Source organism: Chitinophaga ginsengisegetis (genome assembly GCF_900168065.1).
Classification (GTDB): Bacteria; Bacteroidota; Bacteroidia; order Chitinophagales; family Chitinophagaceae; genus Chitinophaga; species Chitinophaga ginsengisegetis.
The window spans coordinates 115344-172598 of sequence record NZ_FUZZ01000004.1 but is presented as its reverse complement, the minus strand read 5'-3'; the positions used below and the strand labels follow the sequence as shown (position 1 = coordinate 172598).

The 57255-nt window shown below is 47.0% G+C and carries 56 protein-coding genes (2 of these 56 running past the window's edge); 30 read left to right on the top strand and 26 right to left on the bottom strand.

Annotation, left to right across the window (positions count from 1 at the left end):
• From B5Z18_RS23390 to B5Z18_RS23370, 5 genes are all read right to left on the bottom strand, one after another.
• Positions 1 to 78: the beginning of a DUF2911 domain-containing protein gene (locus B5Z18_RS23390; RefSeq protein WP_079471951.1), read on the bottom strand. 774 nt of this gene lie to the left of the window's left edge; only the first 78 of its 852 coding nucleotides appear in the window; its start codon is at positions 76 to 78; its stop codon lies beyond the left edge, outside the window.
• A 19-nt stretch (positions 79 to 97) separates the two neighbouring features.
• Positions 98 to 754 carry a response regulator transcription factor gene (locus B5Z18_RS23385; RefSeq protein ID WP_079471950.1) on the bottom strand — a complete coding sequence of 219 codons (657 nt, stop codon included), beginning with the start codon at positions 752 to 754 and terminating at the stop codon, positions 98 to 100.
• 118 nt (positions 755 to 872) lie between these two features.
• Complete coding sequence (locus B5Z18_RS23380) at positions 873 to 1682, bottom strand: sensor histidine kinase (RefSeq protein ID WP_079471949.1); 810 nt, start codon at positions 1680 to 1682, stop codon at positions 873 to 875.
• Entirely contained in the window at positions 1669 to 2175 is a 507-nt protein-coding gene (locus B5Z18_RS23375; protein ID WP_133256187.1) for a hypothetical protein, read from the bottom strand. Before B5Z18_RS23375 ends, B5Z18_RS23380 begins: the two co-directional genes overlap by 14 nt.
• 218 nt (positions 2176 to 2393) lie before the next feature.
• Positions 2394 to 2807, bottom strand: coding sequence for a hypothetical protein (locus B5Z18_RS23370; RefSeq protein WP_079471947.1), 414 nt, complete (start codon positions 2805 to 2807; stop codon positions 2394 to 2396).
• A 485-nt stretch (positions 2808 to 3292) separates the two neighbouring features.
• Here B5Z18_RS23370 and B5Z18_RS23360 point away from each other — a divergent pair, with 485 nt between their 5' ends.
• Positions 3293 to 4183, top strand: a complete 891-nt coding sequence (locus B5Z18_RS23360) for a hypothetical protein (protein WP_079471945.1) — start codon at positions 3293 to 3295, stop codon at positions 4181 to 4183.
• Between the two features lie 117 nt (positions 4184 to 4300).
• On the opposite strand, the gene xerD is transcribed toward B5Z18_RS23360, so the two are convergent.
• Together xerD and B5Z18_RS23350 are read right to left on the bottom strand one after the other, a co-directional pair.
• Positions 4301 to 5200, bottom strand: a complete 900-nt coding sequence (gene xerD, locus B5Z18_RS23355; RefSeq protein WP_079471944.1) for a site-specific tyrosine recombinase XerD — start codon at positions 5198 to 5200, stop codon at positions 4301 to 4303.
• A 413-nt stretch (positions 5201 to 5613) separates the two neighbouring features.
• Entirely contained in the window at positions 5614 to 6030 is a 417-nt protein-coding gene (locus tag B5Z18_RS23350) for a nucleoside-diphosphate kinase (protein ID WP_079471943.1), read from the bottom strand.
• Between the two features lie 165 nt (positions 6031 to 6195).
• Between B5Z18_RS23350 and B5Z18_RS23345 the strand changes: the two genes are divergently transcribed.
• Both B5Z18_RS23345 and B5Z18_RS23340 read left to right on the top strand, forming a co-directional pair.
• Positions 6196 to 7200, top strand: a complete 1005-nt coding sequence (locus B5Z18_RS23345) for a DHH family phosphoesterase (protein WP_079471942.1) — start codon at positions 6196 to 6198, stop codon at positions 7198 to 7200.
• Between the two features lie 38 nt (positions 7201 to 7238).
• Positions 7239 to 8120 (top strand): FKBP-type peptidyl-prolyl cis-trans isomerase, encoded by an 882-nt coding sequence (locus B5Z18_RS23340; RefSeq protein ID WP_079471941.1) that lies wholly within the window; start codon positions 7239 to 7241, stop codon positions 8118 to 8120.
• Between the two features lie 140 nt (positions 8121 to 8260).
• On the opposite strand, the gene B5Z18_RS23335 is transcribed toward B5Z18_RS23340, so the two are convergent.
• Positions 8261 to 9073: a diadenylate cyclase gene (locus B5Z18_RS23335; protein ID WP_079471940.1), complete on the bottom strand. Its 813-nt coding sequence runs from the start codon at positions 9071 to 9073 to the stop codon at positions 8261 to 8263.
• A 24-nt stretch (positions 9074 to 9097) separates the two neighbouring features.
• Positions 9098 to 9961 (bottom strand): dihydropteroate synthase, encoded by an 864-nt coding sequence (gene folP, locus B5Z18_RS23330; RefSeq protein WP_079471939.1) that lies wholly within the window; start codon positions 9959 to 9961, stop codon positions 9098 to 9100.
• A gap of 247 nt (positions 9962 to 10208) precedes the next feature.
• On the opposite strand from folP, the gene B5Z18_RS23325 reads away from it, so the two are divergent.
• From B5Z18_RS23325 to B5Z18_RS23300, 6 genes are all read left to right on the top strand, one after another.
• Positions 10209 to 11291 (top strand): BT_3928 family protein, encoded by a 1083-nt coding sequence (locus tag B5Z18_RS23325; protein WP_079471938.1) that lies wholly within the window; start codon positions 10209 to 10211, stop codon positions 11289 to 11291.
• A 6-nt stretch (positions 11292 to 11297) separates the two neighbouring features.
• The gene (locus B5Z18_RS23320; RefSeq protein WP_079471937.1) at positions 11298 to 12353 is read left to right on the top strand and encodes an ABC transporter permease; all 1056 of its coding nucleotides are present in this window, start codon (positions 11298 to 11300) and stop codon (positions 12351 to 12353) included.
• An 87-nt stretch (positions 12354 to 12440) separates the two neighbouring features.
• The gene (locus B5Z18_RS23315; protein WP_079471936.1) at positions 12441 to 12956 is read left to right on the top strand and encodes an RNA polymerase sigma factor; all 516 of its coding nucleotides are present in this window, start codon (positions 12441 to 12443) and stop codon (positions 12954 to 12956) included.
• Positions 12946 to 13419 (top strand): hypothetical protein, encoded by a 474-nt coding sequence (locus tag B5Z18_RS23310; RefSeq protein WP_079471935.1) that lies wholly within the window; start codon positions 12946 to 12948, stop codon positions 13417 to 13419. Before B5Z18_RS23315 ends, B5Z18_RS23310 begins: the two co-directional genes overlap by 11 nt.
• Before the next feature lie 34 nt (positions 13420 to 13453).
• Positions 13454 to 13975 (top strand): DUF4252 domain-containing protein, encoded by a 522-nt coding sequence (locus tag B5Z18_RS23305; RefSeq protein ID WP_079471934.1) that lies wholly within the window; start codon positions 13454 to 13456, stop codon positions 13973 to 13975.
• Between the two features lie 17 nt (positions 13976 to 13992).
• Positions 13993 to 14502, top strand: coding sequence for a DUF4252 domain-containing protein (locus tag B5Z18_RS23300; RefSeq protein WP_079471933.1), 510 nt, complete (start codon positions 13993 to 13995; stop codon positions 14500 to 14502).
• A 3-nt stretch (positions 14503 to 14505) separates the two neighbouring features.
• Here the strand turns inward: B5Z18_RS23300 and B5Z18_RS23295 are convergent, their stop codons facing one another.
• Positions 14506 to 14793 carry a DciA family protein gene (locus tag B5Z18_RS23295; RefSeq protein WP_079471932.1) on the bottom strand — a complete coding sequence of 96 codons (288 nt, stop codon included), beginning with the start codon at positions 14791 to 14793 and terminating at the stop codon, positions 14506 to 14508.
• A gap of 81 nt (positions 14794 to 14874) precedes the next feature.
• Positions 14875 to 15954 (bottom strand): DNA replication/repair protein RecF, encoded by a 1080-nt coding sequence (recF, locus tag B5Z18_RS23290; protein WP_079471931.1) that lies wholly within the window; start codon positions 15952 to 15954, stop codon positions 14875 to 14877.
• A 228-nt stretch (positions 15955 to 16182) separates the two neighbouring features.
• Between recF and pdhA the strand changes: the two genes are divergently transcribed.
• The 7 genes from pdhA to B5Z18_RS23255 all read left to right on the top strand — a co-directional run bounded on the left by pdhA (position 16183) and on the right by B5Z18_RS23255 (position 21418).
• A complete protein-coding gene (gene pdhA, locus B5Z18_RS23285; protein WP_079472478.1) occupies positions 16183 to 17175 on the top strand; it encodes a pyruvate dehydrogenase (acetyl-transferring) E1 component subunit alpha in 993 nt (330 codons plus the stop codon).
• A gap of 120 nt (positions 17176 to 17295) precedes the next feature.
• Positions 17296 to 17994: a tetratricopeptide repeat protein gene (locus B5Z18_RS23280; protein WP_079471930.1), complete on the top strand. Its 699-nt coding sequence runs from the start codon at positions 17296 to 17298 to the stop codon at positions 17992 to 17994.
• Positions 17995 to 18059: 65 nt separating this feature from the next.
• Positions 18060 to 18560 (top strand): 6,7-dimethyl-8-ribityllumazine synthase, encoded by a 501-nt coding sequence (gene ribH, locus B5Z18_RS23275; RefSeq protein ID WP_079471929.1) that lies wholly within the window; start codon positions 18060 to 18062, stop codon positions 18558 to 18560.
• 25 nt (positions 18561 to 18585) lie between these two features.
• Entirely contained in the window at positions 18586 to 19305 is a 720-nt protein-coding gene (locus tag B5Z18_RS23270; protein WP_079471928.1) for a (Fe-S)-binding protein, read from the top strand.
• A 34-nt stretch (positions 19306 to 19339) separates the two neighbouring features.
• A complete protein-coding gene (locus B5Z18_RS23265) occupies positions 19340 to 19753 on the top strand; it encodes an EVE domain-containing protein (protein ID WP_079472477.1) in 414 nt (137 codons plus the stop codon).
• Positions 19754 to 19860: 107 nt separating this feature from the next.
• Entirely contained in the window at positions 19861 to 20730 is an 870-nt protein-coding gene (locus tag B5Z18_RS23260) for a DUF4349 domain-containing protein (protein WP_079471927.1), read from the top strand.
• A 10-nt stretch (positions 20731 to 20740) separates the two neighbouring features.
• Entirely contained in the window at positions 20741 to 21418 is a 678-nt protein-coding gene (locus B5Z18_RS23255) for an SIR2 family NAD-dependent protein deacylase (protein WP_079471926.1), read from the top strand.
• Positions 21419 to 21504: 86 nt separating this feature from the next.
• Here B5Z18_RS23255 and B5Z18_RS23250 read toward each other — a convergent pair whose 3' ends face one another.
• Positions 21505 to 22827 carry a saccharopine dehydrogenase C-terminal domain-containing protein gene (locus B5Z18_RS23250; protein WP_079471925.1) on the bottom strand — a complete coding sequence of 441 codons (1323 nt, stop codon included), beginning with the start codon at positions 22825 to 22827 and terminating at the stop codon, positions 21505 to 21507.
• Positions 22828 to 23250: 423 nt separating this feature from the next.
• On the opposite strand from B5Z18_RS23250, the gene gyrA reads away from it, so the two are divergent.
• Positions 23251 to 25857 carry a DNA gyrase subunit A gene (gyrA, locus tag B5Z18_RS23245; RefSeq protein WP_079471924.1) on the top strand — a complete coding sequence of 869 codons (2607 nt, stop codon included), beginning with the start codon at positions 23251 to 23253 and terminating at the stop codon, positions 25855 to 25857.
• A 159-nt stretch (positions 25858 to 26016) separates the two neighbouring features.
• A complete protein-coding gene (locus tag B5Z18_RS23240; RefSeq protein WP_079471923.1) occupies positions 26017 to 27270 on the top strand; it encodes a tetratricopeptide repeat protein in 1254 nt (417 codons plus the stop codon).
• 166 nt (positions 27271 to 27436) lie between these two features.
• Here the strand turns inward: B5Z18_RS23240 and B5Z18_RS23235 are convergent, their stop codons facing one another.
• From B5Z18_RS23235 to B5Z18_RS23220, 4 genes are all read right to left on the bottom strand, one after another.
• Complete coding sequence (locus B5Z18_RS23235; RefSeq protein WP_079471922.1) at positions 27437 to 27637, bottom strand: hypothetical protein; 201 nt, start codon at positions 27635 to 27637, stop codon at positions 27437 to 27439.
• A 156-nt stretch (positions 27638 to 27793) separates the two neighbouring features.
• Positions 27794 to 29992: a hybrid sensor histidine kinase/response regulator gene (locus tag B5Z18_RS23230; RefSeq protein ID WP_079471921.1), complete on the bottom strand. Its 2199-nt coding sequence runs from the start codon at positions 29990 to 29992 to the stop codon at positions 27794 to 27796.
• Positions 29993 to 30128: 136 nt separating this feature from the next.
• On the bottom strand, positions 30129 to 30320 hold the full coding sequence (locus B5Z18_RS23225; protein WP_079471920.1) for a hypothetical protein: 192 nt from the start codon (positions 30318 to 30320) through the stop codon (positions 30129 to 30131).
• A 127-nt stretch (positions 30321 to 30447) separates the two neighbouring features.
• Positions 30448 to 31143: a LytR/AlgR family response regulator transcription factor gene (locus B5Z18_RS23220; protein ID WP_079471919.1), complete on the bottom strand. Its 696-nt coding sequence runs from the start codon at positions 31141 to 31143 to the stop codon at positions 30448 to 30450.
• Positions 31144 to 31246: 103 nt separating this feature from the next.
• Between B5Z18_RS23220 and B5Z18_RS23215 the strand changes: the two genes are divergently transcribed.
• The 5 genes from B5Z18_RS23215 (at position 31247) to B5Z18_RS23200 (ending at position 38883) form a co-directional block, all read left to right on the top strand.
• Entirely contained in the window at positions 31247 to 31552 is a 306-nt protein-coding gene (locus B5Z18_RS23215; protein WP_079471918.1) for a DUF6660 family protein, read from the top strand.
• 96 nt (positions 31553 to 31648) lie between these two features.
• Positions 31649 to 34780 carry an efflux RND transporter permease subunit gene (locus B5Z18_RS23210; protein ID WP_200817325.1) on the top strand — a complete coding sequence of 1044 codons (3132 nt, stop codon included), beginning with the start codon at positions 31649 to 31651 and terminating at the stop codon, positions 34778 to 34780.
• Positions 34777 to 36009, top strand: coding sequence for a TolC family protein (locus B5Z18_RS32740; RefSeq protein WP_200817324.1), 1233 nt, complete (start codon positions 34777 to 34779; stop codon positions 36007 to 36009). The genes B5Z18_RS23210 and B5Z18_RS32740 overlap by 4 nt, the downstream gene beginning before the upstream one ends.
• Before the next feature lie 24 nt (positions 36010 to 36033).
• The gene (locus tag B5Z18_RS23205; RefSeq protein WP_079471917.1) at positions 36034 to 37197 is read left to right on the top strand and encodes an efflux RND transporter periplasmic adaptor subunit; all 1164 of its coding nucleotides are present in this window, start codon (positions 36034 to 36036) and stop codon (positions 37195 to 37197) included.
• Between the two features lie 63 nt (positions 37198 to 37260).
• On the top strand, positions 37261 to 38883 hold the full coding sequence (locus B5Z18_RS23200) for a hypothetical protein (protein WP_079471916.1): 1623 nt from the start codon (positions 37261 to 37263) through the stop codon (positions 38881 to 38883).
• Positions 38884 to 38896: 13 nt separating this feature from the next.
• On the opposite strand, the gene nfi is transcribed toward B5Z18_RS23200, so the two are convergent.
• Genes nfi through B5Z18_RS23185 form a run of 3 tightly spaced genes read right to left on the bottom strand, consistent with a single transcriptional unit; the run spans position 38897 to position 41506 of the window.
• A complete protein-coding gene (nfi, locus tag B5Z18_RS23195; RefSeq protein ID WP_079471915.1) occupies positions 38897 to 39586 on the bottom strand; it encodes a deoxyribonuclease V in 690 nt (229 codons plus the stop codon).
• Positions 39587 to 39609: 23 nt separating this feature from the next.
• Complete coding sequence (locus B5Z18_RS23190; protein WP_079471914.1) at positions 39610 to 40818, bottom strand: DUF763 domain-containing protein; 1209 nt, start codon at positions 40816 to 40818, stop codon at positions 39610 to 39612.
• Positions 40819 to 40837: 19 nt separating this feature from the next.
• Positions 40838 to 41506 (bottom strand): MgtC/SapB family protein, encoded by a 669-nt coding sequence (locus tag B5Z18_RS23185; RefSeq protein WP_159454400.1) that lies wholly within the window; start codon positions 41504 to 41506, stop codon positions 40838 to 40840.
• Positions 41507 to 41635: 129 nt separating this feature from the next.
• Between B5Z18_RS23185 and B5Z18_RS23180 the strand changes: the two genes are divergently transcribed.
• From B5Z18_RS23180 to B5Z18_RS23170, 3 genes are all read left to right on the top strand, one after another.
• Positions 41636 to 41833 carry a hypothetical protein gene (locus tag B5Z18_RS23180; protein WP_079471912.1) on the top strand — a complete coding sequence of 66 codons (198 nt, stop codon included), beginning with the start codon at positions 41636 to 41638 and terminating at the stop codon, positions 41831 to 41833.
• 75 nt (positions 41834 to 41908) lie between these two features.
• Positions 41909 to 42148, top strand: coding sequence for a hypothetical protein (locus B5Z18_RS23175; protein WP_079471911.1), 240 nt, complete (start codon positions 41909 to 41911; stop codon positions 42146 to 42148).
• Between the two features lie 137 nt (positions 42149 to 42285).
• On the top strand, positions 42286 to 44058 hold the full coding sequence (locus B5Z18_RS23170; RefSeq protein ID WP_079472476.1) for an ABC transporter ATP-binding protein: 1773 nt from the start codon (positions 42286 to 42288) through the stop codon (positions 44056 to 44058).
• A gap of 47 nt (positions 44059 to 44105) precedes the next feature.
• Here B5Z18_RS23170 and B5Z18_RS23165 read toward each other — a convergent pair whose 3' ends face one another.
• Complete coding sequence (locus B5Z18_RS23165) at positions 44106 to 44579, bottom strand: acyl-CoA thioesterase (RefSeq protein ID WP_079471910.1); 474 nt, start codon at positions 44577 to 44579, stop codon at positions 44106 to 44108.
• 30 nt (positions 44580 to 44609) lie between these two features.
• Positions 44610 to 47102, bottom strand: a complete 2493-nt coding sequence (locus tag B5Z18_RS23160) for a TonB-dependent receptor (RefSeq protein ID WP_079471909.1) — start codon at positions 47100 to 47102, stop codon at positions 44610 to 44612.
• A gap of 348 nt (positions 47103 to 47450) precedes the next feature.
• On the opposite strand from B5Z18_RS23160, the gene B5Z18_RS23155 reads away from it, so the two are divergent.
• Complete coding sequence (locus B5Z18_RS23155; protein WP_079471908.1) at positions 47451 to 48209, top strand: DUF695 domain-containing protein; 759 nt, start codon at positions 47451 to 47453, stop codon at positions 48207 to 48209.
• Positions 48210 to 48281: 72 nt separating this feature from the next.
• Here the strand turns inward: B5Z18_RS23155 and B5Z18_RS23150 are convergent, their stop codons facing one another.
• A complete protein-coding gene (locus tag B5Z18_RS23150; RefSeq protein ID WP_079471907.1) occupies positions 48282 to 48443 on the bottom strand; it encodes a DUF1328 domain-containing protein in 162 nt (53 codons plus the stop codon).
• A gap of 320 nt (positions 48444 to 48763) precedes the next feature.
• On the opposite strand from B5Z18_RS23150, the gene B5Z18_RS23145 reads away from it, so the two are divergent.
• The gene (locus B5Z18_RS23145; RefSeq protein ID WP_079471906.1) at positions 48764 to 50512 is read left to right on the top strand and encodes a BamA/TamA family outer membrane protein; all 1749 of its coding nucleotides are present in this window, start codon (positions 48764 to 48766) and stop codon (positions 50510 to 50512) included.
• Between the two features lie 57 nt (positions 50513 to 50569).
• The gene (locus B5Z18_RS23140) at positions 50570 to 51637 is read left to right on the top strand and encodes an NAD(P)H-dependent flavin oxidoreductase (RefSeq protein WP_079471905.1); all 1068 of its coding nucleotides are present in this window, start codon (positions 50570 to 50572) and stop codon (positions 51635 to 51637) included.
• Here the strand turns inward: B5Z18_RS23140 and B5Z18_RS23135 are convergent.
• The 4 genes from B5Z18_RS23135 to B5Z18_RS23120 are packed head-to-tail and all read right to left on the bottom strand — an operon-like array spanning position 51627 to position 56325.
• Entirely contained in the window at positions 51627 to 52178 is a 552-nt protein-coding gene (locus B5Z18_RS23135; RefSeq protein WP_079471904.1) for a putative glycolipid-binding domain-containing protein, read from the bottom strand. The two genes, B5Z18_RS23140 and B5Z18_RS23135, sit on opposite strands and share 11 nt — an antisense overlap.
• A 3-nt stretch (positions 52179 to 52181) precedes the next feature.
• Positions 52182 to 54476: an FdhF/YdeP family oxidoreductase gene (locus B5Z18_RS23130; RefSeq protein WP_079471903.1), complete on the bottom strand. Its 2295-nt coding sequence runs from the start codon at positions 54474 to 54476 to the stop codon at positions 52182 to 52184.
• Between the two features lie 11 nt (positions 54477 to 54487).
• The gene (gene fdhD / locus B5Z18_RS23125) at positions 54488 to 55315 is read right to left on the bottom strand and encodes a formate dehydrogenase accessory sulfurtransferase FdhD (protein WP_079471902.1); all 828 of its coding nucleotides are present in this window, start codon (positions 55313 to 55315) and stop codon (positions 54488 to 54490) included.
• Positions 55316 to 55323: 8 nt separating this feature from the next.
• Positions 55324 to 56325: an NADP-dependent oxidoreductase gene (locus tag B5Z18_RS23120; RefSeq protein WP_079471901.1), complete on the bottom strand. Its 1002-nt coding sequence runs from the start codon at positions 56323 to 56325 to the stop codon at positions 55324 to 55326.
• 147 nt (positions 56326 to 56472) lie between these two features.
• On the opposite strand from B5Z18_RS23120, the gene ypfJ reads away from it, so the two are divergent.
• A protein-coding gene (gene ypfJ / locus B5Z18_RS23115; protein WP_079471900.1) for a KPN_02809 family neutral zinc metallopeptidase crosses the window boundary here: on the top strand, positions 56473 to 57255 show its 5' portion. 81 nt of this gene lie beyond the right edge of the window; 783 of the gene's 864 nt are visible here — the first part of the coding sequence; the start codon lies at positions 56473 to 56475; its stop codon lies beyond the right edge, outside the window.

Sequence of the window (57255 nt, the reverse complement as noted above, 5' to 3'; positions counted from 1 at the left end):
GCCCTGGGCCAGGGTAGTGCCGGCATACAACAGCAGCATAGCGCCAGCTGTAGCGGCAAAGGTTCTGATAGTACTCATATTTGGTGGGTATTTAAAACTATTCTATTAATCCGTTACGGAATGCATACAGTACCAGGCCAACGCTGTTTTTAACGTTGATTTTTTCCAGTAGTTTTTGACGGATACCCTCTACAGTGCGGGGGCTCAGGAAAATCTGTTCAGAAATTTCCTGGGTAGTCAGTTCATTGCAGATCAGCTTCAGTACTTCCTGCTCCCGGTCATTGAGCTGGATTTCGTTTTTGAGTGTTGGCTTAAATTGTTGTTTGTTTTTGTGTAATACTTTTTTAAGCAGTGCCAGGTTTACGTTATCATTAAAGTAAAATCCTTTTTCAAAGGTGGTACAGATGGCTTCATAGATCTCTTCCGGTTCCGCGTTTTTCAACAGGTAGGCGTTGGCGCCGTTTTCCACCAGGTGTACAATGAAGTTGTCGTCTTCGTACATGGTGAGTATAATGATCTTTACGTCAGGATACTTTTCCTTTACCTTAATGGTAGCTTCGATGCCATCCATATTAGGCATTTTAAGATCCATCAGAATAACATCCGGTTGTTGTGTTTCCATGATCTGCAGCAGATGCAGGCCGTCGTCGGCTTCAAAAACGAAGCTGATATTTTCATAAGGAATCAGTGTGTTTATGACTCCACTGCGGAAGATCTTGTGATCATCAGCAATGGCCACTTTTATGTGTGCCATAGGTGGACAGTTAGAAGATTTGCTATTATTTTATTTAGAATAAATTACTATGAGTCATGTCGTTACAAGCGGGTTCAACACAACCGGATGGCAATTTAGTAATAAAACAACATAAGTATCAACTATTCTGTGCAGGTGACTGATAATTCTCTACACTTATCGTAGCAATGGTACCTTGTGGTGTTCCGGGAGTGAAGTTAATGTTTCCACCGATAATATTGAGGCGGCTTTCAATATTTTTAAGTCCCAGGCTGCCGGTTTTGGTACGGGAAGCGGCCAGCGACGTTAGTAAAGCGCCGTTTCCATTGTCTTCCACGGTGAGGGTAAGCAGGGAAGGAGTGGTTTGATAAGTGATCAGTACTTCTGTTGCCTGTGCATGTTTCAGGATGTTATTGATGAGTTCCTGTACTACGCGGTATACATTCAGTGCCTTCTCACGGTCGACGGTTTGCCCGTTGCCGGCAGTTTTAAAAGCTATTTTTACCTGCTTGTTTTTGTTCATCAGGTTGCAGAAGGAGTCCAGCGCATGTGCCAGGCCCAGGTTTTCCAACGCCTGGGGGTGCAGGCTTTGGGAGATGAACCGCAGTTGTTGTATAATGGTGTCTGTGAAGTCTTTGGTTTCCTTAAGCCGCTCTGTTTCGCCGTTGCCGGTTTTCAGCAGTGGCTGCAGGCCGCCCAGGTTGAGTTTCAGTACGGATAGCTGGGCGCCCACTTCGTCGTGCAGGTCTTCCGCAATACGTTTGCGTTCCTGTTCCTGTCCCTGGAGTACTGCGATGAGGCGTTCCCGTTGGAGCTGGAGGTCCTTGTCACGTATATCAAGTTTATGTTGGATAACCATTTTTTGTTGGAGCATTACCAGCAATATCACGATGACTCCCAGCATTAACATTACTGTAGTACCAATTACAATAACATCAATAATTCGCATGTTTTAGTTTTTTGATCTTAGAGAACCCAATATAAAGAAGAATCATTGATATCATTCCAACAATATAATTGATACTCAATATTGCGATGGTCATCCCCATTCTGGCTATTCCTGTGGTGAAAAGCGCCTGCAGGTGGTTATAGCTGATGCAAAATAGAAATTCGGTACAGGCAAAGATGAAGATCCCTGAATTATACCAGAATATTGGTAAAGAATCAATGTATATCGATTTTTCAATAAGATTCCTGTCTCTGAGCAGTTGTAAAAAGAGATAAAGACCATAGGTAAGTACTACAAGCTGCTTCACTCCCGATGAAATGGAGTTAAATGCGCGGACCCCCTCTATGAAAAACAGGTCAAATATAAATATCGCCAGTAACAGGAAAGGCATATACTTTACAATGCTTTTCATAGTGGGGTTAGAAATATTCCGGTAGTAAAATACAGAGAGGATCGCAAACTGGATGAAGTGCATAAGGCTGAAAAACCACATGTTATTCCCGATATACCGTTGTACAAGAACAGACCCTCCGGCAAAGACAATACAGCTTACTATATAAAAAAGCAGGCACCTGGATGAAAAATTCAGGGACTTATAATTTAAAAGGAAGGGGATCAAGACCAGTGCTTCGACCCCCACCATGCTGTAAAAAATAGTATAAAATAAAGTTACATTCACGAGATGGCTGTGTTGATGATATTATTTATCACTTATCCTTTTCCTCCTGGTTTTGAGCAATATTCGGGGCATGGTAGTCCTGAATCAAGAATTTTCGCCATAGCGCCTTTGGACACTACGCCACCAGGGCCGGCATTGGTGGTTTCAGTAGGGAGTATATCATTGCCCTCTTCATCTACCGCTACCAGGATCATCTTCTTCTCCTTTATTCCATCTCCGTCGGTATCTACCTTAATACCATAATAGATCCTTAAAGCAGTTGCGCCGGGCTGGTCAAGCAACTCAATAATTTTATCCTTACCAAAACACATCGCCTTAACATGGGTACCAAAGGATTTCTGATTTACATGATCCTCATCGTGATTTTTTGTAAGGGTGACCATTTCTTCAAGTGAAATGAAAGCGCCGGTATCCGAAGGGATCGGCCTTTTTGGAAAATCATTCATAGTGGGTAAGTTTTAGTTTGCTGTAAAATTATTATAAATAATTGCATATACAATCCGGCCATTGACGGGTAATATAAGCCGCAACTGCGTTTTTACGCAGGGGGAATGCGGTGTGCTATTGGCTTTCCGCGATTTTATGGATCTCCATACGCATACCGGATTACGTATCCGCCACTTCAAAATGCGTATTTATACGCATCACTTTTTGCATACCAGGAAACGGCTAAAAGGTGGGTACCGTATTTCCCTTCCTCCTTTTGCGTAGTTCTACGTAAAGCTTTTTTTCAGTTGTTAAACGCTTGACTGCTCCTTTAAAGTTCTCAATCTTTGTATTGTCAACCGGCTTTAAATCTATTGTCCTCAGAAAAGTTCAAAGTAATTGGCCTTTCTACCATGTTTGTTTTTTTCGGTTAGTATTATGCAGAATCAATTCATCAGGTGATGCTCGTTAACCCCTTTTTTTTTTCTTTAAAAAAAATAAAATTATGAGTTACCTATTAATCGGAAACATCTCTGCACTTATTTGTAACGATTGCGTAGAGCCCCTGGCCAATGCGCGTATCCGGGTTTACCTGCCTGCTGTATTGCAGGCGGCAGATCAGCCCCACGGAATTTTTAACGACATGAAACCACTGTCGGCCCGGGAAGTACTGATGAAGGCCGACAGGTTACTGGCGGAAGCCACCCTGGATGAAAAAGGCAACTTCAGTCTCCAGTGGAAGGAAGTACACCTCTTCACTGAAGCATTGGAACTGGATCTGTGCCTGGATCAGCTGCCCGGAAAAAACGGCACGAAACAGTCCCGCAATTTCCACCTGAGCAAACTGGTGCTGCACTGGAAACGTAACAGCGGCGGTTATGTAGGCGCCTATGCTTATGTTATTCCGGCCGCCACCTGGCATAATATATACGCCAACGCCGGCGCCTGGGTGATCACCGGACTGGTAAAACCACACATGGCGGCGTCAGGACAACCACACCTGAAAGTAGAAGCCTATAATGCCCTCACCGGTAAGCTCATCGGGCAGGCGCATACCAACGAGGTAGGCCGCTACACCCTTCACTTTTCAAGACAGCACCTTGCAAACGGTGTCATGCACTCCCTCATCCCCGGCCGCAGGAACCTGGGACCGGATGTATATTTCAAAGTTTACAGGAACAACGAGTTGCTGTGGGCGGAAGACGAAAAGATGGCCCGTATGCCTAACCGGCAAGACCTGGGCCCCTGCAGCAACGTAAATATAATTTACCGGTCGTCCCGGGTGAAACGCGCCTCCGACCAGCTTGGCAACTGGTTCAGTGATGTGATCACCCTCACCAGTCAGAAGAGAAAGAAGAGTGATAAATACCGCTTGCTAACCCATAGCTTATTGTAACAAGATTGTTTGTGTATACCTTCCTTATCATGGCAAAAACTACCCGATTGTTTGTGACCTTCTAACAGCAGAAATGAAACAGCTACCTTTCCCCGGTAGCTGTTTTCGTTTAAACGCTCAAAACCGGGGATGAAAACGCATCAGGGTATCTCTTAAATATTCCCTGTCCAGGTGGGTATAGATCTCTGTGGTGGTAATACTCTCATGTCCCAGCATTTCCTGAACGGCGCGGAGGTCGGCGCCACCTTCCACCAGGTGGGTGGCAAAGGAGTGCCGGAAAGTATGGGGCGATACATTTTTATGAATACCCGCTTTTTGGGTCAGCTCCTTTATAATAAGGAAGATCATCACCCGGCTCAGTGCGCCGCCGCGGCGGTTGAGAAATAGGGTATCTTCCTCGCCGTGCTTAACGGGCAGCGCTATACGAACATTTCTCCGGTAAATATCTATTTGCCGCATGGCGTCTTTCCCGATAGGCACCATCCTTTCCTTGTTGCCTTTCCCGATTACCCGGATAAATCCCACATCCATATGGAGCTGGGTGATCTGGAGGTTAATTACCTCGCTTACCCGCAGCCCGCAGCTGTACATGGTTTCAAGGATGGCTTTATTCCGGTGCCCCTCGGCGGTGTCCAGCGGTATCTGGGCAATGATCTTTTCAATCTCTTCAAAGGTGAGTACGTCGGGCAGCTTGCGTAAAATCTTCGGGGCTTCGAGTAGTTGGGTGGGATCGTCATGGGCCATGTCTTCCAGCAGGAGGAACTTGTAAAAGGCTTTGAGGCCGGAAATAGTCCTGGCCTGGGAGCTGGCAGTCATCCCCAGTTTGGCGATCCATTGTACACAATCCTGCAGGTCTTCAAAAGTCACGTCCTGGGGCCGGAGTTTTTCTTTTCCGTGAGCGAGGAGGTATTGCTCCAGTTTCTCCACGTCTCTTACATATGCTTCCACGGAGTGGTCGGACATGGACCGCTCCAATCTTAAATAGCCTTTAAATAGTTTCCGGAATGATTCCCACATGCCGGCAAGTTAAATGCTTTTTTACAAAACTACGGTAACGGCTATCCGGGAAAATATCTTTAAAGTGGTAAAATAATACCAGTAAAAACGGGTGTTTTTAGAGATAAAAAGAGGGGAGTGGTTTTACTTAAAGTAAGATGATGATGTTTTGTTATAATTGATTGATAATGATATTTTTATTGAGATATAAAAAATGCTGGTTTTTACGTTTGGAACGATCTTTTTTGCCTGTTTTCAGGTATCATATTTTTATTAAAAATCATGTGATTGCGCCTTTTTGGCAGTTTTATCTTCTTGTTTAAAGTAATACTTTGTTAGAATTACATAAGTTATTTAAAATGAACTACATAACAAATAAAAAAGGTCAGCCTCAACGAAGCTGACCTTTGTGGTAATGATTTTGCCAATCAGTACTAGAATTTCTCCAGACCGCTGAAGAAGAAGTTACCTTCTATAGCAGCGTTCTCATCAGAGTCGGAACCATGAACCGCGTTGCGGCCGATAGACTCTGCGTATTTTTTACGGATGGTACCTTCCTCTGCATTGGCAGGATTGGTAGCACCGATCAGTTTGCGAAAATCTTCTACGGCGTTGTCTTTCTCCAGGATAGCCGCTACGATATGGCCGCTGCTCATGAATTCTACCAGTTCACCGTAAAAAGGTCTTTCCGCATGTACTGCATAAAACTCACCTGCTTTAGCAGTAGATAACTGCGTCATTTTCATGGCTACGATGCGGAAACCTGCAGCGTTGATCATGTTTAAAATGCCGCCAATGTGCCCGTTTGCTACTGCATCAGGCTTGATCATAGTAAATGTTCTGTTGCTCATATAATGTTTAATTCCGAATTACAGATTAGGCCGCAAAAGTAATTACATTTTCTTTAGTGGTAAAAAATTTTGAAATTCTGGCTCAAATAAAGATCTTCGCACTTCGTTTTCTGTTTCAACCACTTGTTGTGATTGGAAATCAACTCTTAACATTACAGTTTTTTAATGAAGCCGATCGAGGAAATTAAGCCTTTGCTGGAGAGCCCTAAGAAAGTGGTGATTACGATGCACCAGAAGCCGGACGCGGATGCGATGGGATCTTCCTTAGCAATGTATCACTACTTAGTACAGAAAGGGCATCAGGTAACTGTAATCTCACCTACAAATTTTCCGGATTTCCTGAAGTGGATGCCAGGCGCGGACGACGTGATTGACTACGAATCCTCTATGGATCGGGCCATTCAGGCACTGGAAGGCATTGATCTCCTGTTTTGCCTGGACTTCAACGCCCTCTACCGCACCAAAAATCTGGCGCCCCACCTGGAAAAACTGGACTGTATCAAAATTCTGATAGATCACCATCTGGAGCCACAGCCCAGCTTTGACTACGGGGTGAGCGATACAAAAGCCAGCTCCACCGCCCAATTAGTTTATGAAACTATATATAAATTGGGAGATGAGCAGTATATTAACCTCGAAATTGCACAGTGCATTTATGCCGGCACTGTAACAGATACAGGATCTTTCCGCTTTGCATCTACCTCTGCTGCTGTACACCGTATGGTGGCCGACCTGATGGAAAGAGGACTGAAACATGAGGTGATCCACCAGGCGATCTATGATAACTTCCTGGAAAACCGCCTGCGCTTCCTCGGACATAGTCTGCTGAACCGCATGGAAGTGTTCTATGAATATAATACCGCCATGCTGGCCATCCCGTATTCCGATCTTAAACGGTTCGACCTCCAGACCGGAGATACCGAAGGACTCGTGAATTTCCTGTTATCCATACAGGGCATCAAGATGGCCGCTTTGATCATTGACCGCAATTCGGAAGTGAAATTGTCGTTCCGCTCCAAAGGCGACTTCGACGTAAATACCTTCGCCCGCAAATATTTCGACGGGGGAGGGCATTTCAACGCTTCAGGAGGGCGCAGCACCGATCCGCTGGAAAAAACAGTGGACCGCTTTATCAAAGCCGTGGAAGAGAACGAAGACCTGTTACAATAAACTGTAAATAAAGTATTTCAACCTACTAATACAATCAAATGAAAAAAAACAATCAGTTTTTAGTTGCAACTGCGGCTTTAGGCTTTCTTTTAGCCAGTTGCGGTACAGGTGTTAAAAAAACACCGGGCGGTATTGAGTATATCGTTCACAAATCCGGCAGCGGAGCACAACTGAAATTAGGCGATACTGCCCTGGTGAATGTTACCCAGCGTATCAATGACTCCCTGCTGGGCGATTCCCGTAAAATGGTAGGTGCTGCGATTCCGGTGCTGGTGGCAAAACCACAGAACAAGTACGATCTGATGGAAGGTATTGCTCTCCTCCACGAAGGTGATAGCGCTACTTTTATCATTCCATGGGATTCATTACCAGCTCAGGAGCGTCCTCCATTTGGTAAAAAAGGTGATAAACTGAAAATCACTTTCGCGGTAGAAAACAAATACTCTGCTGCTGCCCAGAAAGAAAAAGACGAAAAACTCATTAAAGAGTACCTGGATAAAAACAAGATCAACGCCACTAAAAACGCTGAAGGCGTTTACGTAGCAGTAACCCAGGAAGGTACAGGCAGTACACCTAATCCAGGTGATACCGTTTATGTACACTACACTGGTAAACTCACCACCGGTAAAGTATTTGATTCCAGCCAGGATTCAACTATGCGCCCAGGTATGCCCTTAGAACCAATTAAATTCCCTATCGGCCGCGGTTTCGTGATCAAAGGCTGGGATGCTGGTTTAAGCGGCCTGAAAAAAGGTTCCAAAGCTACCCTGGTAATTCCTTCTGTACTGGCTTATGGCTTACAGGGAAGTCCTCCGGTAATTCCTGGAAACTCTATCCTTGTATTTGATGTACAACTGGTAGACATTAAAGCAGGTGCTCCGGCTCCGGCTCAACCAATTACGCCAACTCCAGGTAAGTAATTATTACAACATAAAAAGAAAGCCCCCTGCCGTTTGGCAGGGGGCTTTCTTTTTATGCAGTTTCTTCAGGTCCACCTCATCGCCAGGGATGAAGCGTAGATAAAGCGTACATGAAGCGTAGATAAAGCGTGTTTAAAGTATCAGGCGTACCCGTCTATCAGCACCTCGTACAATTTCACTTTCAGGTCTTCCAGTGATACATCCTGGGTAAGCACCCCATCGATCGCATAAGACACCGTACCCCTTTCTTCAGAAACAATGATCGCCAGGTTATCGCTATGCTCTGTAATCCCTACGGCCGACCGGTGGCGCAACCCGATACGGGTAGGCAGGTTCGGATTCTCCGATACCGGCAGGATCACTTTGGCCGCCAGGATCTTATTACCCACAATAATCAGCGCGCCATCGTGCAGCGGGCTGTGCTTCTCAAAAATACTTTCAATCAGCTTTGCACTCACGTTCCCATCGATAGGAATACTGGACGCAGAATCAAATTTCAACCGGTAGGTGGTGGCAATCACCATCAAAGCCCCGGTAAAGGTGCTCTGCATCCGGCTTACTGCCACAATAATTTCATTAATAATGTTTTCTTCTTCTTTATAACTCTTAAACTTATCAGGCAGGAACAACTTGGTTAAAAAACTATCCTTGCTCAAGGGGGTTTTCTTGCCCAGCACCAGCAGGAACTTCCTGATCTCCGGCTGGAAGATGATAATGATCGCAATGATACCAACGTTAATAAAGTTCTGCAGGATAATAGTGAGGATAGGCATCTTCAATGCCCTCACCAGGAAATACGCTGCATATACCATTAACAGGCCTACGAAAATATTAAAAGCAAGACTACCCTTTAATAAACGATACAACTGAATGATTAAAAAAACAACAATCAGCAGGTCCAGAAGATCCAGCCATCGAAACTCAACTCCATAAAATTCTATTACTTCCTTCATAGTTGTAAAAATAGCAAGATTAAATTATCCATTCATTTTCTCCATAATCCTTACCGCTTCCACAGCGGCTTTTACATCGTGTACCCTTAATATATGTGTGCCCTGTTGCAAGGCAATGGTGTTTAATACGGTGGTGCCGTTCAAGGCTTCGGCAGGGGTTATGTTCAGCAGTTTATAGATCATCGACTTACGGGAAATACCCGTCAGCACAGGTACGCCAAGTATATCGTAAAACAGGCGCAGGTTTTTCAGCAAGGCATAGTTATGGTCAATTGTTTTTCCAAAGCCAAATCCCGGGTCAGCAATAAAGTCTTTTATACCTGCAGCACGGCAGGCCGCCAGCTTTTCCTTCAGGTAATCCAGTACATCGGCAACCACATCTTCATACTGCGGATTTTGTTGCATAGTAGCAGGTTTGCCCTGCATGTGCATCGCAATATAAGGCACCTGCAGCGTACCAACAACCGGAATCATAGCCGCATCCATATCCCCGGCGCTTACATCATTAATAATAGCGGCGCCGGCATGTACTGCTTTCTCTGCCACCGCAGCATACCATGTATCTACAGATATAATGGCAGCAGGATATTTATTCAGAATGGCATGGATAGCAGGAATCAGCCGGTGCATCTCTTCTTCCGGTCCCACCATCTCCGCACCCGGCCGGGTACTCTGCGCGCCCAGATCCAGTATGGCGGCGCCTTCCTCCAGGTGTTGTTTCGCTTTCTCCATCACCTGGTGCAGCTCATGCATGCGGTTGCCCTCATAAAAGGAATCGGTGGTAACATTGATAATACCCATTACAGCAGGAGTAGCCAGGGATAACAATTGGCCCCTGCAATTTATTACCGGTGAAGATGTTGTTGTCGGGATATGGTGTGGTTTCATTTGAATGCGTTAAGAAGTTGCTCCTGAATTTTCACATAGTTCCGGCCTTTTACCTGAAATTCTTTATTTTGCCTGCAAATCTAAGAAGGAAAATCAATCATTTCCGAATTTAGGAATTTAGACGTTCAATTTCAGAAATAGATTTGACGCGCTGTCAACTCACTTTCAGATACGCTCATCAATTTCCCGGAGAGGTAAACCCTGATTGTTCTTATCTTCACGGATCACTTAACCATTAAACTATTTTATGAAGATTATCCTTAACCTGTTACGTATAATCGTTGGGGTGTTATTCATTTTCTCTGGTCTGATTAAAGCCAATGATCCGTTAGGACTCAGCTATAAAATGGAGGAGTTTTTCGAAGTGCTGCATCTCACATTCCTTTCTCCCTATTCGCTGGCATTTTCTATTATCATGAATGCCTTTGAAATTATTGCCGGTGTAGCGGTACTTATCGGCTACCGCATGCGGATCTTTTCCGTACTGCTATTGCTGCTTATTATATTCTTTACTTTCCTCACAGGATATGCGTTGTTCAGTGGTACTATCCGCGAATGCGGCTGCTTTGGCGACTGTATCAAACTCACTGCCGTGGAAACCTTCTGGAAAGATGTGATCCTGCTGGTGATGATCCTCGTTATCTTCTTTTACCGCAATACCATACAGCCGCTCTTTAAAGGAGCCGGTGCAGTATTCCTGCTCTCCGTTTTGTTCGCCTTTGGTATCCAGCGGTACACTTTAAAACACCTGCCGCTCTTTGATTGCCTGCCTTATAAAGTAGGTAATAATATTCCGGAGAAGATGAAACTGCCTCCGGGCGCTACACCAGACGTGTACGAGATGATGTTTATATATGAAAAGAATGGAGAGAAGAAAGAATTTACTGCCGACAACTACCCGTGGTCAGACAGCACCTGGAAGTTTGTAGACCGTAAAGATAAACTGGTGAAGAAAGGAAACGCAGAACCGGCTATCAAGGATTTCATCCTCACTGACCTCGATGGGGTTAACCAAACGGAAGCTATCCTGTCTGAATCCAAACCGGTATATCTCTTCCTGGTACTGAATACCCAAAAGGCCGGCAGCGGTTGGGACGAGAAAATAAAAGCGCTGCAACAGCAATGGAAAAACCAGCAGGTAGTTATATATGGAGTAACCGCTTCTACCAAAGAGGAGATTGCGGCCTTCAAGCAACAACACGGCCTGGAGTTTCCTTTTGTACAGATGGATGGCGTAGCCATTAAAACCGCCGGCAGAAGCAATCCTGCCCTGATCCTGCTGAACAAAGGCACCATTAAAGGGAAGTGGCACTACAATGATATACCATAATAATATATGCTTCGTTTTCTGCTTCGTAAAACCGGATATGGATTGCTGGTACTGCTCGGTGTAGTGGTGCTGGTGTTCTTCCTGTTCAATGTGCTGCCCGGCGATCCGGCGCGGCTTACATTAGGACAGCGGGCCGACGTGGCTTCCCTGGAAAACGTGCGCCGGGAACTGCATCTCGACCAGCCGGTCGGGACGCAGTTCCTGTATTATCTGAACGACCTCCTGCCGGTTGGAATCCACACCCAACAGGAGGCAGATGAAAATCTCCGCTATCTAACGGTAGCGCATATATCAAATGATAAGCTCCTGGTATTGAAAGCACCCTATCTCCGCCGCTCTTACCAGGGCAAAAAACAGGTGTGGGATATTTTAATGGAAGCATTGCCGGGTACCTTGCTGCTGGCAGTAGCGGCAATGGTGTTTGCCACCATCACCGGTATCGCCCTGGGTGTATTATCGGCGGTGAAGCAAAATACCTGGATGGACACCGGCGCCGTGTTCGCCAGCGTGGCGGGCATTTCAGCCCCTTCATTTTTTGCCGGCATCGTGCTGGCTTACCTGTTTGGCTTTGTACTCAGCGATTACACCGGCCTGCATATGTCGGGCAACCTGTTTGATGTAGATCCGTTCAAAGGCAGGGTATTAAACCTGCGCAACCTGGTACTGCCAGCCATTACCCTCGGTATCCGCCCGTTGGCCATCATTGTGCAACTCACCCGTAGCGCCATGCTGGATGTATTGCACCAGGATTATATCCGCACCGCCTATGCCAAAGGGCTTTCCCGGTCTACGGTGATCTGGCGGCATGCGCTGCCCAATGCGCTCAACCCGGTTATTACTGCTATCACCGGCTGGTTTGCCGAACTGCTGGCAGGCGCCTTCTTCGTGGAATACATCTTTGGCTGGAAAGGCATCGGCAAGGTAACCGTGGAGGCGCTGGACAAATTCGACTTCCCCGTTGTGATGGGGGCCATTCTTTTTACGGCCGGCATCTTCGTGATCGTCAACCTCCTGGCCGATCTGCTGTATACGCTCATTGATCCGCGGATCAAACTGGACTAGCGCCCGGCCCATCTCTCAAAAAAAATATCCGCATCTTTGTAACATCTTCTTTTTACAGTCGTCTTCTTTCAAAACGTACTATTCTGCATGTCATTAGATCGATTCCTTACCCAGGTAGTTCCAGTCAGGCAAAAGCTTTACCGCTTTGCTTTCCGCCTGCTGGGCAACGAGGAAGACGCGCAGGATATTACCCAGGATGCCCTCATGAAAGTATGGGACATGCAGGAGAAGATGGCGGAGCTGCAAAACATGGAAGCATGGTGCATGCGCATCACCCGCAACCTGGCCCTGGATAAAATCAAATCCAGGAAATACCGGATGTCTGATGAACTGGACAGGGCAGGAGAGCTGCCGGCAACGCACCAGAAAAGTCCGCATGCGGTAACGGAACAGAATGATGTAATGGAGAAAGTGCATGTGGCCATCAACGGGCTGCCGGAAAAGTACCGCACCATCCTTCAACTGAGGGATATCGACGGACATTCCTACCAGGAGATCGCCGACATACTCGATATAGACATGAACGACGTTAAAGTGAATTTGCACCGTGCCCGTAAAACGGTACGCGAAAAACTACAAAACCTGCAGGTATATGGATTATAAAGAAATCACTGTATTGGTGGAAAAGTATTGGGAAGGAGAAACTACCCTTGAAGAGGAAGCGGTGTTGCGGGATTTTTTCAGTACACCACATCCAGCCCTGCCGGAAGCGTTGCAGGAAGCAGCCCCCTTGTTCGGGTATTTTCACCGGGAGGCGGAAAAAGTATGGGACGCGCCGCCGGTAAAAGTGGTGAAGCTGTCACCCTGGAGGCACTGGATGAAGTATGCAGCCGTCATCATGGTGGCAGTAGGCATTGGCTATGCGCTCAAACAGCACCAGCAGCGTGAGCAGCAGGTACTGGTGGCCTTACAGCAACAGGAAATGAACGATCCGCAGAAAGCGCTGGATGAAACAAAGAAAGCTTTACAACTGCTGGCTAAAAACCTGCACAAAGGCACTTCAAAGATGCAGCAGCTGTCTTATTTCAATGAAGCTACCGCCGTGGTAGAAGGCAAGGAAGACTAACGGCCATTTTAAAACCTGATATAAATTTAGAAAGATGAAACGATTCTTGTTATTACTATTGGCGGTCTTCGCCAGTTTTCACCTCTTCGCGCAGCAGGGAAGCGTCATAGAACGGTTCTTCCAGAAGTATGAGAACGACCGCAGTTTCACCGTTATCACCATCACACCCAAAATGTTCAGCATGTTCGCCAAAGTAGATCCCGGCGACGCAGATGCCAAAAACATGATGAAAGTGATCCAGAAACTGAAAGGACTCCGTATCCTCACAAAGGAAAGCACGAAAGATGGCCCGCGCTTATACAAAGAGGCTGCAGCCTTTCTGGGCAGCGACTTTGAAGAGCTGATGACGGTGCGCGATAAAAACAGCGACCTGAAGTTCCTCGTCAAGGAAGATGCAAAAGGCAATATCAATGAACTGGTAATGCTGGTAGGCAGCTCCGATGAGTTCCTGGCCATGAGCCTCGTAGGTACGCTGGATCTCAATGAAATATCCCAGATCGCCAACGGTGTGAATATCCAGGGAATGGATAAACTAAAAAATGTGAAGAAGAAATAACTTTTAAAACCACCCCCATGAAATCATTACTCATTGCTGCAAGCTGTATCGTTCTATCTGCTACCGCTGTAAAAGCCCAGGATAAATGTTTGCGTGAATTCCGCAACAAGTACAGGGGAAGCGCGGAAGTGCACACCGTGAACATTGGCAAATTTGCGCTCCAGCTGGGAAGTTTATGCCTGTCGTTTGATAGTGAGGATGCCGATGCCAGGGCGATTAAACATGCGCTTAAAAATGTGCGCAAAGTAAAGATGTATACCATTTCCAACGTGAAGGGCGCCACGGTGAGCTACGACGATATCGCTGATCTGAAAAGTAACCTGCAGCGGAATGAAAATTTTGAGATGCTGATGGAAGTGAGAGAAAAGGGAAACCTGATCCATATACTCAACAAGGGGAAAGACGACGAACTGGGTAATGTGGTGATGCTGGTGCAGGATGAAAATGACTTCCTGATCGTAAACCTGCAAACCTCCCTGAAAATAAGTGATATCAACGAACTGATTCACCAGTTTGCCTCCAACTGATACCTACCGGATCATCACTTCCTTTACAATGTTCTCTCCGAGCATTTCATTCACCAGCTTGATGATCTTGTCTTTCGAATAAGTTAATTCCTGTTTTAGCGGCGCCACCGTAGTTGTAACGATCAGGTTATGATCAATCAACTGGATACTCTGTGTGTAGCGGGCAATGGTTTTACCCATCAGTTTCTCCCAGTTTTCCTGGATGCGCACTTCCGTGAGACGGGGTTTCATCCTGCTCTTATTCATAAATTCCCGGAGCGCATCTCCGATACTGGTAGTTCCATGACGCATGGTGCGAAGCTAGTGATTTTTTGGTTCTCAATGATTGGCTTTTAGCTTTTGGTGATCAACTTTGCTGAGGAAAGCTGAAAGCTATATCGTTATCAGCTGTATAGCTTCGCCGGTGCCTGCAAACGCTTGTTGCAGGCGCTCTGCGTGTGTATCGGTGATGAACACCTGGCCGTAATTATCGCTGGCTACCAATGCAATCAGGCGGCTCACTCTTTCCTGGTCCAGCTTTTCAAAGATATCATCGAGCAACAGGAGCGGGGGAAACTTTTTGTGCTGGCGGATTACTTCAAACTGCGCCAGCTTCAGTGCAAATAGAAAGCTTTTGCGCTGGCCTTGTGAGGCGCTGCTTTTCATGAGGTGGCCGTTCAGTAAAAAGAGGAGGTCGTCGCGGTGAATACCGGTAGTGGTGCGCTGTAATTGCATGTCGCGGTACCTGGACTGGTGCAGTTGTACCGCATAATCTTCTTCCTGCAGGGTACACTGGTATTGAATATTCACTACTTCGTGGGTGCCGGCAATATAATCGTACAGGCGCTGCACCTGCGGGATAAAGGTTTGAAGAAAGGCTTTGCGGGTTTCGTATACCGGTACGCCGTGCATCACCAGCTGCAGGTCGAATACATCCAGCAGGCTATCCTGGTTCTGCCCGGTAGTGGCCATGTTTTTCAGGAGGCTGTTCCGTTGTAATAATATTTTCTGATAGATGATCAGGTGGTCGAGGTACTCCGGGTACAGCTGGGAGAGGAGGCTGTCCAGCCATTTGCGTCTTTCTTCGCTGCCCCCCAGGATGATATCGGCATCGTCCGGGGCAATCATCACCGCAGGAAACTGCCCGATATGCCGTGAAAAGCGGTCGTACCGGTCCTCGTTAAGGCTTACTTCTTTCCGGCCTTCTTTGAGGGTGCATACGATCTTTTCTTCCTGGTTATTTTTTTCAAGATAGCCTTCCAGGCGGAAGCCATTGGTTTGGTACTGGGTATTCTGACTTTCGCTGCTGGTAAAATAGCTGCGGGTGAAGCAAAGGTAGTAGATGGCGTCCAGCAGGTTTGTTTTACCCGCGCCGTTGCGGCCGGTGATGCCTACGATCCTGTGTCCGAAGGAAAAGGTCGCCTGGCTGTAATTTTTGAACTGGACGAGTGATATTTTATTTATATAAAGCAAAGAAAAAGATTATTCGTAAATAATAATATGCGAAAATTATCACTTGTATAAGTGATAAAAAACCGCTCTAATGGGAACTTCCCTGTGATTCCCGTGCAAATAAATGCAAAACTGTTTGAAATTGATGAAATTGCATAATTTAATGGGAATTAGAATTGATATTTATATTTTACGATTTTCCTGTTATATTTGCGAACAAATTTAGAAAGAGTGCAAACTAAAACAGACGTGAAGACGAAATTCACCAAAGAGACATATCTGTACTGGTATGAATTGATGCTTTTGCTGCGCCGCTTTGAAGAAAAGACAGGCCAATTGTACGGGATGCAAAAAATCCGTGGCTTTTGTCATTTGTACATAGGACAGGAAGCAATTGCTGCTGGTGCGATGACAGCTACCAAGCCGGAGGATAAATTCATCACTGCCTACCGTGATCATGCGCTGGCAATTGCAAAAGGAATTTCCGCTAAAGCTTGTATGGCTGAACTGTATGGTAAAGCAACCGGTTGTTCGAAAGGAAAGGGAGGCAGTATGCACTTTTTCTCCAAAGAGCATGGCTTCTTCGGAGGCCACGGTATTGTTGGAGCTCAGATAGGTACAGGTGCCGGACTGGCGCTTGCAGAGCAGTACAAAGGAACAGACAACGTGGTGTTGTGTTTCTTTGGTGATGGCGCTGCCCGTCAGGGTATCCTCCATGAAACCTTTAACATGGCCATGACCTGGAAGCTCCCGGTAATTTTCATTTGTGAAAATAACATGTACGCTATGGGTACTTCCGTGGAACGTACCTCCAATGTACTGGATATCTATAAGTTGGCGGATGCTTATGAAATGCCGGCCGATTCTATCGATGGTATGAGCTGCGAAGCTGTACACGATGGTATCGAAAGAGCGGTGAAACGCGGTCGTGAAAACGGCGGTCCAACCCTCCTGGAAATCAAAACATACCGTTACCGTGGCCACTCCATGAGTGATCCCGCTAAATACCGCACAAAAGAAGAACTCGAAGAATACAAGGAAAAAGATCCGATCAACGAAGTACTGAGAGTTATTCAGAAAAATAAATGGGCTACCGAAGCAGAAATCGAAGCGATCAACGAACGCGTAAAAGCGGAAGTGGAAGAGTGTGTAACATTCGCAGAAGAATCTCCGTGGCCAGCCGATGATGAATTGCTGAAAGACGTTTACGTTCAGGAAGATTATCCATTCATCGTTGACTAATGTATTTAGCTATCTGCCTTAAGCCTTTAGTAAATGTAGCAAAGCTGCATCTGCTAAAGGCTTAAAGCCTAAAGCTAAACCCTATATTTAATAACCAAGCAATCACAATTACACCTTACAATGGCAGAAACTAAAGATAAAGCCACCGTGCCTCAACCTACAAAAGATTTTGACCTGGAGAAATCCATGCACAAGGCAGAAGATTTCTTCTATAAAAACAAAAATGTTATTTCTATAGCCGTATTGGCTGTAGTAGTAGTGGTAGGCGGTTTCTTCGCTTATAACCGTTTTGTAAAACAGCCAAATGAAAACAAAGCACAGGAAATGATTTTCCATGCACAAAACTACTTCGCGGTAGATTCATTCAAACTGGCTCTGAACGGCGACGGTAATAACTACGGTTTCATCCAGGTAGCAGATAAATACGGCAGCACCAAAGCCGGTAACCTCGCCAAATACAGCGCAGGCGTTTGCTATATCCGTTTGGGCGAATACCAGAAAGGTATCGACATGCTGAAATCTTTTAGTTCCAATGATCTGCTGCTGCAACCCACTGCCTACGGTTTGATCGGCGACGCTTACATGGAGCTGAATAAAGCAGATGAAGGTATTGAATCCTACAAAAAAGCAGGTCACTACAACGATAATGAACTGACTGCCCCTGTATACCTGTTCCGTGCAGGCCAGGCCCTGGAAAGAGCCGGTAAATCACAGGATGCTATCACTATCTACAAAGAAATTAAAGAGAAGTTTCCTACCACTAACGAAGGTCGTGAAATGGACAAATACCTGGCAAGACTGGGAGATGTAAAGAACTAGCTATTAGCAGTTAGCTGTTAGTTTTTAGCTGACAGCTAACTGCCAACAGCCCAAAGCTATAGAATATGTCCGAGCACAATAAAAGCTTATTAAATGACGCTGGCATTCTCAACCTGGAGGATGCCAGTGTTGTTATGGTGTATACCGAATGGAATGATGCCATCGTGAATGAACTGGTAAACGGCTGCGAAAAAGCCTTCACACAGTATAACATCACCAAATCAGAGAAAATAATTGTACCTGGTGCTTTCGAATTACCTTACGCCTGTAAGCAATACTGGGAAACCACGAAAGGCACCGGCAAACAGCCTGGCGCTATTATTGCTTTCGGTTGCGTGATCCGTGGCGAAACACCTCATTTCGATTATGTGTGTAAAGCCGTAACAGAAGGGATCCTTCAATTGAACCTTCAGTTACCCGTTCCTGTTATATTTGGAATTCTGACGGTAGATAACGAACAGCAGGCGCAGGACAGACTCGGCGGGGCCCACGGCCATAAAGGGGAAGAAGCTGCCATTACTGCACTGAAGATGATTGCATTGCAAAGAAAGTTAGCTAAGAGCTAAGGGCTAATCGCTAAAAGCTATAGAGATGAATGTACAGTTATTTATACCGTGTTTTGTAGATCAGCTGTTTCCTGAAACCGCCTTCAATATGGTGAAGGTACTCGAGAAACTGGGATGTAATGTAATGTATAACGCGGAACAAACCTGTTGCGGTCAGCCGGCCTACAATGCCGGGTACCAGGATGAATGCCGTACCGTAGCTACCAAGTTTGTAAAGGACTTCAAAACCTTCGACTACATTGTTGCGCCCAGCGGTTCCTGTACCGGTTTTGTAAGAAACTACTATGGCAAATTGTTCGATAATTCAGCCGCACACAACGATGTGAAACTGCTGAAGAAAAACCTCTTCGAGTTTACCGAATTCCTCACAGACGTATTGCATGTAACAGACCTGGGCGCTACCCTTAATGGGGTGGCTACCTATCACGACGCATGCGGCGCCCTGCGGGAATGCCATATTAAAGAAGGCCCACGCAAACTGCTGGAAAAAGTAAAAGGACTGGAGCTGAAAGAGATGAACGACTGCGAAGTTTGCTGCGGATTTGGTGGTACTTTCGCCGTTAAGTTTGAACCTATTTCAATGGGAATGGGCGAACAGAAAGTACACAACGCTGTTAACAGCGGAGCCGATTACCTGATCTCCACCGACCTTTCGTGCCTGATGCACCTGGATGGTTATATCCGTAAACACGGTACCAACATCAAAGTGATGCACATTGCAGATGTATTGGCCAGCGGCTGGTAATTCCAACGATCTGATTACGAAAATTGAATGCTATATGAACTATTGGCTGGTGAAATCTGAACCATTTAAATATTCCTGGGATCAGTTTGTAAAAGACAAGATCACCTTCTGGGATGGCGTACGTAACTACCAGGCACGTAACAATCTCCGGGGCATGAAAAAAGGCGACCAGGTACTGTTCTATCACAGCAATGAAGGGATGGAAATAGTAGGGTTGGCCACCGTTGCCAAAGAAGCCTACCAGGATCCCACTACACCCGATCCAAACTGGGTGGTGGTAGACCTTAAACCATTAAAGCCCTTTAAAAAGGCCGTAACACTGGCCCAGATGAAAGCCGAAAAACGATTGGCCAACCTGTCGCTCATCCGCCAGGGACGCTTATCGGTATGCGATGTAAAGCCGGAAGAGTTTGAGGCGATTATGGAAATGGGGGGTATGAAGAAGTAAGTATTTTTACAGAGATATGAATGCGAAGGTTATCTTTCTTTTGGAAGATAACCTTCGCCGTTTATGGAATTCCGGTCAGCTATTCATCATAGAGAAAATTCCAGCTCATGAAATATTCATTCATACTAGCTCTTTGCGCAGCAGTGGCCCTTTTGCCGGCATGCCGCAACAACAACAGCACCCCGGCTGTAGCGGAACTTAAACAGGAGGAACCCGGAGGGGCAGCAGCGGTAACGGCCACTCAGGCATTGGTGCTGCCTGATAACGATGCTGAGCAGGCACCCTCGTTACCCATCTCCCAAAAAATAATAAAAAATGCGGTGCTCCGCTTTTCCACCTCCGATTTTGAAGCCTGTAAGAAACGTATAGCCGATACCGTTAAAAAATACGGCGGCTACATTGCCAGCGAAAAACAGGAAAATACCAATATGCAATGGCGGAATGAGGTAGCTATAAAAGTACCCGCAGCCGCCTTTGAACAATGCGTGGAAAGCCTCACCGGCGGCGCCTCCAGGGTGGATGAAAAAAGTATCACTTCCACCGATGTAACAGAAGAATATGTGGACCTCGACGCCCGCATGAAAGCACGCCTGGCCGTAGAGCAGCGTTACGTACAGATATTGCAGCAGGCGAAGAATGTAAAAGAAATACTGGAAGTGGAAGCACAGCTGAAAAGTATCCGCGAAGAAATTGAATCCGCAAAGGGCCGGTTACAGTACATGGATCATCACGTGGCTTACAGCAACATCAGCCTGGAGTATTACCAAACCTTTGCCAACTCAGATCCGCAGTCGCCGGGATTCCTGCAGCGGTCCTGGTTGTCGTTTAAAGACGGCTGGAACGGGCTTTTATCTTTTGCACTGGGTATACTGAGTGCATGGCCTTTGATTGTTGGTATTGTTTTTATTTTTATTTTTATAAAAAAAAGAATAGGGAGATGGAAATCCCGCAGAACCCCAACTAACGTAAACCAATAAACGAATTCACATGAAACCAAGATTGGTGGTGCTGACCGGAGCCGGCATCAGCGCAGAAAGTGGCCTCCGGACTTTCAGAGACACAGACGGATTATGGGAAGGCTACGATGTATATGAAGTGGCTTCCCCGCAGGGTTGGCAGAAGAACCCCGCCCTGGTGCAGGACTTTTACAATGGCCGGCGTCAGGACGTGAAAGCGGCGCTTCCCAATGCCGCGCATACGGGCCTGGCAAAGCTGGAAGAAAAGTATGATGTACGGATTATTACCCAGAATATCGACGACCTCCACGAAAGGGGAGGCTCTACCCGAGTGTTGCATCTGCACGGCGAAATTTTCAAGATGCGCAGTGTAGACAACGAGGAACTGATTTATGATATCCACGATGATATTAAGATGGGCGATCTGGCAGAAGACGGCGGACAGCTGCGCCCGCACATCGTTTGGTTCGGCGAGGCAGTGCCTATGATTGAAAAGGCGGCGCGGGAAGTATGGGAAGCTGACGTGTTTGTGGTAGTAGGTACTTCTTTGCAGGTATACCCGGCGGCAAGCCTGTTGCAGTATGTAAAGCCCGGTGTACCGGTGTATATCATCGACCGGAAAATTCCTGAAGTAGCGGTGGCAGATAACCTGCACCTCATTGAAAAGCCCGCTACAGAAGGCGTGCTGGAATTATTAAGTATCTTATAAAAATAAAAACCTCCCCGTTCCAGGGGAGGTATCACAAGTCCTTGTGCCCGATTAGAGTCCATCATAGGAAAAAAATAACTTTGCGCTTATTCAAAGCTTTCTTCAAATCTGATATCATACTCCTCTAATTCTTTTAGAACGGGGTTATATATTTCCGGCATTACCGGTATTTGTAGTCCTGTTAACGTTACCTTGTCCTGGAGGATCATTTTGGCCATGATGCCCAACGGAAGCCCCACTGTTTTAGCCATTGCGGTGTGTATGTTGTCTTCGCCCTGAACAATCATGTAACTGTGCATCCTGGTGGCCATGTTGCGCCGTTCAAACTCAATTTCGTGCATCATTACAATCATGTCCTTGTCGGCAGGTTCCATTTTAAGTTTGTTTTCTACCAGGAACTGGAGGACGCCGGCATTGGTTTGTTCTCCTAAATTTATGACTTCTGTATTTAATAATCCCAGGAATTTTAACTGGCGGATCACTTTCGACTTGGTGCTAACGCCCAGAAACTGGGCCATATTCTCTTCCGGGGTGCCTGTTCCTTCTTTAACGGATTTGGTGGACCAGTCAGTATACGTAAGTTTATCTGTGGCAATTTTATGACGGTCGTCTGTGAGGCCCAGCTTTATCAGGGCGTTCCAGCCTTCGCAAAAGTCTGGGTACCGGAGGGTGGCGCGCATAAAGGTGGCCAGTTCTTCCAGCTTATACGCCTGCATATACCCCAGTGAATCGCGGTTGGGATAAAAGGCCAGTTTACCGATGCCGGGTACCTGGATGGTTTTGGTATGATCAAAAAGTTGTTCGTAGCTGAGTTCCTTTACTTTTCCTTTTTCTTTGTAGGTAGCGCCGGAAATGCCTGCCATTACTATGTTCCGGGCGTTCCAGGATACTTTGTACTGCCAGGGATTATCATTGCTGTCGGGGGAGATAAGGCCACCGCAGTAGGATTTAAAGGAGAAGATCTGTCCGCCTTTCTTTTCAATGGAGTGAATGAGCTTCATGGCCGACATATGGTCAATGCCCGGGTCCAGTCCCATTTCATACATAAAGAGCAAACCGGCTTTTTCAATTTCGGGTTGCAGCTGCCGTACTTCTTCGTCGATATAAGAGGCGGTGAGGAGGTTCTTTTTTGCCGCGAGGCAGTCTTTGGCTACCAGGATATGCAGGGTGGCGGGTAAAAGGGAGATCACGAGGTCAGTATCGCGGATCAGTTGTTGTCGGGCCGCGTTGTCTTTGATGTCGAGTGCGGCGGGAGTAGCATAATATGATTTTCCTGTTTTGGATTTGATGAGCGAAAGATCGTGATCTGCTACAGTGATATGCCATTTTTGTCGCGGTGCATTTGCCAACAGATAGTCGATCAGACTGGTGGCCGATTTACCGGCTCCAAACAACAGTATGTTCTTCATAGTCTTCTTTAGAAAAGTGATTAAGAATCAGGGGAATAACAGCACTTTTTATACTAATGTTCGAATTTTTAAGCAAATTCGGATTTGATCTTATTATATATATGTTTTCCGTTGATTCGAACAATTGATTATCAGCCTCTTAGAAACAAATACTTTGCCAATATTTATATTCTAATATATTAAAGGGTCTTAACATATGGCAGATAAAACAAAAACAGGGTTGTTTTACTATAACACAAATGCTATATAAATGGTTCTCATTCATTGTGTAAATCAATCATATATCGATATTGCAATATAATCGTTAATCCCTATGGCGTTTTTTATTCACATTCTTTGATTTTTAGGCCGGAATAAGGGCTGAAATGGCTATATTTGCCTTTATCTGTTTTACGCAGAAAAAACTGTAAATCAACACACAAAATGACAGAGCATACGGAAAATCATCAGGAAGGGAGAATTGTCCAGATAAATATCGAGGAGCAAATGAAAACGGCCTACATAGATTACTCTATGTCCGTGATCGTGGGCCGTGCCTTGCCCGATGTGAGAGATGGTCTGAAGCCTGTGCACCGGCGCGTTTTATTCGGAATGAATGAACTCGGCAACCACAGTAACAAGGCCTACAAGAAATCAGCGCGTATTGTGGGTGAGGTAATGGGTAAGTATCACCCGCACGGTGATGCTTCCATTTATGACACCATTGTACGACTGGCGCAACCCTGGAGCATGCGTTATCCAATGGTGGATGGACAGGGTAACTTCGGTTCGGTAGATGGCGACATGCCGGCTGCCATGCGTTACACCGAGATCCGCCTGCAGAAGATTGCAGAAGCCATGCTGGAAGACATCGAAAAGGAAACGGTGGACTTTACCAACAACTTCGATGACACCCTCGAAGAACCTACAGTGCTGCCTACCCGCATTCCCAACCTGTTGGTGAATGGCGCTTCCGGTATCGCTGTTGGGATGGCGACCAACATTATGCCTCACAACCTCAGCGAAGTGGTGGATGGCGCCATTGCCTACATTGAAAACAAAGAGATCACTATAGAAGAGCTGATCAAACACATTAAAGCACCGGATTTCCCGACAGGGGGTGTTATTTATGGTTTTGAAGGCGTTAAGCAGGGTTTTGAAACCGGCAGGGGCAGGGTAGTGGTAAGAGGTAAAATTACTTCTGAAACCGCGAAAAACGGCCGCGAAAAGCTGGTGATCTATGAGCTGCCTTACCAGATCAACAAGGCAGTGCTGCACCAGAAAATTGCACAGCTGGTAAATGATAAAATCATTGAAGGCATTTCCGATGTACGTGACGAAAGTGACCGTGAAGGTATGCGCCTGGTAATTGATCTGAAAAGAGAAGCAATCTCCAATGTGATCATCAACCAGTTATTTAAATATTCCGAACTGCAAACATCTTACGGTATCAATAACGTGGCGCTGGTAAAAGGCCGTCCGCGTATTCTGAACCTGAAAGATATGATCGCAGAGTTCATCGACTTCCGTCATGAAGTAGTAGTGAGAAGAACCCGCTTCGACCTGCGTAAAGCAGAAGAAAAAGCGCACATCCTCGCCGGTTACCTGATCGCACTGGATCACCTGGACCAGGTGATTGCACTGATCCGCGCCGCTGCTACGCCTGATATTGCGAAGGAAGGGCTGATGACAGAATTCGGATTGTCTGAGTTACAGTCGAAAGCTATACTGGAACTGCGTTTGCAACGTCTTACCGGTATGGAGCGCGATAAGATCCGTGCTGAGTACGACGACATCATGAAACTGATCACTTACCTGAAAGAAGTATTGGCTGATGAATCTTTACGTATGAAGATCATCCGCGAAGAACTGGAAGAAGTGAAGAAGAAATTTGGTGACGAACGTAAAACAGAAATCCAGTATCTCGCCAGCGAAATGAGGATCGAAGATATTATTGCAGAAGAAGATGTGGTGATCACCATTTCTCACCTGGGATATATCAAACGTACTTCTGCCTACGATTACCGTCAGCAGAAACGTGGTGGCCGTGGCGCCATTGGTGGTAAAACCCGTGATGAGGATTATATCGAGCACCTGTTCGTAGCCTCCACGCACCATACCATGCTGTTTTTCACAGAGAAAGGCCGCTGCTACTGGCTGAAGGTTTATGAAATTCCGGACGGAGAGAAGAGCGGTAAGGGACGTGCCATCCAGAACATGATCCAGCTGCCGGCCGATGATAAGATCCGCGCTATCATCGATATTAAAGACCTGAGTGATAAAGATTTTATCAATAACCACTATATTGTACTTTGTACCAAGAAGGGTATCATCAAGAAGACGATGGTGGAAGAGTTCTCCCGCCCGCGTCAGAACGGTGTAAATGCCATTACCATCAACGAAGGCGATGAACTGCTGGAAGCCAAACTGACTACCGGCGACAGCCAGATTATGATGGCCATCCAGAGCGGCCGCGCTATCAGATTCCCTGAAGCCACAGTGCGTGACACCGGTCGCGGCGCCATCGGGGTAAGAGGAATTGAGGTAGACAGCGACAAAGACGAGGTGGTTGGTATGGTTTGTGTTAATAAGGAAGATGAACAGAAAACCATCCTCGTGGTATCTGAGAAAGGATTCGGTAAACGTACCAGCATCGATGAGTACCGTATTACCAACCGTGGCGGTAAAGGGGTGAAAACCATTAACATCACGGAGAAAACCGGTAACCTGATCGCAGTACTCGACGTAACAGAGAAACATGACCTGATGATCACCTGTAAGTCCGGTATCACCATCCGCATGGCTGTTGCAGATATCCGCGAAGCCGGCCGCGCCACACAGGGCGTACGCCTGATCCGCCTGGATGACAACGACGAAATAGCCGCTGTAGCACGACTGGATGAACAGGAAGAAGAAGTAATCCACGCAGAAGAAGGCGAAGAAGGTAGCGAAACGCCCGCTGTAGCAAGTAATGAAACACCTGAAGCAGGTGAAAATGACAATACACCGGAAGGAACCGACGGTGAAGCTACTGACACTACAGAAGAATAAATAAATTATAGCCGGTAACAGGTCCTTAACCCGGTCTGTTACCGGTTTCTGATAAAAAAAATACAGCCAGCTTTTAGTGGTAACTATACTACTGGTTGTATTACTATTTATTGGAGCACCATACTCTTATTGTAATCAGCAACTAAAAAAAACAAAAGCATGAAAAAATTATTGGTATCTCTTCTCTTTTGCACGGCCGGTGTATCGGTTATGGCACAACGGGCAAAAGTTAGCAGTGCGGATGAGAACCTGAAGAAGCAAGATCTGGAAAAAGCCAAAGCGGATATTGACGCAGCATTACAGAATGAAAAGACCAAGAACGACGCTAAAACATGGCTGGTAGATGGTAAGATCCTGGAAGCTATGGGCACCAAGCAGAAAAGTTCTGCACTCGCAACAGAAGCTTTTGCTGCCTTCAAAAAAGCGTTGGAAATAGATCCTAAAATGAAAGAAGCTGTTCTGGAAATGAACCAGCCGTTATTCAATGTATACGCTACTATCGCCAACGCCGGTTATGCTAACCTGAATGAACAGAAATGGGACTCCTCCCTGTATAACTTCAAACAGGCATTTGAAGTAGCTGACTTCTATAACAGTAAAAACCTCGGTGGCTCTATTCCTACAGATACTGCCCTCACTTTTTACGTTGGTTACGCTGCCAACCAGGCCGGTAAAAAAGATGATGCTTTCACCTACCTGAAAAAAGCAGCAGATCTGCAGTTCAAAGGCGAACCAGCACTCTATGTAATCCTGGGTCAGCTGTATGAAGAAAAAGGCGACCAGGCAAACTGGCTGAAAACTATTGAACAGGCTAAAGGTTTATTCCCTAAGGATAAACGCTTTAACGATATGGAAATGGCTTTCTACAGCAAAACAGGTAAAACCAACGAATTACTGACCATGCTGGAAAAGAAGATTGCCGAAAATCCAAACGACCAGCCAGCTGTACTGGATTACGCTATCCGCGTAGATAACCTGGCTAATCCCCGCGATGATAAAGGCGGTGATGCTCCTAAACCAGCTAACTACGAAGAACTGATAGGTAAAGCAGAAGCAGCTTATAAGAAAGCTATCGAAATGAACCCTGCTGATGCTACCGCTAACTTCCAGCTGGGCGCACTGTACTTTAACCGCGCAGTTGTTTTCAACAAAGAACTGAATGGACTGGACAGCAAACAGCAAACTTCTCCCAAAGCCAAAGAATTACAGGGAAAAGTAGAAGGACTGATGGGTCAGGCATTACCTTTCTTCGAGAAAGCTGATGCAGGCTTTACTGCTAAAGCCAGCAGCCTCGATGCCAGCGACAAACAAACTTACGAAAGCTGCCTCTATGCACTGCAGAAGATCTATGCGATCAAAAACAACACTGCAAAAGTAGAAGAAGTGAAAAAGAAACTGGACAGTTTGAAATAATAACTGCCCTGATATTATTGAAAAGAGCTCACTTTACAGTGAGCTCTTTTTTTGCGTATAAGGGTCGCTGATTTGTATCATTTCCGGCGATTCTCCTATACATAAAAAATCCCGTTAACCGGGAAGGCCAACGGGACTATTAACTCAAACGCTGTATGGTGCTGAATTATGCTTTCTTAGGAGCAGGAGCAGCTTTCTTTGCATGTTCGTGTTTAGCGGCTTTCTTAGTAGTATCAGCAGCTGGTTTTGCTTCAGCTTTTGCTTCAGTTTTAGCAGCTTTCTTTGCAGGTTTAGCAGCTGGTGCTTGTGCGAAAGATGCAGCAGAAATGCTCATTACTACTACAGCGGCGATCAGGCTTTTTTTCATGATGTTGTCTTTTTAAAATGATTAGATGAAGAATATTTTGTTATAGTTTCTGCAGTAAAAATACATCAGCAAAGAAGGTATTGGCAGGATGTTTCGGTGAACAGGGAATTACTGTCGTTGAACAGGGAAAAATGTACGGTAATATATAGCAGAGAATTATAACAGGATGTGGATTGCCTCCTGTACAGCCTGTATACACAGCTGTTTCAGGGTATTGAACTGGCTGGCCACCATGCCGGGGTGATAGTTGTTTTCCTGTAGTTTTTCCAGCGGTTCCAGGATAGGATACAGGTGATCCTGTAAACCGATAAAGGATACGGTTGTTTTCAGGTTGTGTGCAGTGGAACGTATAGCGGGAATGTCTTCCGCTACCACCGCCTGTTTCAGCAATGATAATTCTTCCGGCAGTTGCGCAATGAATTGCTCCAGCATCGTTTTTTCGAAGTGGCTGTTGCCTTTGGAAAGATCGTGGAGATAATTCAGGTTGATAAGATGCTGTGCGCCATTTTCATTTGGGAGGTGATAAACAGCTGGTAACTCCCGGGGCGGCAGTTTGCCGATGTATACCTGGATCATCCTATACAGGTCCTCTTCAATAATAGGCTTGGAGATATATTCATTCATGCCCATCTGGAGGCATTTTTCACGCTCTCCGGCCATGGCGTGGGCGGTCATGGCAATTACGGGAATAGTGGAGTGCAGCTCATGCCGGATGGCCTGTACGGCAGTGTAGCCGTCCATTTCAGGCATTTGTATATCCATCAGCACGAGGTCGTAGTGCTGCCGGTCCAATGCCTGCAATACCTCCCTGCCATTGTTCACAATTTTATACTGCAATTGCCAGCTGCCCAGCAAGTGACGCAGCAGGTTCTGGTTCATCTTATTATCTTCTGCCACCAGCAGCCGCACATCGGGATGTAAGGGGAGTTGGTCGTTCTCCGTAAAATAATGATGTCCTTCTTCTGACAATGACTCACCTAATGTATAGGGCAATTCCACTTTGAAGGTGGCGCCTTCACCGGGTTTGCTTTCCACGGAAATAAAACCATTCTGTAATTCTATCAGTTGTTTTACGATGGTGAGCCCCAGACCCGTTCCGCCGAACTTACGCGTGGTGGCGGCTTCCGCCTGGTGAAAGCGGTCGAAGATGCGTTGCTGCATAGCGGGGTCAATACCAATACCGGTATCACTAACGGTGAATAATATACGAACCGCATTCTCTTCTGCCCATACTTTCGCCACATGTATGCGTACTTCGCCTTCACTGGTAAATTTAATGGCGTTGCTGGTAAGGTTCACCAGCACCTGTGTCAACCGCATTACATCTCCATATAAAATATCCGGTACCTCTTCGTCGATGGTAACAGCCAGCCGGAGTTGTTTTTCCTCGGCTTTGGGTTTGAACATGGTGTTTACGCCATGCAGCACGCTGCGCAGGCTGAAGGAGGTAGCTTCTATGCGCATCATACCGGATTCTATTTTGGAGATATCCAGGATGTCGTTGATGATTTCCAGTAAGCTCTGGCCTGCGCTTTCTATGGCGCCTACATATTCTTTGGATTTATCGTTGAGGGGCTGTGCTTTCAGCAGGTTGGTGAAACCCAGCACCGCATTCATGGGAGTCCGTATTTCGTGGCTCATATTGGCCAGGAACTGGTCTTTTATGGTGGCCAGTTTTTTCTCCTGCTGCTGCGATTCATCCAGTGCTTCTATGAGTTGTTCCTGCCGGTGGATACGGCTGGTGATATATAAAAATGCGAGCAGGCTCATTAAACAGGCAAAGAACACCAGTACGGTGCCCCAGCGCTGGGCTTTTTGCCCGCTGCTGTCTATCAGGTGGGTAGTGCGGTTCACCTCCGATTGCCGGGTGGTATCCAGTTGCCGCAGAATACCGTTGATGGCTTCGCCCAGCCGCCTTCCTTTCTGGTTATTGATTAATTTTTCAGCGGCCCATTTACCCTGGCTGTAAAAAGTATCCAGCACCATCAGGTTAAAGGTGTTCTTTTCATCTACCAGGTAATTGAGCTGGGTAAGCAGTTTCTCCGTGCTGTCGTTTTTGATGATTTTATTGATCTCTTTAAGATCTGCCTTAATAATGGCTATTTCGGCTTCAATGCCGGTAATATGAATAGTATCCTGGGAAATAACTGCGCCACGTACCTTGCTGTCGGTTTTGGCCATATTGGTTTGCAGCTTCTGGAGTTCGTTCTTTACATTCAGTTCCTGTAACAGCTGCTCATTGCCTTTGATCAGCTTATGGATATTGTTGGCGGAGTTGAATTGCAGCACCACAAATAATATCATTCCGGTAATGAACAGGCCGAGGAGGTAATATTTGATTCTTTTAGGCTGCATGACAGTTTAGTACATATAAACGCTGATATAGGAAAGCCGGTTCAATAAAAGTAGCAATTTTATTGCTCCTTCCTTCAGATAATTAGCCTCAGCGTGATAATTCGCTGAGGCTAATTATGTTGACAAGGCAATGTAATTATTTTGCTTTGGGTGCAGCCGGAGCAGCAGCAGGTTTTGCTGTATGATGATGCTTCGCATGTGTTTTGTGAGCAGGCGCCTTTGCAGTCGCTTCTTTTTTTGTTTCTTTTTTAGGCGCAGTGGTCTGTGCAAAAGATGATGCACTCATAAACAACATAGCTGCGGCGATTACAATACCAAACTTTTTCATGGCTGTATATTTTATTTAGTGATCAATTGTTTGACGACCTAAAGGTACATCCACTTCAAAAGTGAGGGTAATACTAATGGCCCAACAGGCAGCAGCTATCGGTCAAAAAGGGGAAAGTGTCGTTGAGCTACAGGAGGTTCAGTTTATTATTCAGTGCAGAACGGTAAGCATCTGCTACGGGAATCGCGTTTTTATTGATAATGATGGTGCCATCTTCAATAGACTCAATTTTGTCGAGCGCTACTATATAAGAGCGGTGCACGCGCATGAATTTACCAGCAGGCAGTTTCTCTTCCAACGCTTTCAGTGTGGTATGGATGGCGTGGAATTTCTGCGGGGTATTTAATTTTACATAATCGCCCATTGCTTCGAGGAAAAGGATGTCTTCTGTTTTTATTCTCTTCAGAACACCATTATCACGTATAAATACAAACTCGGTATCAGACACCTGTATTTCGCGGCTGTTGCTGTCGGCGATTTCGCGGGCTTTTTCAATGGCCTGGATAAAACGGGCGGGTTGTACCGGCTTAATCAGGTAGTCGGCCACATTCAGCTCAAACGCTTCTACTGCATAGTCTTTTTTTACAGTGGTAAAGATAATCACCGGACGTTTCTTCCCCAGGTTGCGGGTAAGCTCCAGGCCACTCATACCGGGCATTTCTATATCCAGCAACAGGAGATCTATCTTTTCTTTCTGTAAAAAATTATATGCTTCCATAGCGCTGCTGCATTCACCTGCCACATGTAATTGTTCCACATGACTGGCTAATTGCTTCATGGCGGTACGTGCCAGCTTATTATCGTCTACTATCAGGCAATTCATGCGGCTAATTTAAGTACAAATCGTAATATAAAATCATCTCAGCCGCAACTGCGATGCAGTTTTTTCCGGCGGGGTTTTAAGTTTAATTTTTACATTTGTAAAGATGAAGTGGTTACTTTACATACTAAGCTGTTATATCCTGCTGCTGTCGTGCATTCCCTGCAACGACTACCAGCCGGCAAACAGCAGCATGGCGGCACAACTCACCACTTCCCACGATCACGAAACACAACCGGACTACTGCTCGCCGCTGTGCGTATGCAGTTGCTGCAATGTACAGGCCACTCCCGGTGTGGCAGTCACCGTTTATTTTATGGCGCAACGGATCATCATAGATTACCCGCTGTTGCCCGTTAATCCGCTTCCTTCCTTATCAGATAATATCTGGCAGCCCCCACAGCTGGTTTAATCCGTTTTACAAATGTTTTTGCTATGAGCATATCCGTGCCTTTTACCGGTGCAGATATGGCTATGGTACGTCATTTTATTACTTATTGAATCAATCATGCTGGATAAGATCATTCGTTTCTCTGTGAGGAACAAATTAATGATAGGGATATTTACGTGTGCCCTGGCGGCATTTGGCGTATACTCCTTATTACGTTTACCGGTGGATGCAGTACCGGATATCACCAACAACCAGGTGCAGGTGATTACACAATCGCCTTCACTCGCGGCGCAGGAAGTGGAAAGGCTCATTACCTTTCCTATTGAGCAAACAATGGCTGTGATACCGGAACTGGCGGAAATACGCTCTATTTCCAGGTTTGGACTGTCGGTGGTCACCATTGTATTTCACGATAATGTAGATATTTACTGGGCCCGCCAACAGGTGAATGAAAAACTGGGCGAAGCCAGAACCAATATACCTCCCGGCATCGGCGCCCCGGAAATGTCGCCCATTTCCAGCGGCCTGGGGGAAGTATACCAATATGTGCTGCATCCGCGGAAAGGGTATGAAGAAAAGTTCGACGCCCGTGAGTTGCGTACTATACAGGACTGGTATGTAAGACGGCAGCTGCTGGGAACGCCGGGTGTAGCCGAAGTAAACAGCTTTGGCGGGATGCTGAAGCAATACCAGGTAACGCTGAACCCGGACAAACTCCGCAGTCACCACCTGGGCATCGCTGATGTGTTCAACGCCATGGAAAGGAATAACCAGAACACCGGTGGCGCTTATATCGACAAGAAACCCAACGCTTACTTCATTCGCAGCGAAGGACTGATCAGTAGTTTGGCGGATATAGAAAAGATAGTGGTGAAGAATACACCGGATGGATTGCCCGTATTGATAAGGGATATCGCCACCGTGCAGCTGGGAGACGCCGTACGTTATGGCGCGCTTACCCGCAATGCAAACGGAGAGGCCGTTGGCGGCATTGTAATGATGCTGAAAGGGAAAAACTCCAACGAGGTAGTGAAAACGGTGAAAGCCAGGATCGCGCAGATACAGAAAACCCTGCCGCCCGGCGTGGTAATAGAACCTTTCCTGGACCGCAGCGAATTTGTGGGCAGGGCTGTGGGCACGGTACAAAAGAACCTGGTAGAAGGAGCGCTCATTGTTATCTTCGTACTCGTATTATTCCTCGGGAACCTGCGCGCAGGGCTGATTGTAGCCTCTGTAATCCCTTTGTCGATGTTATTTGCCATTTCTATGATGTACCTGTTTGGGGTATCGGGCAACCTGATGAGCCTGGGAGCTATCGACTTCGGGTTGATCGTAGATGGCGCCGTAATTATAGTAGAAGCCACATTACACCATCTCGCTGGGAGAAATAAAACCGGGCAACTGGTACGCTTATCACAGCAGGAAATGGACACCGAAGTATTTGAGGCTGCCAGCAAGATCCGCAGCACCGCTGCCTTTGGTGAAATTATTATCCTTATCGTATATCTGCCTATACTTGCTTTAACCGGTATTGAGGGCAAGATGTTCCGGCCTATGGCGCAAACCGTTTCTTTCGCCATCCTCGGCGCTTTCATCCTGTCGCTCACCTATGTGCCCATGATGTCCGCGCTGATGCTGAGTAAAAACCTGGATAATAAAGTTACGGTGGCCGACCGCCTCATGCGCTTCTTTCAGCGTATATACGACCCCGTTATCCGGGGTGCATTGCGCGCAAAGGCATTGGTAACGGGAGCGGCTATACTGCTTTTTGTGATCGCATTATTTTTATTTGGTAAGATGGGGGGAGAATTTATTCCTACCCTGGAAGAGGGCGATTTTGCCGTGGAGACACGGCTACTCACCGGTAGCTCACTGTCGGAAACAATCGACAAAGTGAGCCTGGCCTCCGGTATATTAATGAAACAATTTCCCGAAGTGAAAGAAGTGATCGGCAAAATAGGCGCCGCAGAAATACCCACAGACCCCATGCCGATGGAGGCCTGCGATCTCACTATTTTACTAAAGCCCAGGAAAGAATGGACCAGTGCCCGCAGCCGGGAAGAACTGGCCAATAAAATGCAGGAAGCCCTTGAGGTTATACCTGGCGTGAGTTTTGGCTTTTCACAGCCTATCCAGCTACGGTTCAACGAACTGATTTCCGGCGTGCGGCAGGATGTAGGAATTAAGATTTTTGGAGAAGACCTCGCCACGCTGGCTTCACTGGCCGATAAAATAGGCCGCATTGTGAACCGTACACCCGGCGCCAAAGATCTGTACGTAGAGCAAACCGGCGGGCTACCACAGATAGTGGTCACAGCCGACCGGGACAAGATAGCCCGTTACGGACTTGATATCGCCACCATTAATCAAACTATTAACACCGCTTTCGCCGGTCAGAGCGCCGGACTGGTATATGAAGGGGAGAAGCGTTTCGACCTGGTGCTGCGGCTGGATCAGCAAAGCCGGCAGCAGCTGGCGGATGTACAAAACCTGTACATCACCACACCATCCGGCAACCAGGTGCCGCTACAGGAAGTAGCGGAAGTGAAATTGACGACCGGTCCCAACCAGGTGCAAAGAGAAGATGCGAAAAGGCGTACCATCGTTGGTTTTAACGTTCGTGGCCGCGATATCACCAGCGTGGTAGAAGAGATTGAAGCAGCTATCGGCAAAGAGGTAAAGCTACCCGCTGGTTATTTTATCCGGTACGGCGGGCAGTTTGAAAATCTGAAAGAAGCGAACCGGCGTTTAGCCGTTGCCGTACCCGTGGCGTTGTTGCTGATTTTCGGCTTGCTCTATTTTACTTTTCACTCTGTAAAACAATCGCTGCTCATATTTACCGCCATCCCGATGTCGGCCATAGGAGGCGTTTTTGCGTTGATGCTGCGCGGTTTGCCTTTTAGTATTTCCGCCGGGGTAGGATTCATTGCATTGTTTGGCGTAGCGGTATTAAACGGCATTGTGCTGATAGGAGAGTTCAACCGGTTGAAACAGTCCGGCTTGCAGGACCTGAACAGCGTGGTACTAAATGGAACGGCTACACGATTACGGCCGGTACTCATGACGGCTTTTGTGGCGTCGCTCGGTTTTTTACCGATGGCCCTGGCCACCAGCGCAGGAGCGGAGGTACAGCGTCCACTGGCTACCGTGGTAATAGGAGGATTGATTACTTCTACCTTGCTCACCCTCCTGGTGTTGCCGTGTTTATATATCTATTTTGAGAAAGGTTTTTCAAAACATACATTATGAAGATCTGGATATTAACAGGCTTGCTGTTACCTGCGATGGCCGTGGCGCAATCGCAGGCGCTGACGCTGGAAACAGCGGTGCAGCTGGCCTTGCAGCAAAATAAAGGACTGAAATCTGCTGATGCTTCCATCGGTTACTACCGTAAAATGACAGGCACCAGCGGGGAGATCCCGAAAACAGATGTGAACCTGCAGTACGGACAAACAAACAGTTATGTTGCGAATGATAACAACTACAGCGTCACACAAACCATTCCTTTTCCCACCGTGTTCGGCGCCAGGAAGGAACTGAATAATGCGCAGGTAGATAAAGCCGTATGGTTTAAAGCTGTTACGCAAAATGAACTGGTGTACCAGGTGAAGCAGGTATATGTACAGCTGCTGTACCTGCAAGAAGTAAGAGCCCTGATCATGCGGCAGGACAGCATCTTCAGCAGGTTTGCCCGTAGCGCGGATCTGCGTTACCGCACCGGGGAAAGCCGGATGCTGGAGAAGATCGCTGCTGAAGGACGGCTCAATGAAGTAAAGAATTCCCTGCGTCAGAACGAGGCGGATCTTAAAATTTATACCGCCAGGTTGCAGGCATTACTGGGCATCACTACGCCGGTTACTATAACGGAAACGGCTATACCAGGCGCCACGCTTTCTCTCATAAATGATTCCGCAGCGGTAGCTGCCAATCCGCAACTGCAATACCTTAAACAGCAGGTAACCATTGCGGAAAAGCAAAAGAAGTTGTTCAAAGCCGCGATACTGCCGGATATCATGGTAGGTTATTTTAACCAGTCGTTTATTGGCACCCCGCTGAATGCTTCAGGCGCGCCGCTGGCCACCAACAGCAACCGTTTCCAGGGATTTCAGGTTGGACTGGCACTGCCCATCTGGATGGGGCCACTTAAAGCAAAAGTAAGGGCGGAAGAAAAGCAGCAGCAGGCTGCCAGTTTGCAGTTTGATAATAATGTGATACAGCTGCAATCCCAGTATGAACAGGCAGTACAACAGTTTATCAAAAACAGGAACAGCCTGGAGTTTTATGAAAGCACGTCGCTGCCAAACGTGGAGTTGCTTTTGAAACAATCTGAGAAATCATACAGCAGTGGAGACATTGGCTATGCAGAATATTTTCTTAACCTGGAGCATGGGCTCACCGCCCGGCAGGGATACCTGCTGGCCCGCAATGAAGTAAAACAGGCAGAATTATATATGGCTTACCTGGCAGGTCAGCAGTAAGGTCATCAACAAAAAAATATCATCATGCAATTATTCAAAAAACATATAGCCTTTACCGTTATCATCTTCTTTCTTGTTTCCTGTGGAAGCAAACAAACACCCGCTACTACAGATGCCCATGATCATGAAGAGGAAGCCGGTGTTGTAGAGCTGACTGCCGCGCAGTTTAAAACAGCAGGGATCACTTATGGTAAACCTGAGAACCGGCAGATCAGCGGCGCCGTGAAAGTAAATGGCCTGCTGGATGTACCGCCGCAGCAACAGGTAAGCATTTCCGTGCCGATGGGTGGATTTATAAAACAAACCAGCCTGTTGCAGGGCATGCCGGTAAAACAGGGGCAGGTAATTGCGGTACTGGAAAACCTCGACTACATCCAGTTACAGCAGGATTACCTGGAAGTAAGCAGTCAACTGGAGTATGCCACAAAGGAACACGACCGCCAGCAGGAATTGGCCAAAGAAAATGTAAACGCCCTGAAAACGCTGCAGCAGGCCAAAGCCAGCTGGCAAACTCTATTGGCGAAAGAAAATGGACTCAGGCAAAAATTGTCGGTGCTGAACATCAACCTTACTGCTTTGCAAAAAGGGAATATTCAGCGTACTGTTAATGTATATGCGCCTATCAGCGGTTATGTAACACAGGTGAATGTTAACCTGGGCCAGTTTGTAACGCCGGCGGATATACTTTTTCGTATTGTAAATACAGAGCATCTGCATGCGGAGCTGACCGTGTTTGAGAAAGATGTACCACGGTTAAAGATCGGGCAGCTGGTGCGTTTCACGCTCGCCAATGAAACTACGCCGCGTACTGCCACGGTTCATCTGATTGGCCGCGAAATAAGCCCGGAACGTACGGTAAGGGTACATTGCCACCTGGAGGAAGAAGATACGCAGCTGCTTCCGGGCACTTACCTGCAGGCGATGATTGAAACCGGCGCTGCTGCCGTAAAGGCGTTGCCCGATGCGGCCGTGGTGAATTTTGAGAACAAGGCATACGTGTTTGTAAAGAAACCGGGCGCAGACAGCACCTTTCATTTCAATATGCTGGAGATAAAGAAAGGCAACAGTGAACTGGGTTATACCGAAGTAACCTTCCCGGCAGACGCGCCGGAAGGGGATGTGGTGGTGACAGGCGCGTATGATCTGCTGGCCAAGTTGAAAAACAGCGGAGAGCACGAAGGGCACTAACCATGTATTCATCTTATTAATTTAAATAATTTCATATATTTGAAATTAATAATTAGTAAGAAGATGAACTATTTGAGATGGCCCGTTCTTTTGGGAGCTTTGCTGATCAGCAGTTTCGCCATAGCCCAGGTTCCGGTGGTAACCCTGGGGCCCGACTTTGCCGAGCCGGAGGATGGCTGGGACAAACTGATGCAGTTGAAGAATGGTAACACCGTATACCTGCATTTCTCCAAAAAGGACGGGCTGCTGGTAAATATTTATGACACCGCCCGGGCGCTGAAAGCAACCGATACGGTACACGCGCAGCAGTGGAATGCGGCCGACCTGGAGTCTACTGAAATAGATGGCATCTTTGAAATAAACGGTCAGCCGGTACTGTTTCTTCAACAATTGGTGAAATACAATCCCGTGATGTTCCGCCTTATACTGGATGGGGAAACAGGGAAGTTACTGCGGGAGGATAAACTGGGGGAACTGCCTACCATACAGCATCGCAGCGTATTTATAGACGATAACCTCGCTTCCCATGATATGTATGTAGAGAAAGATGCCAACAGCGATTACTATGCAGTAGCCATGTTTTCAGGAGCGCCTATTCAGAAAAACGACAGCGTGCATGAACGCATCCGGGTACTGCACTTTTCACCGGGTCATGAAATTATTAACAACGGACTGTTTTACCTGCCAGATTCTTCGTATAGCTATTTCAGTTATATCAACATGGCGGTGAAGGGAAAAGAAAAAGTATACCTGGGCACAGTGGGTTTTAATGCCAAACGAAAAGACGGCGATGCAGGAGCGAAGGTGCTCTTTTCTATGCTATCGCCCGATTCAGCTACGTTTGCACATGAAGTGCTGGATTACACGGCCGGCTTTGGAAATATAGGCGGAGAAGTCCAGGTGGCTGCTTCGCAGGTGCGGATGCTGCTCTATGTATCTTCCAAACAAAAAGAAGGGTACACGGGTATTATGATGAATACCTTCAGGGAGTCTACCGGTAAACTGAAGAAGCACGTGCAGCTGTCGTTTCCGGAGCTTTCACGTAATGTGCAGCAGAACCTCAACTACAGAGAAGAATACAAAGGCACGCCACAACGGTTACACCTGAACGAAGATGGTAGCAGCACGCTGCTGATGGAAAGTCTTTCGTTTTTTAAACAGGGTAATTCCCAGCTGAATAAACTGCACACCAATCTCGGTGATATCGGGATCACGCTGCTGGATACGGCGGGAAGGGAGAACTCCACCCTGGCCGTTTCCAAATACCAGGTGATCACAGGTGTTTGTGAGCCTTTTCAATTGCAACGCCGCAGTAAAAGTGAATGGGTATTCCGCAATAAGATCGCCACGCTGAATACCAACACGTGGTTGTCGTATGATTATATCCCTGTGCCTGATGTATCCTTTGTACTTTTCAACGACTATCTCCAATACCTCGATACCGGCGGACAGGATAAAGTGCGTAAGCCCCTGAAATATGCAACAGATGCGAACTTTGTCTGCTACCGTTTTTATAAAGGAAAGATGGACCGGTTGTTTCTCTTCGGTACGCCGGAAGTTACAAAGGGATATGCCTGTATGATGGGAGCGGCAGATTATAATGCACAAACGCGGATGTATGCCACCGTGTTGGTTTCACGAAAGGGCCTGGAGAAAAAAGCAAATATCGCGTGGATAAAGTTTTAGTCGCCGTACTTATTCAAAGACTGGTCCATCCTTCAGAAATTATGTTTGTCCGGAATTGGTTAACCGCGTTATGCGCCAGTCGTGTAGGTTCGGGTAAACGGTAGCCTTTTATGCATTGCATAAGGACTGCTGTACTGCCCGGAATATCTATCAAATGTCCGGGCGACACGAAAATAGGCGCCACTTTGCTTTTACTCCGGAGCACATTACCCAGCTGTAGCCCCTGTTTATCCGTTAACGGTGTATAGCTGCCTTTTTCTATACCCGGTTCTTCATAAACACCAAATAACTTCTTCTTCGCGCTGCCGATGGAAGGTTGTTGGGTGAGCACTCCAAAATGACTGGCGATGCCCATGCGGCGCGGATGCGCAATACCATGACCATCTACCACCAGGATATCCGGTTTTACCGGCAGTTGCGCCCAGGCATCCAGCAATGCGGGTACTTCCCGGAAGGCAAGGAACCCGGGAACGTAAGGGAATAGTACCTCTTTTTTTACAAGACTATAGCCAACCGGTTTCAGCGAAGGAAATTCCAGCATTACAATACCGGCGTACACGGTAGTACTGAATTTATTGAAAGAAATATCTGCTCCGGCCACATAGTTTAACGGGCCGTTGTACGGTGTTATCTTTACTGAATCTTTTAATTCCTTTTGTATGATGGTGGCTTCCGGAACGGTAAGTGTGTTGTAATCGATCATGGATTCCGTTATTTATCTTCTGCTCAGAAAAGGGTTAACTGGTCGCCGCTTTTGGGTGCCGATGGTTTTACAGCTTTCCCGAAAACGGTTCTGCCGCCATATCTCCAGGAATCGCGGCGTTCCTGTTCTATCACGTTTTCAAAATTGGTATTTGGTTCAAAATCTTTTTCAATCTGCTGCGAAAGTACCGACAACTTTCTTATGGCATCCTTCTTATCTGATTCCCCGATCTTAGCTTTTTGCAGCGCTTCTTTCAGGGTATGAATGGTTTCATCATAGATCCGGGTGGGTACCGGGAAAGGGTGACCATCCTTGCCGCCGTGTGCAAACGAAAAGCGGGCGGGGTCCTCAAACCGGGAAGGCGTGCCGTGAATTACTTCGCTCACCAGCGTAAGCGACTGCAGCGTTCTGGGGCCTACGCCTTCCAGCATCAGAAGGGTTTCAAAATCAGCAGGACTGGTATCGTGCGCCAGGGCCAGCACGCTTCCCAATCTTTTCAGGTTTAGGTTTTCTGCTCTCACATCATGATGGGAAGGCATTACGAGGTTGCGTATTTCCGGCAGCAGGTGCACCGGTTTTTCTTTTGTAAGCTGAAGGATCCCGGCTTTGGTAGTACCGGCCTCTAAATCGGTGAGGTTAAGGATCCTGCCCTGGTTACGTCCGTAGATAAAAGTATGGGGTGCTTCCGTATACGATTGAAAGGCCGACGAATGCCAGTGATAGCGCCTTGCCATACTGCTCGCATCATTCATGCCTTGTTGTACTACCGCCCATTCGCCTTCATCCGACAAAATGAAGGAATGCAGGTATAGCTGAAAGCCATCCTGGACGGCGGTATTATCCACTTTAGCGGTGAGTTTGCTGCTGTACACAAGCTGGTCGCCGGGTAAGCCGGTTTTGTTGGCAATGGCGGTGAGTTCTGCAGGCGTTTGTTTACTGTGGCGGCCTTTACCGCCGCAGATATAGATACCCAATTCAGCAGAACGGGGATTGATTGCTTTTTTCAGGGCGCCCATTACGCTGGTGGTAATGCCTGACGAGTGCCAGTCCATACCCAACACGCAGCCCAACGCCTGGAACCAGCAGGGATCGCTGAGTTTTTTGATCACTTCTCCTTTACCGTAGTCTGTCACAATAGCCTCTACAATAGCGCCGCCCAAAAGGCTCATCCGCTTTGCCAGCCAGGGTGGAACCTGGCCGTAATGTAAAGGCAGATCTGCATATGATGGCATAATAGTTCAATTAAAGATCTTACGATGGGTTGGCCTGTATCTCGTATTGGGAGATGTTGCTGTTCGTCAGCAGGAAATTATCAAACTGCTCCATTTTTTCGTGGCTGCCCCGCACCGCGTAATTCACTTCCACAATATGCTCCTTTCTTATTATCATCATTCTTTTATACTTCAGGTTAAACCCCTGTAGGATATTTTCAACCTCTATATGTGGAAATTTTTCTTCATGAAAAAAAATTGTGTAATAACGTTTAACATTTATGTCCGCAATCTTTCTTTCTACAAATTCCAGTACAATCAATACAATCAGCGCACCGGCAAGGGCTGAAGCGGCCAGCAGGTACTCGCTCATACCAACGGCCATTCCTATGGCGGCAGCAATCCAGATAGATGCTGCTGTAGTAATGCCATCTATGCTGTAATCCCCTTTGAAAATAACGCCGGCCCCAATGAAACCCACGCCCGTGAGGATATTGGAGGCTACACGGTCTGCCGAATGGGGGTATCCCAATTCAGCAGAAAGTATCGTGAATACGGTGCTGCTCATGCATATCAACGTCATGGTACGCATGCCTGCGGCCTTTCGTTTATATTCTCTTTCAAGACCCAGTAATACGCCCATTACCAACGCTATCAGCACTTTCAGTATCTGGTCTTCTTCTATGATATGCAATACATCTTTCATCATCTGAAAATATATACCTGCAAATGTACGTGTTGGCACAATTCTTTCCTTTAACAATTGTAACAGGATATTGAACTGCTTGCTTTAATGTCTGTTATAAAATACAATCTATCATTATAAAAAAACACAACGATGGAAGCCTTTTTCTATAAATCATGCGTGGTACTTTGTTTAACCGGTATCCTGAGTTTTTTTCTCTTTGCCTGTAACAGTTCAAAGGAGGCCAGCAAGGAAGCCGATTCCGCCGCTGTATCCATGCCTTCAGTAGACAGCACCAGTGTTATACCTGTAGATACTGCTAAAACCAAACCGGATTCAACCCGCTTATAAACTGCTACACCTGTTTAAGGAGGACGCTTTGTTAACTGATAGAACCGCATTACCTCACCCTTAAACACTCAGTTTATGAAAGTAACACACATGCTCATGCTGGCAGGTATATCGGCATTCATGCTCGCTGCATGCGGAAACGGTAATAAGTCCGGGACCGATTCAACGGTAAATACCACAGACACGGCCGGTATGATACAACAAGACACTGTGCCTGCGGCACAGGCGCCTCCGGGAGCCATCAATCCAGGGGAAGATTCATCCCGCTTTGGGACTGGCACCGGCGATTCATCCAAAAACAGACCACGGCCTTAGCCGTACTTATAATGCCTCTGGTATTTGTTTTCCTGCAACGGAAAGCGATCCCCCGGAGGCATTATAGATTTTATCCCGCTTTTTACAATATATTTGGATACGTTTCGTCTACCTCTATTAATAAAGACAATATCCGAATGCAAAACGACACCACAACCCCGGCGGTAAAGCAACCCATTAAGGTAGCCGCTCTGAAAAAAACATTCCGCCTGTTCCGTTATGTAAAACCCTACTGGCCCGAGTTTTCGTTAGGTCTTGTTTTTCTCCTGATTTCAAGTTTAGCCGGATTGGCCTTCCCGAAACTATTGGGTAACCTGGTAGATCCGAAAAGCAATGAACACCTGTTTAATGGCATGAACAAAGCCGGCGTACTGCTGATCGGCGTACTGGTGGCCCAGGCTATTTTCTCTTTCTTTCGCATTGTGTTATTCGTTAATGTAACAGAAAAAACACTGGCCACGCTTCGTCAAACTATTTATAGTCACCTGATCCGCCTGCCGATGAAATTTTTCCTGGAAAGAAGGGTGGGAGAGCTTAGCAGCCATATTTCCTCTGATATTTCCCTGTTACAGGAAACTTTTACCACCACCCTGGCAGAGTTTATCCGGCAGATGATCATCATCATCGGAGGCGTGGTTATTTTATTAATCACCTCGCCGCACCTGACCATTTTTATGCTGGCTATTTTGCCGCTGATGATGGTAGCCGCCGTGGTTTTCGGCAAATTTATCCGTCGCTTTTCCAAACAGGTACAGGAACAGGTAGCTGCTTCCAACACCGTGGTGGAGGAAACATTGCAGGGCGTTTTGAACGTAAAGGCTTTTGCGAATGAATTTTTTGAAATTGCCCGCTACCGGCAACGCACCAATGAAGCTGCGAGGCTCGGTATGAAAAGCGGGAAATTCCGCGGGGCTTTCTCATCCTTTATCATCATGGGGATCTTTGGCGCACTGGTAGCTGTTATCTGGAGAGGCGTTTCCATCGGTATGCCTACGGCCGACCTCTTGTCGTTTGTGCTGTACTCCCTGTTTATCGGCGGATCTATTGCGGGGCTTGCAGAAGTATATACTAACCTGCAGAAGAGCATTGGCGCTACAGAACACCTGCTGGAAATATTGGATGAACCTGCGGAAGATATTACCCCCGTAACGGCCATTGCGCCGGAAAACCAGCTGGACGGGCAAATCAGCTTCCGCAATGTGTCTTTTCACTATCCTTCCCGTCCGGATCTTACCATCATGAACGATGTTTCCTTTGATGTGTATGCCGATCAGAAGGTGGCATTGGTTGGCCCCAGCGGCGCCGGGAAAAGTACGGTCGTGTCCTTACTGCTACGCCTATACGATCCGGTAAGCGGCAGCATTCTCTTTGATGGCAAGGAAAGCACTGCATTTCCACTGTCGCAGCTCCGTTCACAAATGGCGGTAGTGCCCCAGGATGTGTTCCTTTTCGGCGGCACCATTGCAGAAAATATTGCCTATGGCAAGCCTGGCGCCATTCTGGAAGAAATGGAGGAAGCCGCGAAAAAGGCCAATGCCTGGGAATTCATACAGCGGTTCCCGTTAGGGCTGCAAACGGTGGTGGGAGAAAGGGGGATACAACTCTCCGGCGGACAGCGGCAACGTATCGCCATCGCAAGGGCGGTATTAAAAAATCCCCGCATCCTGATACTGGATGAAGCTACTTCCGCATTGGACTCTGAATCGGAAAAACTGGTGCAGGACGCACTGGACAAGCTGATGGAAGGCCGGACCTCCATCGTAATCGCTCACAGGCTGGCTACTGTACGCCAGGCCGATAAAATAATTGTATTGGACAAAGGGCATATTGTGGAAGAAGGTACACACAGCGAGTTAATAGGGCTGGATGGCTTGTACCGGACATTGAGCGATATGCAGTTTGCAAGTTAAATGTTGAATGCTGTGATTATCCTGGTGGATAATCACAGCATCTGCAGCTACATATACGGCCGCATTTCCTCATCGATATCTTTGCGCAGATCCATTAGTTTCTTTGCATAGCCTTCCATACTTATTTCATTGGCAGTTTGTGGCGTCCATTTAGGAACCGGTACGGTCTTGCCGTGATCATCCACCGCTGCAAAAACCATTACGCAGTGCGTGGTTTTTGATTTCTGCTGCTGGCGCGGATTACCCGCAAATACATCAATAGAAATATGCATGCTGGTATTGCCGGTATAAATAATCTTCGCATCTATCTCCACCAGGTCGCCGATGGAGATTGGTTTAAAAAAACGGATACCCCCTACATATACGGTAACGGCGTATTGCCCGCTCCAATTGGCTGCACAGGTATAACCTGCCTGGTCAATCCATTTCATAACAGAGCCACCATGTACTTTCCCGCCGAAATTTACGTCTGATGGTTCAGCAAGGAACCGCAGGGTAATAGTATGATAAATAGAATCCATAAGTGTCGTTTACAAACGACAAAATACGAATTAAAAATTATCGCCTCCACCCATTTCTCCGTTATTGCTTTCTTTGGACTTGTTATTCTTTCTTTTAAAGAGATGCGTGTCCATTTTGCCAAAGCGCCAGGTAGCATTGAGTCTCAGCTCACGGGTGGCGCGTTTGCGGTAATTTTCCTGCTCGGAAAAGCTGGTAGTGGTATAGGTAAGATTGCGATCAGTATTGAATATGTCGGCGATCCCGAGAGAAATAGACAATGCTTTATTTTTAAGCAGGTCCTTTTTAATGGCGGCATCGGCCGACCATTTAGGTTCTCTTTCGCCCTGTGGCAGGATCTGTTTTGATTCATATTCGGCGCTCACCTGGAAAGTGAGGTTCCACGGCAGCTTAGTGTTGCTGTTCAATTTACCAAACCAGGTAAGGCCCTGGTTAGAAAGATTGCTGCCATTGCTGGTGGCGTCGATCTTTGTTTGCGCCAGGTTTATGTTGGTGGTCAGATCCCATATTTCTGTAAGCTGACTTCTCAGCGTAAATTCCGCGCCATATGAATTCCGGGTACTGGCATTAATAGGATAGGAGAGTAATACGTGTTGGTCCTGCCCGTTCAGGTTCAGGGTGGTATCTACGTAAAAATCAGTGATGGCATTATTGGTATTGCGGTAGTATACGGATACCAGCAGGTTGTGTTTATGTGCAATGTCTTTCAGGTAAGATAATTCAAAAGAGTTGGTGAACTCCGGTTTCAGCTGCGGATTACCGGTGCTGGCGCTTTGCCCGCTGTAGTCGATGGTGGGCAGCAGGTCGCGGAACCACGGCCGGCGGATGCGGCGGCTATAGTTTAGTTGCAGCTCATGATCGCCTTTAAATTTCTGCGACAGGAAAATGCTTGGGAACAGGCTGATGGGATAATTGATCTTATAGGAAGATTTCTGCCCCAGTCTTGTTTCTCCGTCGTAGTTCGATTGCTCTGCTCTTAAACCAACCTGGTAGCCGAAATTATCTTTGGCGCCGGTGTAGCTTACATAACCCGCGTTGATCTGTTCCTGGTAATGATAACTGTTGGAGAGTGCCGTATCCAGTGAGAAATCGCCGGATGGATAATTCTGGCCGTAGGTATTGGTAAAATTATCAAACTGACGGGTGTTGCTGCGCAGCCCCATTTCAATTTTGGATTTTTCTGTCAGCGGTTTTACATAATCCACCTGGGCAGTCATATATTTAGTGGTTCCTTCTCCGCTGCCATAGCGTAGTTCCGGCTTTTTAGGATCATAAACCGGCTGACCGGCAAGATCAAAATACTGCAGGGAGTAATTGGAACTGTTGTCGCCGGTAGCATAATTATAGGTGAAATCCGCCGTCAACTCTTCACCTTCTTTGGCAAACGTATGCTTGTAGCCTAATTGTGTAGTGTAGTTGCGGAATCCGTTCAGTGTATTGTTGATCCCTGTACCATAGCGTACTTTCTGTTGCTTGTCGTCCAGTTCATTTAATATCTGATTATTATACCGGTTGAAATTACCGCCGGTGATATTTTCAGATATCGTGATGGTATTACGGTTATCGATGAACCAGTCGAACCCGATGCGGCCGGTCTGGAATTTCCGGTAGAAGTCACCGTCTTCCAGCTGTTCCGTATATGAGGTGGTATCGGCGCCCAGGTTCTTACGGAAAAGGCGGCTGGTCATGGGGGATTTGCGGTTACGGAAATTATAATTTATAAAGAAGTTGAACTTCTCCTGGCGCAGGTTGAAGTCGATACCGCCGTTGGTACTGCCGAGGGAAGTTACGCCGGCGTTTACAGCGCCGTTGATACCTGCTTTCTTATTTTTCTTCAGCACAATGTTGAGGATTCCGCTCATGCCTTCTGCGTCGTATTTGGCGGAAGGGTTGGTGACCACTTCAATGTTCTGAATGGCATCTGCGGGGATCTGGTCCAGTGTGAGGGTAGAGGGGCGGCCATCAATGAAGATGGTAGGGGTGCCATTGCGCACGGTTACATTTCCGTCGATGTCCACATTCACAGAAGGTACCTGTTTCAATACATCAGTAGCGGTACCGCCGATACTGGCCAGGTTCTTTTCTACATTAAATACTCTTTTATCGATAGCCATTGTAAAGGCTGGTTTCTCGCCCACTACATTCACAGCGGCGAGTGATTTTACATTCGCTTTCAGTTTGATATTACCAATGTCTACGGTGCTGGTTTTGTCAGACAGCACCGTAGCTTTATAAACGGTTTCATAACCGATAAAGTTAATCTTCAGGATATATTTACTCAGCGCAATATTCTCGAAACTGAAGTCCCCGTTGGTTTTGGAGAGCATGCCCGTCTGCACGGAAGAGTCGGGGCGCAGCAGCGCTACAGATGCGTACTCAATAGGTTTGCCGGTTTGTGCATCCAGCAGTTTGCCGTAGATGACGCCCATGCTGGCGGAGGCGGCTTTCCCACCCGGTTGTTGCGCCACAGCAGTAATACAAAACAATAACAGCCAGCCTGTAATTAACGATACAATTTTTCTCATAATAGCTTCCAACAATTTATAGCCCTGTAAAATTACCTTTTATGAATGAAGAATCGCCTGTTTTTAGGATGAAAGGTTGGTTAGAACCCTTTACAGTCCGCTGTTTCAACTACAGAATCGCGCAGGATTCCTTGTGGTAGGCGGTTGCAGGAATATGCAGAGAAAATACCACAAGTGTTAATTAGTGTTAAGCCTGGTTTTTAACCGGCATAATTGAGTGGAGGCCAACGCATAGCATACGCTAAATTTTGTGGATAAAAAAGAGGTCAATACAAGTTTATCGTTTCCATTGTATTACAGAGCTACGTATCTTTACAGCCAGCTGTTGCGTTATTTTAATTTTTTTATATGCATAAGGATTACCGACCGGACTGGGATATTTATACGTGCCATATTGAAGAAAGTCCAGCAGTAATAGGCCTTGACCTTGATCTGAGACGATTTGCGCCATTAAAGGAAAAGCCGAATGCCATATATATAACAGTATATCTTAACAATCCACGTGAGGACGGATTCCCGCAGAACGATGAATTTGCCGTCATGGGTGAAATTGAGGACAGTTTGGTGGAGCAACTGCAAACCAAACTGGATGCGCATTTTGTAGGCCGCACCTTTTCAAATGGCGTACGCGATTTTTACTTTTATTCAGGCACCACATTGCTGCATGATAAATTCATTGCGGATGCAATGGTTAATTTTCCTGATTACCGCTACGACTACGGCGTAAAGGAAGATAATAACTGGGAACTATATTTTGATTTTCTCTTTCCTGATGTATACGAATTTCAGCGCATTCAAAACAGGAAGGTACTTCGTATGCTGCGCCAGCACGGGGATGCCTCAGAAAAAGAGCGTATCATCGAGCATTGGATCCACTTCAGAACAGAGGAAGATAAAATTGCTTACTGGGAGCATATTAAGGAAAATGGTTTTGCACTGGCCAGAGAAGAAAAAACGGACAACCCTGAGTTTCCCTATAAATTATGTATTTCCCGCTCCGACAAAGCCAGTGAGGCCACCATCGACAGTGTGGTAATGAGCCTTTGGGAACTGGCCCAGCAGGTGAATGCAGAATATGATGGCTGGGAAACCAGCATCATGAAGTAATTTTTTGCTTTTAGCTTTTAGAAAGATGTTGATCACACCGTTTACTAAAAGCTAAAAGCAAATGACCGGTATTTATTTCCGCAGCAATCCTGTCAGTAAAGAAATAGCAAATAACACCAGGAAAATGTAAAAGAGGATCTTGGCGATAGATGCTGCTCCGGCGGCGATACCTCCGAAACCAAATACAGCTGCGATAATAGCTACAATAAAAAAGATGAGTGCCCAGCGTAACATAACGAAAACTTTAAGGTGAACAATTAATATTTGTAACACTTTTCCAGGTAATCCGTTCAATTTTACACAATTATCATTCCGGTAAGTACAATAATTGCGGTTGTTACTAATTCATTTTTTTTCGATATACTTGTTACCTGCTGCTAGATTTGAGGAATTATTTTAAAATATGGCCTACACTAACTGTCTTATGCTGGCTGATTGGCCTGCATAGTCCTGTCTGTTTATACGCAGAAGGCCAACAGTTCCCGCTTGCAGCGGACACTATCCCCCATAAAAGTAGTGGCCTTTTCAAAAAAATCGGGGAATACCGCGATTCCATGCGTAATAAAGAGTACCGCCAATCGCTCATAAAACGCATTACCAAACAGGATGTTCCGGTGGAATCCAATGATAACGACAGCACCATTATCAAAAGTGAGGCGTATTTTACCCCCTTTGCGGGCAAAGTGATCAGAAATATCTACTATAGGAAAGTAAAGGTTTTCGGTCCGCGTAATATCAACGATACCACCTTTACCACCAGCATGAAGCTAATCCACCTGGCCAACCGTATGCACTACGATTCAAGGGAATGGGTGATCCGGCAGTCGCTGTTCTTCCGGGAAAATCAACCGCTGGAACCCTTTGAAATGGCCGACAATGAACGTTACCTCCGTAACCGGCCGTTTATACAGGATGCCCGTTTGTATGTAAAAAACGCCACCGGCGATTCCATCGACGTGGAAGTGGTCACAAAAGATCTCTTTGAATATGGCGTAGACATTTCACAGTTCAGCGCAAAAGACATCAGGGCCAGTGTATCCAACAACGACCTGTTTGGGGCAGGACAGGGCCTTAGAGTTGGTATGCAGTGGCGCTCGGACTATTCGCCCACCTGGAACACGGAAGTGAGGTATACAAAATACAACGTGCTGGGATCTTTCATAGATATGAGCCTCGGCTATACTACCCTGAATAACTACGCCCAGCTGGATACCAATGCCTTTGAAGGAGCGGTGTTTATTAATTTCAATAAACCGCTGTACCGCAACTCTGCCAAACTGGTGGGCGGTTTTGCATTGTCAAAGAACTGGTCCATTAATATCCGCGGATCGTTACCGGAAACCGGCGACAGTGTTTACCGCGACTATGTATATTCCGTGATAGACGGGTGGATCGGCTATAACTTCATCAACAACTATAAACACGACGGCACCATCGGGAAAAAGCCCAATTTCGCGGTACTGGCCAGGCACTATAATTTATCTTTTCAGCGAAAGCCGGACCAGATAAGGTATAAAGACGATCCCGTTTACAATAATCACCGCCTGTACCTCGCAGAACTACAGGCTTACCGCATCGATTACTTTAAAGCCCACTACTTTTTTGGCTTTGGCCGTACGGAGGATATTCCCCTGGGGTACAATGTCAGCGCCACCAGCGGTTGGGAAAGCTGGAAAGATCGGAGAAGGATCTACACCGGCATTGAAGCACAGAAATTCTGGACCACCAGGAACCAGGGCCTTTTTAATTCTACGATCGGTCTTAGTACCTTCTGGCTCAACAACGCCTGGGAAGACGGCGTAATACACGCCCGCCTGGAATATTACAGCCGGTTGCTGAATATCCGCAAATCGCGGTTCCGCCAGTTCCTGAACATCGATTACCTCAACAGCCCTAACCCGTTTTTTAATAAGCCGCTCAACATCAATATGGAGTACGGCATATGGGGATACAGGAATACCATGATCAATGGCTTTCAGCGCCTGAACCTGGGGTCAGAAACCGTGTACTACAGCCCCCTGAAATTCCTCGGCTTCAAATTCAATTTCTTTACGGCGCTACAGGCATCCATGATCACCAACAAAAGTGATGACCTGCTCCGCAACCCGGTTTACCTGGGATTGGGAGGCGGTTTCCGGGTACGTAATGAAAACCTCTCACTGAATACCATCAAAGTTTCCGGCTACTATTATCCCAATGCGCCGGCCCCCATGAAGAAGCTGATGCTGGAAATAACCACGATCGTTGATTTCCGCTTTGATGTATCTGCACTGCGTGCACCTACGGTGCTGAACTTCCGCTAAAATCATGCGCAGGAAACCCCTTCATTCCGTAAATTTATAGTACTAAACCTTTGTGTCATGCAATGGAAGAATGAACTGACCCGTATGCTGGGGATCATTTACCCGCTGATACAGGCGCCCATGCTGGGAATTACCACACCTGCTATGGTAGCCGCTGTGAGCAATAGTGGAGGAATGGGGTCTTTACCGGTAGGCGGACTGCCACCTGAAAAAATAACGGCACTCATCCGGGAGGTAAAGGGATTAACACAACAACCGTTTGCCGTAAACCTCTTTGTTTATGAGCCCGCGGAGCATTACGACCGGAAAACATTTGAAGATATGCAGGAGTTCCTGCAATTCCTGTATGGCGCCAACAGGCTTGCCGCTGCACCGGTGAATTTCGACGAAGTACCTTTTTATTCATGGAGAGACCAGCTGCCGGTTATCCTCGCAGCTGGTATAAAATATGTGAGCTTTACATTTGGTATGCCTGATGAAGCCGGGTTCCGGCTGCTGAAAGAGCATCATGTGTTGCTGATGGGAACGGCCACCTCGGTGGAAGAAGCGACCGTACTTGCTTCGGCCGGCACGGATGTGGTGATTGCACAGGGCATTGAAGCCGGTGGTCACCGCGGGTCTTTCCTGCCGGGAAAGCTGCCGCAGGTAGGCACGCTTGCGCTGGTGCCACAGATCGTAGATCGTGTACACGTACCCGTTATTGCCGCGGGGGGAATAATGGATGGCAGGGGAGTAGCCGCCGCAAAAATGCTGGGCGCGGCCGGTGTTCAATTGGGAAGCCTGTTTCTCAGGGCGCATGAAAGTCTTGCCACACCGGCACATAAAGCGGCATTGGCGGATATAACGGATACGGATACACTGCTTACCCGTGCATTATCCGGTCGTTGGGCAAGAGGTGTCCGCAATACCCTGATCACGGAAATAGAAGCCTCCGGACTACCCATCAGTGAATATCCTTACCAGAATGAGTTAACGCGGCCTATCCGTAAAGTAGCCAGGGAGCTGGATAATACAGCGTTTGTAAATATGTGGGCCGGGCAGGCAGCCGGAAAAGCGCGTGCCTGGAGTACCGCAGATATTTTTGCGGAGCTGGTCCGTGAAACAGCGTTGCTCTTTAATAAGTAATGCGTTGGAAGATCCCGGGATAATCTTTCACAATATCATTTTCATCAAAGGGCAGTACTGCCGTGAAATCTGTGGATACATTATCATACAGGTATTCATGCTGGCCAGTGCGGGTATAGCGTTGCTGTACTTTCTGCAGTTCAAATTCCGGGAGGTTGATGTACAATATATCCAGCAGTTTACTTTCCTGCAATTCAAATTGCAGTCTTTTCACCGGCAGTGTATTGGTAAAAGGGGTCAGTGAAATATCAATGTCGATGCAGTTATCAAAGGCGTCGATGTGGTTATTATCTTTATCAAACCAATGACCATGAAGGTCCGAGGTGAGCTTTAGTTCTGTTGGCGTGAGCCCTTCCTGTTTAATATGAAAGGACGACACCTGCCACGATGCGGTGATCTCTATTTTATAATGAATACAAAATGGTTGTTGATCTCTTACTCCGTTGATACAACCGGTGGCGAGTTTTCCCGTTCCACTTTCCTGCAGCGTAAAATATTCAGTTGCCGGCCATAATAATGCCTGCCATATAATGGGTTGCATGCGTTAGTTTTTTATAGTCGATGATTTTATTTTGATGATCACCAGTTTTGATGTGGGCGTATTGCTTTTATCTGCTACACTGTCCACCGGCACCAGTACGTTGGTTTCCGGGAAATAGGTAGCGGTACATTTTTCAGGTATGTGATAAGATACAATAATGAAGCCATATGCTACACGTTCTTTGCCACCGTGATAGTTGTAGAGATCTACCACATCGCCCGGATGGAATCCGGCAGCGGCAATATCCGCAGGATGCATGAATATTACCCGCCGCTCGTGGTATACACCGCGGTAACGGTCGTCCAGCCCGTATATAGTTGTATTGAACTGATCATGGCTGCGGATGGTCATCATCATATACTCGTCGATGGCCAGCGGTGTGGTTAGTACATCCGCGATGTTGAAATTGGCTTTGCCATTGTAGGTATTGAACCGTCCGTCCCGCGCGCCGTTGGGCAGATAGAACCCTCCCGGATGCCTTACTCTTTTATTGTAATTATCGAAGCCCGGAATTACTTTTTCAATATCGTTGCGTATGTGATCATAGTGCCGGGCATAGTCTGCCCAGGGTACGCGCGACTTCTCACCGAACAGGGTCATGGCCAGTTCGCAGACAATCACCGGTTCACTTCTCATATCATTGGATACCGGTTGCAGGTTACCTTTCGACATCTGGATGACGCCCATAGAGTTTTCGCAGGTCACAAATTGTTGTTCGCCATGTTGGATATCTTTATCGCTGCGACCGAGGCAGGGCAGTATCAGGGCTTCTTTACCATGCACAACATGGCTGCGGTTTAATTTCGTAGATACGTGCACGGTAAGATCGCAGTTGCGCAGCGCCTCCGCGGTATAAAGGGTGTCCGGCGTAGCGGAAAGAAAGTTGCCGCCCATCGCCATAAACACTTTGGCATCCCCGCGGTGCATGGCGTTGATGGCATGTACCACGTCGTAGCCGTGTGCTTGCGGCGGCTGAAATCCGTATACGGCGTTAATCTTGTTGAGAAGGGCTGCGGATGGTTGCTCATAAATGCCCATCGTCCGGTCGCCCTGCACATTGCTATGCCCGCGTACCGGGCAGGTGCCTGCTCCGGGCTTGCCGATACTGCCTTTCAGCAGCAGCAGGTTCACTACTTCGCGGATCGTGTCTACTGCATTTTTGTGTTGGGTGAGTCCCATTGCCCAGCAGGCGATGATCTTCTTTTTATGGAACAGGGCTTGTGCTGCCTGTTGAATGAGTTCGGGCGCTACGCCGCTATCCGCTATCAGTTTCGGGAGCGACTGCGTTTTCAGATGAGCGATATAATCTTCATAGCCCTGGGTATTTCCGGCTATAAATTCCTGGTCGAATACACTGCCGGGCACACGTTCTTCTTCCTGTAGCATCAGCAGCGATAAGGCTTTCAGCAGGGCCATATCTCCATTGATCTTTACCTGCAGAAAAATATCTGTGAGATGTGTTTTTATATTTAATACCCCTTTAACGGTTTGTGGATTCAGGAAATTCAGCAGACCTGTTTCGGGTAAAGGATTTACCGATATGATGGTAGCACCGTTGGCCTTTGCTTTCTGCAAAGCCGTGAGCATGCGCGGGTGGTTGGTTCCTGGATTTTGTCCTAATATAATAAGCACTTCCGCTTCATGTATATCTTCCAAAGTAACAGATCCTTTACCTATTCCCACTGCATCATTCAGGGCTACGCCACTGGATTCATGGCACATATTGGAACAGTCGGGCAGGTTGTTGGTGCCATATTCGCGGACCATTAACTGGTACAGGAAAGCCGCTTCATTGCTGGTTCTGCCGGAGGTATAAAATACGGCTTCATCCGGTGAGGATAATTTATGGAGATGACCGGCAATAATTTTATAAGCGTCTGCCCAGGCGATGGGCGTATAATGTGTAGCGCCGGGAGCGAGGTGCATAGGCTGGGCTATCCTGCCTTTCTTACCTATTTCGTAATCCGTTAATTGTCCAAGCTCGGCGATGCTGTGCTGGGCAAAGAAAACGGGTAACAACTTTTTTGTGGTGGCTTCTTCCGCAATGGCTTTAGCGCCGTTCTCGCAATATTCCGCGATGCCGGATCTTTCATCATCGGGATCGGGCCATGCACAGCCGGGGCAGTCGAATCCATCTTTCTGATTAAGTTCCAGCAGTGCCTTCATTCCGCGGAAGGCATTCATTTCCCCGAGGATGTGCCGCATGCTGGACACTACTGCAGGAATGCCCGCTGCTACTTGTTTGGGTGGGCCTAGTCTGATACCAGTGAACCGCACCGGGTTTTCTGCACTATCCATAACACGTAAATTTATTTGACATCAATTCTTTCTGCTCCGCTGTAAATATTAAAACGTTGATCTTTCAGGAACCCCAGCAGGGTAATATTCCATTCAGCGGCCATTTTTACCGCCATGCTGGAAGGCGCGCCTATGGCGGCAATAACAGGTATCCCTGCCATTGCGGCTTTTTGTATCAGCTCAAATCCTGCACGGCCGCTGAGCAACAGGATATATTCATCCAGCGGTGTTAACTGTTGTTGCAGGGCGGCGCCTATGAGTTTGTCCACCGCATTATGGCGGCCAATATCTTCACGCAGCAGGAGTAATTCCATGTTGCGGTTAAAGAGGGCGGCGGCGTGTAATCCGCCGGTAGACTCAAACAGCGCTTGTTCATTCCGTAATATAGCAGGCAACCCGAATAATTGTGCGGCTGCAAGGCGTAAGGAAGCGCGGTTAACGGAAACGCCTGTATGAATGGCGGCAATATCATTTTTACCACACACACCGCAGGCGGCAGTGGCGGTAAAATTCCGCTGGGTATTGCCCAGTTGAGCTACTATGGCTGGTTTCAGGTGAACGGTAGCAACGCTGCCGCTATCATCTTCCGACAAAATAATTTCCTGTATGGCAGCCTGGTCGCGGATCACGCCTTCTGTAAACAGGAAGCCGGCGGCCAGTTCCATATCCTCACCGGGCGTACGCATGGTAACGGAAATGTTCTGCTGCCGGCGATTATGAGAAGGGCCATGCACCAGTCTTATTTCGAGTGGATCTTCTGTAGCAAGCGTATCACTGGCATCTGTGATATTTCCGGCGGCTACTTTTTTAATACGGGTATGAACAACTGCATTTGTCATACTCAAAATTACACTTTCACTACCATCTTACCGCTGTTTCTTCCCGAAAATAATCCGAGTAGTGCTGTCGGCAAACGATCAAATCCTTCTTCCACGGTTTCGGTATATTTTATTTTTCCGGCCTTAACCCATTCCGACAATTGTTTGAAACCTTCGCCAAACCTGCTGGAATAGTTGCCGATGGTAAAGCCCTGCATGAGGATGCTCCTGGTTACCATAATGGGCTGGATACGTGGCCCCACGGGCACTTCCGTGGAATTATACAGAGCAATCTGCCCGCATAGCGGTACCCGTGCAAAGAAGTTGAGATGTTTGATCACGGCGTCGGAAATATCGCCACCTACGTTGTCGAAATAAATATCCACGCCATTAGGGCAGGCCGCAGCTATGGCGGCATCCATATTGGTGTTGCCTTTATAATCGATGGCGGCATCAAAACCAAAGGTATCTGTGAGCATCTTTACTTTTTCAGCGCCGCCGGCAATACCTACTGCGCGGCAACCCATTATTTTCGCAATTTGCCCAACAGCAATACCCACCGCGCCGGCAGCACCGGATACCACTACGGTTTCCCCGGCCTGGGGTTTGCCGATATCGGCCAGGCCAAAATAGGCGGTTAGTCCGGGTACGCCGAGCACACCGAGATAATAGGTAAGCGGAATGCTGTCATCGATTTTACGGAGATGGGCAGCAGGAAAAATAGCGGCTGTTGCCCAGGGCAGGAAGGGGTTGCCCATTACTTTATCTCCGGCTTTAAAAAGGGCGCTTTTGCTATTGGTCACTTCCGCCACGCCGGTGCTTTCGATCGGCTCGCCCACCTGGAACGGAGGGATATATGACTTTGCATCATTCATACGGCCACGCATATACGGATCTACAGAAAAGTAAAGTGGTTTTACCATTACTTCATCTTCCTGCAGTTCCGGTAAGATGGCATCTACTGTTTCAAAGTTGCTGGCTACAGGTAATCCTTTGGGTCTGGCGGCAAGGAGGATCTGCTTTATTTTCATACGAACTGGTGTTTATGAGTATGGATTGGTAATGATTACTTAACAGGTAAAAAATGCTTTTGTTTACCCTTAGGGAAAAGAGTGGAATTTACAATGAAAAATGTACATTCGGGGTAAGAATATTCACCCCTAAATTTAAAATCTACTATGCGTCTTGATGATGAAGAAATGAGCGAAAACGTCGAGAAACGGACCGGTGGCGGCATGCGCAAAATCGGTGTTGGCGGCGGTATTGGCACCATTATCATTATAGTGCTGGCATTGATCTTTAAGCAGGACCCGCAGCAGGTAATGCAGGCTGTTCAGCAGGTAAGTCCTGGCCAGGAGCAGGCCGGAACATCTGAAAAACTCACGAAGGAGAATGCAAGTCCTTTTGAGGTGATGTCTTCCAAAGTACTCCGCAGTACCGAACGGGTATGGAAGCAGGGGTTCCAGGAGAGGAACAAAACCTATGAAGTACCAGGCATGGTGTCTTTCGAAAAAGGTACCAATTCCGGTTGCGGCTTTGCGGAATCAGCTATGGGACCGTTTTACTGCCCGGCCGACCGTAAAGTGTACCTGGATGTTTCTTTCTTCAATGAACTGGAGCAGCAATTTGGTGTAAAGGGCGATTTCTCAAAGGCTTATGTGATTGCTCATGAAGTAGGGCATCACGTACAGAACCTGTTGGGTATCAGCAGTAAGTTACAATCCATGCGCTCCCGGCTCAGCGAAAAGGAATACAATAAATTATCGGTGATGCTGGAATTGCAGGCAGATTTCCTGGCCGGCGTTTGGGCCAACCGCGCCAATAAGATCAAGCCGTTCCTGGATCCGGGCGATATTGAATCCGGGCTGAATGCCGCCAGTGCGGTAGGCGACGATCGCCTTCAACAGGCGAGCACAGGCCAGGTAGTACCGGATGCTTTTACCCACGGAACTTCCGAGCAA

What these genes read in the sequence shown, in the direction of transcription:
- B5Z18_RS23250 (WP_079471925.1), bottom strand. Translation starts at nt 22,827, where the DNA reads ATGAAGAACATACTGTTGTTTGGAGCCGGTAAATCGGCCACCAGTCTG.
- B5Z18_RS23230 (WP_079471921.1), bottom strand. Translation starts at nt 29,992, where the DNA reads ATGCAGCCTAAAAGAATCAAATATTACCTCCTCGGCCTGTTCATTACC.
- B5Z18_RS23350 (WP_079471943.1), bottom strand. Translation starts at nt 6,030, where the DNA reads ATGAGCAACAGAACATTTACTATGATCAAGCCTGATGCAGTAGCAAAC.
- B5Z18_RS23385 (WP_079471950.1), bottom strand. Translation starts at nt 754, where the DNA reads ATGGCACACATAAAAGTGGCCATTGCTGATGATCACAAGATCTTCCGC.
- B5Z18_RS23220 (WP_079471919.1), bottom strand. Translation starts at nt 31,143, where the DNA reads ATGAATTGCCTGATAGTAGACGATAATAAGCTGGCACGTACCGCCATG.
- B5Z18_RS23310 (WP_079471935.1), top strand. Translation starts at nt 12,946, where the DNA reads ATGGATTATAAAGAAATCACTGTATTGGTGGAAAAGTATTGGGAAGGA.
- B5Z18_RS23280 (WP_079471930.1), top strand. Translation starts at nt 17,296, where the DNA reads ATGGCAGAAACTAAAGATAAAGCCACCGTGCCTCAACCTACAAAAGAT.
- B5Z18_RS23260 (WP_079471927.1), top strand. Translation starts at nt 19,861, where the DNA reads ATGAAATATTCATTCATACTAGCTCTTTGCGCAGCAGTGGCCCTTTTG.
- B5Z18_RS23320 (WP_079471937.1), top strand. Translation starts at nt 11,298, where the DNA reads ATGCTTCGTTTTCTGCTTCGTAAAACCGGATATGGATTGCTGGTACTG.
- B5Z18_RS23335 (WP_079471940.1), bottom strand. Translation starts at nt 9,073, where the DNA reads ATGAAGGAAGTAATAGAATTTTATGGAGTTGAGTTTCGATGGCTGGAT.
- B5Z18_RS23225 (WP_079471920.1), bottom strand. Translation starts at nt 30,320, where the DNA reads ATGAAAAAGTTTGGTATTGTAATCGCCGCAGCTATGTTGTTTATGAGT.
- B5Z18_RS23295 (WP_079471932.1), bottom strand. Translation starts at nt 14,793, where the DNA reads ATGCGTCATGGAACTACCAGTATCGGAGATGCGCTCCGGGAATTTATG.
- B5Z18_RS23270 (WP_079471928.1), top strand. Translation starts at nt 18,586, where the DNA reads ATGAATGTACAGTTATTTATACCGTGTTTTGTAGATCAGCTGTTTCCT.
- B5Z18_RS23380 (WP_079471949.1), bottom strand. Translation starts at nt 1,682, where the DNA reads ATGCGAATTATTGATGTTATTGTAATTGGTACTACAGTAATGTTAATG.
- B5Z18_RS23155 (WP_079471908.1), top strand. Translation starts at nt 47,451, where the DNA reads ATGCATAAGGATTACCGACCGGACTGGGATATTTATACGTGCCATATT.
- ribH (WP_079471929.1), top strand. Translation starts at nt 18,060, where the DNA reads ATGTCCGAGCACAATAAAAGCTTATTAAATGACGCTGGCATTCTCAAC.
- fdhD (WP_079471902.1), bottom strand. Translation starts at nt 55,315, where the DNA reads ATGACAAATGCAGTTGTTCATACCCGTATTAAAAAAGTAGCCGCCGGA.
- B5Z18_RS23360 (WP_079471945.1), top strand. Translation starts at nt 3,293, where the DNA reads ATGAGTTACCTATTAATCGGAAACATCTCTGCACTTATTTGTAACGAT.
- B5Z18_RS23325 (WP_079471938.1), top strand. Translation starts at nt 10,209, where the DNA reads ATGAAGATTATCCTTAACCTGTTACGTATAATCGTTGGGGTGTTATTC.
- B5Z18_RS23180 (WP_079471912.1), top strand. Translation starts at nt 41,636, where the DNA reads ATGGAAGCCTTTTTCTATAAATCATGCGTGGTACTTTGTTTAACCGGT.
- B5Z18_RS23150 (WP_079471907.1), bottom strand. Translation starts at nt 48,443, where the DNA reads ATGTTACGCTGGGCACTCATCTTTTTTATTGTAGCTATTATCGCAGCT.
- nfi (WP_079471915.1), bottom strand. Translation starts at nt 39,586, where the DNA reads ATGATCGATTACAACACACTTACCGTTCCGGAAGCCACCATCATACAA.
- B5Z18_RS23340 (WP_079471941.1), top strand. Translation starts at nt 7,239, where the DNA reads ATGAAAAAAAACAATCAGTTTTTAGTTGCAACTGCGGCTTTAGGCTTT.
- B5Z18_RS23305 (WP_079471934.1), top strand. Translation starts at nt 13,454, where the DNA reads ATGAAACGATTCTTGTTATTACTATTGGCGGTCTTCGCCAGTTTTCAC.
- B5Z18_RS32740 (WP_200817324.1), top strand. Translation starts at nt 34,777, where the DNA reads ATGAAGATCTGGATATTAACAGGCTTGCTGTTACCTGCGATGGCCGTG.
- folP (WP_079471939.1), bottom strand. Translation starts at nt 9,961, where the DNA reads ATGAAACCACACCATATCCCGACAACAACATCTTCACCGGTAATAAAT.
- B5Z18_RS23205 (WP_079471917.1), top strand. Translation starts at nt 36,034, where the DNA reads ATGCAATTATTCAAAAAACATATAGCCTTTACCGTTATCATCTTCTTT.
- B5Z18_RS23375 (WP_133256187.1), bottom strand. Translation starts at nt 2,175, where the DNA reads ATGTGGTTTTTCAGCCTTATGCACTTCATCCAGTTTGCGATCCTCTCT.
- B5Z18_RS23160 (WP_079471909.1), bottom strand. Translation starts at nt 47,102, where the DNA reads ATGAGAAAAATTGTATCGTTAATTACAGGCTGGCTGTTATTGTTTTGT.
- B5Z18_RS23170 (WP_079472476.1), top strand. Translation starts at nt 42,286, where the DNA reads ATGCAAAACGACACCACAACCCCGGCGGTAAAGCAACCCATTAAGGTA.
- gyrA (WP_079471924.1), top strand. Translation starts at nt 23,251, where the DNA reads ATGACAGAGCATACGGAAAATCATCAGGAAGGGAGAATTGTCCAGATA.
- B5Z18_RS23215 (WP_079471918.1), top strand. Translation starts at nt 31,247, where the DNA reads ATGAAGTGGTTACTTTACATACTAAGCTGTTATATCCTGCTGCTGTCG.
- B5Z18_RS23185 (WP_159454400.1), bottom strand. Translation starts at nt 41,506, where the DNA reads ATGATGAAAGATGTATTGCATATCATAGAAGAAGACCAGATACTGAAA.
- B5Z18_RS23130 (WP_079471903.1), bottom strand. Translation starts at nt 54,476, where the DNA reads ATGGATAGTGCAGAAAACCCGGTGCGGTTCACTGGTATCAGACTAGGC.
- B5Z18_RS23315 (WP_079471936.1), top strand. Translation starts at nt 12,441, where the DNA reads ATGTCATTAGATCGATTCCTTACCCAGGTAGTTCCAGTCAGGCAAAAG.
- B5Z18_RS23145 (WP_079471906.1), top strand. Translation starts at nt 48,764, where the DNA reads ATGCGTAATAAAGAGTACCGCCAATCGCTCATAAAACGCATTACCAAA.
- B5Z18_RS23240 (WP_079471923.1), top strand. Translation starts at nt 26,017, where the DNA reads ATGAAAAAATTATTGGTATCTCTTCTCTTTTGCACGGCCGGTGTATCG.
- B5Z18_RS23265 (WP_079472477.1), top strand. Translation starts at nt 19,340, where the DNA reads ATGAACTATTGGCTGGTGAAATCTGAACCATTTAAATATTCCTGGGAT.
- B5Z18_RS23255 (WP_079471926.1), top strand. Translation starts at nt 20,741, where the DNA reads ATGAAACCAAGATTGGTGGTGCTGACCGGAGCCGGCATCAGCGCAGAA.
- B5Z18_RS23370 (WP_079471947.1), bottom strand. Translation starts at nt 2,807, where the DNA reads ATGAATGATTTTCCAAAAAGGCCGATCCCTTCGGATACCGGCGCTTTC.
- B5Z18_RS23210 (WP_200817325.1), top strand. Translation starts at nt 31,649, where the DNA reads ATGCTGGATAAGATCATTCGTTTCTCTGTGAGGAACAAATTAATGATA.
- B5Z18_RS23235 (WP_079471922.1), bottom strand. Translation starts at nt 27,637, where the DNA reads ATGAAAAAAAGCCTGATCGCCGCTGTAGTAGTAATGAGCATTTCTGCT.
- B5Z18_RS23345 (WP_079471942.1), top strand. Translation starts at nt 6,196, where the DNA reads ATGAAGCCGATCGAGGAAATTAAGCCTTTGCTGGAGAGCCCTAAGAAA.
- B5Z18_RS23300 (WP_079471933.1), top strand. Translation starts at nt 13,993, where the DNA reads ATGAAATCATTACTCATTGCTGCAAGCTGTATCGTTCTATCTGCTACC.
- B5Z18_RS23120 (WP_079471901.1), bottom strand. Translation starts at nt 56,325, where the DNA reads ATGAAAATAAAGCAGATCCTCCTTGCCGCCAGACCCAAAGGATTACCT.
- xerD (WP_079471944.1), bottom strand. Translation starts at nt 5,200, where the DNA reads ATGTGGGAATCATTCCGGAAACTATTTAAAGGCTATTTAAGATTGGAG.
- B5Z18_RS23140 (WP_079471905.1), top strand. Translation starts at nt 50,570, where the DNA reads ATGCAATGGAAGAATGAACTGACCCGTATGCTGGGGATCATTTACCCG.
- B5Z18_RS23190 (WP_079471914.1), bottom strand. Translation starts at nt 40,818, where the DNA reads ATGCCATCATATGCAGATCTGCCTTTACATTACGGCCAGGTTCCACCC.
- B5Z18_RS23165 (WP_079471910.1), bottom strand. Translation starts at nt 44,579, where the DNA reads ATGGATTCTATTTATCATACTATTACCCTGCGGTTCCTTGCTGAACCA.
- B5Z18_RS23175 (WP_079471911.1), top strand. Translation starts at nt 41,909, where the DNA reads ATGAAAGTAACACACATGCTCATGCTGGCAGGTATATCGGCATTCATG.
- B5Z18_RS23200 (WP_079471916.1), top strand. Translation starts at nt 37,261, where the DNA reads ATGAACTATTTGAGATGGCCCGTTCTTTTGGGAGCTTTGCTGATCAGC.
- B5Z18_RS23135 (WP_079471904.1), bottom strand. Translation starts at nt 52,178, where the DNA reads ATGCAACCCATTATATGGCAGGCATTATTATGGCCGGCAACTGAATAT.